The sequence below is a fragment of the Bacteroides sp. 11BF genome (genome assembly GCF_019633765.1).
Classification (GTDB): domain Bacteria; phylum Bacteroidota; class Bacteroidia; order Bacteroidales; family Bacteroidaceae; genus Bacteroides; species Bacteroides hominis.
This window is the reverse complement of record NZ_JAFKPJ010000017.1, coordinates 1-57,671: the sequence shown is the minus strand read 5'-3', so window position 1 is coordinate 57,671 and position 57,671 is coordinate 1. Positions and strand designations below refer to the sequence as shown.

46 protein-coding genes, 1 tRNA gene and 2 pseudogenes (1 of these 49 running past the window's edge) are annotated in these 57,671 nt (G+C 41.6%); 24 read left to right on the top strand and 25 right to left on the bottom strand.

Annotation, left to right across the window (positions count from 1 at the left end; translation table 11 throughout):
- Positions 1-890: the 3' portion of a mechanosensitive ion channel family protein gene (locus tag JZY04_RS16720; RefSeq protein ID WP_122141501.1), read on the top strand. 19 nt of this gene lie to the left of the window's left edge; the window shows 890 of its 909 coding nt (coding positions 20-909); the start codon falls outside the window, past its left edge; its stop codon occupies positions 888-890.
- A 70-nt stretch (positions 891-960) separates the two neighbouring features.
- On the opposite strand, the gene JZY04_RS16715 is transcribed toward JZY04_RS16720, so the two are convergent.
- Positions 961-1,200: a hypothetical protein gene (locus JZY04_RS16715; protein WP_005778611.1), complete on the bottom strand. Its 240-nt coding sequence runs from the start codon at positions 1,198-1,200 to the stop codon at positions 961-963.
- Between the two features lie 125 nt (positions 1,201-1,325).
- Between JZY04_RS16715 and JZY04_RS16710 the strand changes: the two genes are divergently transcribed.
- From JZY04_RS16710 to JZY04_RS16670, 9 genes are all read left to right on the top strand, one after another.
- Positions 1,326-1,913 (top strand): RNA polymerase sigma-70 factor, encoded by a 588-nt coding sequence (locus JZY04_RS16710; protein ID WP_005778610.1) that lies wholly within the window; start codon positions 1,326-1,328, stop codon positions 1,911-1,913.
- 61 nt (positions 1,914-1,974) lie between these two features.
- Positions 1,975-2,973, top strand: coding sequence for a FecR family protein (locus JZY04_RS16705; protein WP_122141502.1), 999 nt, complete (start codon positions 1,975-1,977; stop codon positions 2,971-2,973).
- 208 nt (positions 2,974-3,181) lie between these two features.
- The gene (locus tag JZY04_RS16700; RefSeq protein WP_122141503.1) at positions 3,182-5,584 is read left to right on the top strand and encodes a glycoside hydrolase N-terminal domain-containing protein; all 2,403 of its coding nucleotides are present in this window, start codon (positions 3,182-3,184) and stop codon (positions 5,582-5,584) included.
- Positions 5,585-5,679: 95 nt separating this feature from the next.
- Positions 5,680-8,961: a TonB-dependent receptor gene (locus tag JZY04_RS16695; RefSeq protein WP_122141504.1), complete on the top strand. Its 3,282-nt coding sequence runs from the start codon at positions 5,680-5,682 to the stop codon at positions 8,959-8,961.
- Positions 8,962-8,973: 12 nt separating this feature from the next.
- On the top strand, positions 8,974-10,542 hold the full coding sequence (locus tag JZY04_RS16690; protein ID WP_122141677.1) for a RagB/SusD family nutrient uptake outer membrane protein: 1,569 nt from the start codon (positions 8,974-8,976) through the stop codon (positions 10,540-10,542).
- A gap of 288 nt (positions 10,543-10,830) precedes the next feature.
- Positions 10,831-13,749: a glycoside hydrolase family 2 TIM barrel-domain containing protein gene (locus JZY04_RS16685; RefSeq protein WP_181996229.1), complete on the top strand. Its 2,919-nt coding sequence runs from the start codon at positions 10,831-10,833 to the stop codon at positions 13,747-13,749.
- A gap of 34 nt (positions 13,750-13,783) precedes the next feature.
- Positions 13,784-15,844 carry a DUF5054 domain-containing protein gene (locus JZY04_RS16680; protein ID WP_122141506.1) on the top strand — a complete coding sequence of 687 codons (2,061 nt, stop codon included), beginning with the start codon at positions 13,784-13,786 and terminating at the stop codon, positions 15,842-15,844.
- Positions 15,845-15,851: 7 nt separating this feature from the next.
- Entirely contained in the window at positions 15,852-18,635 is a 2,784-nt protein-coding gene (locus tag JZY04_RS16675; protein WP_122141507.1) for a beta-galactosidase, read from the top strand.
- 13 nt (positions 18,636-18,648) lie between these two features.
- Positions 18,649-20,229 (top strand): glycoside hydrolase 43 family protein, encoded by a 1,581-nt coding sequence (locus JZY04_RS16670; RefSeq protein ID WP_122141679.1) that lies wholly within the window; start codon positions 18,649-18,651, stop codon positions 20,227-20,229.
- A gap of 248 nt (positions 20,230-20,477) precedes the next feature.
- Here the strand turns inward: JZY04_RS16670 and JZY04_RS16665 are convergent, their stop codons facing one another.
- From JZY04_RS16665 to JZY04_RS16650, 4 genes are all read right to left on the bottom strand, one after another.
- The gene (locus JZY04_RS16665; RefSeq protein WP_005810613.1) at positions 20,478-20,654 is read right to left on the bottom strand and encodes a DUF4250 domain-containing protein; all 177 of its coding nucleotides are present in this window, start codon (positions 20,652-20,654) and stop codon (positions 20,478-20,480) included.
- Between the two features lie 95 nt (positions 20,655-20,749).
- Positions 20,750-21,973, bottom strand: a complete 1,224-nt coding sequence (locus JZY04_RS16660) for a hypothetical protein (RefSeq protein ID WP_122141508.1) — start codon at positions 21,971-21,973, stop codon at positions 20,750-20,752.
- Positions 21,974-22,006: 33 nt separating this feature from the next.
- A complete protein-coding gene (locus JZY04_RS16655) occupies positions 22,007-24,346 on the bottom strand; it encodes a TonB-dependent receptor (RefSeq protein WP_122141509.1) in 2,340 nt (779 codons plus the stop codon).
- Positions 24,347-24,358: 12 nt separating this feature from the next.
- Positions 24,359-25,174: a class I SAM-dependent methyltransferase gene (locus JZY04_RS16650; RefSeq protein ID WP_122141510.1), complete on the bottom strand. Its 816-nt coding sequence runs from the start codon at positions 25,172-25,174 to the stop codon at positions 24,359-24,361.
- 188 nt (positions 25,175-25,362) lie between these two features.
- On the opposite strand from JZY04_RS16650, the gene JZY04_RS16645 reads away from it, so the two are divergent.
- Positions 25,363-26,370 (top strand): helix-turn-helix transcriptional regulator, encoded by a 1,008-nt coding sequence (locus JZY04_RS16645; RefSeq protein WP_022011409.1) that lies wholly within the window; start codon positions 25,363-25,365, stop codon positions 26,368-26,370.
- A gap of 156 nt (positions 26,371-26,526) precedes the next feature.
- On the opposite strand, the gene JZY04_RS16640 is transcribed toward JZY04_RS16645, so the two are convergent.
- The 13 genes and pseudogenes from JZY04_RS16640 to JZY04_RS16585 form a co-directional block, all read right to left on the bottom strand.
- Positions 26,527-27,261, bottom strand: coding sequence for a bifunctional 2-polyprenyl-6-hydroxyphenol methylase/3-demethylubiquinol 3-O-methyltransferase UbiG (locus tag JZY04_RS16640; RefSeq protein ID WP_122141511.1), 735 nt, complete (start codon positions 27,259-27,261; stop codon positions 26,527-26,529).
- 915 nt (positions 27,262-28,176) lie between these two features.
- On the bottom strand, positions 28,177-30,507 hold the full coding sequence (locus tag JZY04_RS21350; RefSeq protein ID WP_122141512.1) for a YecA family protein: 2,331 nt from the start codon (positions 30,505-30,507) through the stop codon (positions 28,177-28,179).
- A gap of 116 nt (positions 30,508-30,623) precedes the next feature.
- Positions 30,624-30,859 (bottom strand): annotated as a pseudogene (locus JZY04_RS21550) (GNAT family N-acetyltransferase); the annotation flags it as partial.
- Positions 30,856-31,776 carry a DUF5712 family protein gene (locus tag JZY04_RS16630; protein WP_122141514.1) on the bottom strand — a complete coding sequence of 307 codons (921 nt, stop codon included), beginning with the start codon at positions 31,774-31,776 and terminating at the stop codon, positions 30,856-30,858. The gene JZY04_RS16630 and the pseudogene JZY04_RS21550, both read right to left, overlap by 4 nt.
- A 4-nt stretch (positions 31,777-31,780) precedes the next feature.
- Entirely contained in the window at positions 31,781-32,365 is a 585-nt protein-coding gene (locus JZY04_RS16625; RefSeq protein ID WP_122141515.1) for a BfmA/BtgA family mobilization protein, read from the bottom strand.
- A gap of 284 nt (positions 32,366-32,649) precedes the next feature.
- Positions 32,650-32,982: a helix-turn-helix domain-containing protein gene (locus tag JZY04_RS16620; RefSeq protein ID WP_122141517.1), complete on the bottom strand. Its 333-nt coding sequence runs from the start codon at positions 32,980-32,982 to the stop codon at positions 32,650-32,652.
- A 162-nt stretch (positions 32,983-33,144) separates the two neighbouring features.
- The gene (locus JZY04_RS16615; RefSeq protein WP_122141518.1) at positions 33,145-33,567 is read right to left on the bottom strand and encodes a hypothetical protein; all 423 of its coding nucleotides are present in this window, start codon (positions 33,565-33,567) and stop codon (positions 33,145-33,147) included.
- Complete coding sequence (locus JZY04_RS16610) at positions 33,542-33,775, bottom strand: hypothetical protein (protein WP_122141519.1); 234 nt, start codon at positions 33,773-33,775, stop codon at positions 33,542-33,544. The genes JZY04_RS16615 and JZY04_RS16610 overlap by 26 nt, the downstream gene beginning before the upstream one ends.
- Positions 33,776-34,040: 265 nt before the next feature.
- A complete protein-coding gene (locus JZY04_RS16605) occupies positions 34,041-34,682 on the bottom strand; it encodes a CatB-related O-acetyltransferase (protein ID WP_122141520.1) in 642 nt (213 codons plus the stop codon).
- A 14-nt stretch (positions 34,683-34,696) separates the two neighbouring features.
- Positions 34,697-35,989: an MATE family efflux transporter gene (locus JZY04_RS16600; protein ID WP_122141521.1), complete on the bottom strand. Its 1,293-nt coding sequence runs from the start codon at positions 35,987-35,989 to the stop codon at positions 34,697-34,699.
- Between the two features lie 238 nt (positions 35,990-36,227).
- Positions 36,228-36,701 (bottom strand): DinB family protein, encoded by a 474-nt coding sequence (locus JZY04_RS16595; RefSeq protein WP_122141522.1) that lies wholly within the window; start codon positions 36,699-36,701, stop codon positions 36,228-36,230.
- Between the two features lie 83 nt (positions 36,702-36,784).
- A complete protein-coding gene (locus tag JZY04_RS16590) occupies positions 36,785-37,618 on the bottom strand; it encodes a helix-turn-helix domain-containing protein (protein WP_122141523.1) in 834 nt (277 codons plus the stop codon).
- Positions 37,619-37,698: 80 nt separating this feature from the next.
- Positions 37,699-39,750: a 3'-5' exonuclease gene (locus JZY04_RS16585; protein WP_122141524.1), complete on the bottom strand. Its 2,052-nt coding sequence runs from the start codon at positions 39,748-39,750 to the stop codon at positions 37,699-37,701.
- A 126-nt stretch (positions 39,751-39,876) separates the two neighbouring features.
- Between JZY04_RS16585 and JZY04_RS16580 the strand changes: the two genes are divergently transcribed.
- Together JZY04_RS16580 and JZY04_RS16575 are read left to right on the top strand one after the other, a co-directional pair.
- Complete coding sequence (locus JZY04_RS16580; protein WP_122141525.1) at positions 39,877-40,470, top strand: phosphoglycerate mutase family protein; 594 nt, start codon at positions 39,877-39,879, stop codon at positions 40,468-40,470.
- Positions 40,471-40,525: 55 nt separating this feature from the next.
- Positions 40,526-40,829, top strand: a pseudogene (locus JZY04_RS16575) (TIGR04076 family protein).
- Between the two features lie 33 nt (positions 40,830-40,862).
- Here JZY04_RS16575 and JZY04_RS16570 read toward each other — a convergent pair.
- Positions 40,863-41,627 (bottom strand): response regulator transcription factor, encoded by a 765-nt coding sequence (locus JZY04_RS16570; protein WP_122141526.1) that lies wholly within the window; start codon positions 41,625-41,627, stop codon positions 40,863-40,865.
- Between the two features lie 227 nt (positions 41,628-41,854).
- On the opposite strand from JZY04_RS16570, the gene JZY04_RS16565 reads away from it, so the two are divergent.
- From JZY04_RS16565 to JZY04_RS16540, 6 genes are all read left to right on the top strand, one after another.
- On the top strand, positions 41,855-42,169 hold the full coding sequence (locus tag JZY04_RS16565; protein WP_122141527.1) for a helix-turn-helix domain-containing protein: 315 nt from the start codon (positions 41,855-41,857) through the stop codon (positions 42,167-42,169).
- On the top strand, positions 42,156-42,449 hold the full coding sequence (locus JZY04_RS16560; RefSeq protein ID WP_122141528.1) for a DUF3876 domain-containing protein: 294 nt from the start codon (positions 42,156-42,158) through the stop codon (positions 42,447-42,449). The genes JZY04_RS16565 and JZY04_RS16560 overlap by 14 nt, the downstream gene beginning before the upstream one ends.
- A gap of 53 nt (positions 42,450-42,502) precedes the next feature.
- Complete coding sequence (locus tag JZY04_RS16555; protein ID WP_122141529.1) at positions 42,503-42,796, top strand: helix-turn-helix domain-containing protein; 294 nt, start codon at positions 42,503-42,505, stop codon at positions 42,794-42,796.
- A 92-nt stretch (positions 42,797-42,888) separates the two neighbouring features.
- On the top strand, positions 42,889-43,416 hold the full coding sequence (locus JZY04_RS16550) for a GNAT family N-acetyltransferase (RefSeq protein ID WP_122141530.1): 528 nt from the start codon (positions 42,889-42,891) through the stop codon (positions 43,414-43,416).
- 328 nt (positions 43,417-43,744) lie between these two features.
- Complete coding sequence (tcmP, locus tag JZY04_RS16545; protein ID WP_122141531.1) at positions 43,745-44,884, top strand: three-Cys-motif partner protein TcmP; 1,140 nt, start codon at positions 43,745-43,747, stop codon at positions 44,882-44,884.
- Positions 44,871-45,605, top strand: coding sequence for a DUF5131 family protein (locus JZY04_RS16540; RefSeq protein ID WP_122141532.1), 735 nt, complete (start codon positions 44,871-44,873; stop codon positions 45,603-45,605). The genes tcmP and JZY04_RS16540 overlap by 14 nt, the downstream gene beginning before the upstream one ends.
- An 86-nt stretch (positions 45,606-45,691) precedes the next feature.
- Here the strand turns inward: JZY04_RS16540 and JZY04_RS16535 are convergent, their stop codons facing one another.
- From JZY04_RS16535 to JZY04_RS16520, 4 genes are all read right to left on the bottom strand, one after another.
- Complete coding sequence (locus JZY04_RS16535; protein ID WP_122141533.1) at positions 45,692-46,912, bottom strand: site-specific integrase; 1,221 nt, start codon at positions 46,910-46,912, stop codon at positions 45,692-45,694.
- A 243-nt stretch (positions 46,913-47,155) separates the two neighbouring features.
- Positions 47,156-47,228: transfer RNA gene (locus JZY04_RS16530), tRNA-Lys, on the bottom strand.
- 94 nt (positions 47,229-47,322) lie between these two features.
- On the bottom strand, positions 47,323-48,462 hold the full coding sequence (locus JZY04_RS16525) for an AI-2E family transporter (RefSeq protein WP_122141534.1): 1,140 nt from the start codon (positions 48,460-48,462) through the stop codon (positions 47,323-47,325).
- A 63-nt stretch (positions 48,463-48,525) separates the two neighbouring features.
- Complete coding sequence (locus tag JZY04_RS16520) at positions 48,526-49,125, bottom strand: thymidine kinase (RefSeq protein ID WP_005778531.1); 600 nt, start codon at positions 49,123-49,125, stop codon at positions 48,526-48,528.
- Between the two features lie 4 nt (positions 49,126-49,129).
- Here JZY04_RS16520 and JZY04_RS16515 point away from each other — a divergent pair, with 4 nt between their 5' ends.
- The 5 genes from JZY04_RS16515 (at position 49,130) to JZY04_RS16495 (ending at position 52,973) form a co-directional block, all read left to right on the top strand.
- A complete protein-coding gene (locus JZY04_RS16515) occupies positions 49,130-49,903 on the top strand; it encodes a hypothetical protein (protein ID WP_220577437.1) in 774 nt (257 codons plus the stop codon).
- 18 nt (positions 49,904-49,921) lie between these two features.
- Positions 49,922-50,596 carry a 16S rRNA (cytidine(1402)-2'-O)-methyltransferase gene (gene rsmI / locus JZY04_RS16510; protein WP_122141536.1) on the top strand — a complete coding sequence of 225 codons (675 nt, stop codon included), beginning with the start codon at positions 49,922-49,924 and terminating at the stop codon, positions 50,594-50,596.
- A 35-nt stretch (positions 50,597-50,631) separates the two neighbouring features.
- Entirely contained in the window at positions 50,632-51,489 is an 858-nt protein-coding gene (locus JZY04_RS16505) for a hypothetical protein (protein ID WP_005810598.1), read from the top strand.
- Positions 51,490-51,579: 90 nt separating this feature from the next.
- Entirely contained in the window at positions 51,580-52,272 is a 693-nt protein-coding gene (locus JZY04_RS16500; protein ID WP_005778523.1) for a YjjG family noncanonical pyrimidine nucleotidase, read from the top strand.
- 56 nt (positions 52,273-52,328) lie between these two features.
- Positions 52,329-52,973: a MarC family protein gene (locus JZY04_RS16495; RefSeq protein WP_005778522.1), complete on the top strand. Its 645-nt coding sequence runs from the start codon at positions 52,329-52,331 to the stop codon at positions 52,971-52,973.
- Between the two features lie 109 nt (positions 52,974-53,082).
- Here JZY04_RS16495 and JZY04_RS16490 read toward each other — a convergent pair whose 3' ends face one another.
- Together JZY04_RS16490 and JZY04_RS16485 are read right to left on the bottom strand one after the other, a co-directional pair.
- The gene (locus JZY04_RS16490; RefSeq protein WP_122141537.1) at positions 53,083-54,678 is read right to left on the bottom strand and encodes a SusD/RagB family nutrient-binding outer membrane lipoprotein; all 1,596 of its coding nucleotides are present in this window, start codon (positions 54,676-54,678) and stop codon (positions 53,083-53,085) included.
- 11 nt (positions 54,679-54,689) lie between these two features.
- Positions 54,690-57,671: SusC/RagA family TonB-linked outer membrane protein (locus JZY04_RS16485; protein ID WP_370635136.1), on the bottom strand; the 2,982-nt coding region annotated here is incomplete at its 5' end.

The following is a 57,671-nucleotide window of genomic DNA, read 5'->3' as shown; positions in this document are numbered from 1 at the left end:
CCGCGCAACAAGTGGCAGACTCTCTGCAGGTGGCGGCCGATAAGCTTGATCAGGCCATTGCACAGGCCGATGGACTGGATAAACTGGCTCTGGTTACCCAGCAGTTGATCGATTCGGGTATACAGGCCGGAGGCCACATCCTGAAGGCTGTGATTGTCTTTCTGGTCGGACGTTTTCTGATCCGGATGCTGAACCGACTTGTAAGGCGTCTTATGGATAAGAGAAATGTCGATATCAGTATCAAAACTTTTGTAAAGAGCCTCGTTAATATCCTTCTCACCGTATTGCTGATTATTTCCGTGGTAGGTGCATTAGGAGTGGAAACCACTTCGTTCGCCGCTCTGCTGGCTTCTGCCGGTGTGGCTGTCGGTATGGCTCTTTCGGGCAATCTGCAGAACTTTGCCGGCGGACTGGTCATCCTGCTGTTCAAGCCTTATAAGGTGGGCGACTGGATAGATGCACAGAACGTTTCCGGTACTGTCAAGGAAATCCAGATCTTCCACACTATCCTGACCACTGCCGACAATAAATTGATTTATGTTCCGAACGGTGCACTGAGCAGTGGGGTCGTGACTAATTACAGCAATCAGACAACCCGGCGGGTAGAGTGGATTGTCGGTGTGGATTACGGTGAAGATTATAATAAGGTTGAGAAGGTGGTACGTGAGGTGCTGGCTGCCGATAAGCGTATCCTGGATGATCCTGCTCCCTTTATAGCTCTCCATGCCCTGGATGCGAGCAGTGTGAACGTGGTGGCCCGTGTCTGGGTGAACAGTGCCGATTATTGGGGAGTGTATTTCGATATTAACAAGGCGATCTATGCTACATTCAACGAACAAGGCATTAACTTCCCCTTCCCTCAACTCACAGTTCATCAGGCACCCAACTGATAACTCATGCAAAAAGGGTGGCTACTTCGTCGGAGGTAACCACCCTTTTTCAAGATTTATATTTAACCGATTAACACACTCCAAAATCTTCTGTCGGATCATACGTGTTGTCTGTGATGCCTAACAGATGGTTTATCTCTCTCCGCTTATCCAAATCCTTGAAATAGGTTTCTACCACTTTGTAAAGATCGAAACTGAATGTAGATCCGGCTGCCATATCCAATGACTCTACCATCTGTTCTACTGCCTGGTGGATTCTTTCTTGATCGATCAGGTGCAGCTCATTACTGTGAATAAGATATTTTTCCATAACCGTTGTTGTTTTAAATTTCTACAGATAAAACATTCTGAAAGAGTATAAGGTTCAATCTGTTTTTTCTTATCTTTGCGGTCTCTGTATTTTGCCTTAAATCTTTAAGTGGGGAATATTCGATAATGAATCAGTTCTTAGACTTTGACCAGAAACTGTATGCAGAACTTCGTAAAGGTAGCGAGCATGCTTTCGTTACTGTTTTCCGGCAGTACAATCGCTTGTTGTATGCATTGGCCTATCGGTATTTCAAATCCGGTGAAGAAGCCGAAGATGCCGTACAATACACCTTTATGAAACTGTGGGAACAGCGGGAAAGGTTTGACTTTCAGTCCGGAATCCGGAGTTTATTATTTACTATTTTAAAGAACTACATACTGAATGAATTACGACATCGTAACCTTGTTTTCGAGAAACACTATGAAATGGCCCAGAAAGACGAAGAAGCCGATGATGGTTTCCTGAAAGATTTCGAGGATAAAGACTTCAGGGAGCATCTCCGGGCTGCTATCGGCAAACTCCCCCCTCAAAAGCAAAGAATATGCCGTTTGAAAATAGAGAAAGGGCTTTCCAATCAGGAAATAGCGGACGAGATGCACATCACGGTTCCTACCGTAAAATCACATTATACCCAGGCCATTAAGATACTTCGTGCAGAAATAGAATCGTTGATTGTATTACTTCATGTATTGTGGATTCATTTTTTAGGGTGAGTGTCAACTCATACTTTTAAGTTGGTGAAGTGTTTTTATTAGTAGATAAAGAAAAGTAGAAATGAAAATAGATGATGCGATTATAGATAAGGTGCTCAATAATGAAGCTTCTGCAGAGGAGGCCGGAAAGGTGGCGGAATGGTTTGCTACAGAGAAAGGTAGCCGCTATCTGTCGGAACGGCTGGAAAATGAATCTTTGCGGTTGACGGAAGAGCAGGCCTTGGATTGGCTGGACCATCCGGTGCCGGAAGAACGGATGCGGCAACGCTTTATGGGAGAGATCAAACCACAGAAAAAAACAATATCTTATCGTCGCGGACTGATAGCGGCGGCCGTGTTGATCCCTTTCCTTTTTCTCAGTTTGTCGCTTTGGTTTCTGGCCGACAGAACCGGTGTATTCTCTGCTACGGAGTATGCTGAACTGAAGGTTCCTTGCGGTGAACAGATGCAGGTTGTTTTGCAGGATGGCACGGTCGTACAGTTGAACTCGGATACTCGTTTGCGATATCCCAAACAATTTGGGCTGTTCAATCGTAGTGTTGAGCTGTGGGGAGAAGGTTATTTTGTGGTAGCCAAAGAAAAGAACCGTCCGTTTATTGTTGATCTGAAGGGAATCGAGGTGAAGGTGACCGGAACCAAATTTAATGTGAAGGCATATCCTGCAGAGCAGAATGTATGGGTGACACTGGAAGAGGGCGGAGTTCTGCTAAAGGATTCGAAGCATAAGGAGTACCCTCTTGTACCCGGTCAAAGTGCGGAATATAATAGAAAGTCCGGACGTTGCCAGATATCCGAACCGGAAGATATGAACCAGATCTCTTCCTGGCGTTCCAATAGCCTGAACTTTTATCTCACTCCGCTGAAAGAGATCATAAAAGTGATGGAACGGCAGTATGATGTTCATTTCATAGTGCGTGATTCTACTTTATTGAATAACAGGTTTACTCTGTCTACCAGCAAAGTGAACGTTGATGATGTATTGCGTGATTTGGAGGCGGTTTCATGGATACGTTTCTCACAAACAGAAGACGGGGTGTTCGAAGTCTTGAAGAAAGAATAGATGGATTTCATCATTCCCATATAGATAGATGCAGACCAGACAAAAGGGACTGCATCTATTTTTTTAGATGTACTCTGAAACAGAAGACTCATACTTTCTTTCGGATGAGGTGTTAGCTTATGTGTACTAAAAAGGTCTTTCAGAATATTTATTTTGAGTATGAACCAGATGTCTGTACATAAAGATATCACAATGATTATGTGTTTATATGAAGTATTTGTTTACTTTGTTGATGGCCTGTCTCCCGTTTTCCTTTACTCATGGGATTAAGAGCCATCCATCTTTTCTAAGTTCGTCCGGACGATGGGTAGTTTGGTCCGAAAAACCTGCTGCATCCTGGCAGGATGCATTCGTTACCGGTAATGGAAGTCATGGAACAATGGTGATGGGACAGCCGGGAGAAGAAAGGATTATCTGTGTCCACGAAGAATTATTTATAAGGGGATGGGACCGCAATAAAGTGGCGGTTCCTTGCACCGCTTCTTTGCTCCCGCAAGTACGAAGTCTGATGGAATCAGGAAAAAGTGATGCCGCGGATGCGTTGATGACGAGCGAAGCGGACCGTCAGTTGGTTGCCATGGGAGCCCGCCAACGTTGGCCTTTGATTCCTCATCCGGCTTTCGACCTGTGTATCCGGCATACGGGTATACCTTTACAAACCGAAAAACAGTATAGAAGGCAGCTCGACCTGGAGACTGGAGAAGTGCTCACTTCCTGGTACGAAAACGGGAAGGTGACGGAATCTGTGTTCTCGTCCAGGGAGCATAATGTGAATGTGGTCCGCTTGAAAGCCGATGAGTGTAATAAGATGAATCTGGTGCTGAGTCTGAAAGAGACTCCTGGACGTGAAGGCATGCACTTTGAACATAACTTGGACAGTGCTTTTTCATCGGTGAAAGCAGAAGCCGTGTCGGGTTGGTTATCCTATCGTGCCGGCTATAAATATGATGCCGGCGGCTATGAAGGGTTAGCCCGTGTGACGGTTAAGGGAGGAAGTATGACGGCTGAAGGAGATTCTCTACGGATAACGGACGCTGAAGAGGTGTTGGTGCTCATTAGGATCACTCCTCTGGAGGAGGCCCGTTTATCCGTGCGTTCGTCCGTACAAAAAGAACTGTCGGGTTTGCCGCTTGATTATGGCAAATTGCTGAAACCTCATAGCCGGATACATGGGGAAATGTTCCGTCGCATGCAGTTGGATCTGGGATGTTCGTCCGACTGGAAGACCGTTCCGACTGAGAAAATGCTTTCGACGATTCACGAATGTGGGGTTACTCCTTTGTTTTTGGAGCAGATTCACGCAATGGGCCGTTATCTCTTGATTTCTTCGTCCGGCAAATATCCGCCTCCCTTACAAGGAATTTGGGGAGGAGGCTGGAAACCCGGATGGATTGGCGGATTTGTCTGGGATTCAAATATTAATCTGGCTATTTCGGCAGCATCTATGGGCAACTTGCACGAATGTGCGGAGTCTTATATTGGATATGTCGAAAATCTATTGCCGGGTTGGAGACTGAATGCGAAAAACTACTTGGGATGCCGGGGCTTTCTTGTAGCCCATTACAATGATCCGGAAAACGGATATCTGACCCATTTCGGAAGATCTTTCCCCTGGATGTTCTGGGCAGGTGGGGCCGGTTGGAATATACGGCCATTCTACGAGTATGCTATGCTGACCGGTAACGAGACCTTCCTAAAAGAACACGTATTCCCCCTCTATCGGGAGATGGCCGGTTTTTATGAAGATTATCTTATTATGGGCTGTGACAGCCTTTATCATATCTGTCCGAGTGTTTCACCGGAAAACGCACCTCCCGGAACTGATACCTGGCTGAGCAAAGATGCTACGATGGATGTTGCCATTGCCAGAGAAGTGTTTGATCTGCTTCTGGAGATGGGGCATAAGTTCCATGTGGATAAGAAAGAACTGGAACGGTGGAGTCACTACCTGCAACACTTGCCGGCTTATCGGATAAATAACGATGGAGCATTGGCCGAATGGATTGATCCCTGTTATCCGGATGTGTATAACCACAGACATCTTTCACACTTATATCCGGTGTTTCCCGGTTCCCGGTTGGGTAAGTCAAAAGGAGATCCCCGTCTTATTAAAGCAGCAGGTATAGCTTTGGACAAACGTTTTGCCTTCGATACCGGTTCGGCCCATGGACTAATCCATGTAGCACTACAGGCTGTACGGCTGGGCGATATAGAGAAAGTGAAGACCAATCTGGATCGCTTTTGCCGCCGCCATTATTTATATGACGGACTGGTTACCTCGCATGATCCCGAACATCAGGTTTACAATCTGGATGCGGTTCTGAGTTTTCCGCGTCTTTTGATGGAAATGCTGGTTTATACGGAAGAGGGGAAAATAGAACTACTGCCGGCTTGGCCCCATGAATATGCCGATGGCTGCATAAAAGGGATACAGGTGTACGGTGGACACACATTGGATATTACGTGGAAATCCGGACAGCTGGTGGAAGCCGTCCTGCATGCACGGCAAAACGAGTCCTATGAAGTAGCTTATGGGGATCGGAGAACACGATTACAGCTACGTGAAGGCAAGGCTTATCATTTCTCTGCACATTTTTTTGCAGAAAAATGAAAATGACACTCATACCTTCTTTGGGATGGTGTGTTAGCCTATATAGAAAGGCCTTTTTATAAATCATAAAAATAACTAATTTAATACTGTATGAAATGAAAACAAGAACCAGAACGAAAATGCTGTTGCTCTTAGGAGTTCTTTTATTTGGCTTCACTGTTTCGGCATGGTCACAAAAAGTTTCTTTAAATTTTAATAATGAGAGGGTAGAGAAGGTACTGTCTTCTATAAAAAGCCAGACAGGGTTAGGGCTGGTGTTCAGCGATCAGTTGATCGACGTAAACCGTAAAGTATCCATTCAGTTGAAAGATGCCACTCTGGAGGATGCGTTGACAAAACTATTGGCAGGAACGAAAGTTACTTTTGAGGTAAGAAATAATAAGATTTATTTTATTGAAAAGAAAACGGACCAACAACCCGGTTCCCGGAAGAAGAAGGTATCTGGAGTAGTGAAGGACGCTATGGGGGAACCTGTCATCGGAGCCAATGTTGTTGAAAAAGGAGCAGGCACCAATGGGGTGATAACAAATCTGGATGGGGAGTTTACGCTGGAAGTTCCGGAGAATGCTTCTTTGACTGTCAGTTACATCGGCTATCTGCAACAAGATGTTTCGACAAAAGGGAAGGATGCGTTTAACATCATTCTGAAGGAGGATACCAAAACCCTGGAAGAGGTGGTAGTTGTGGGATACGGTGTTCAGAAGAAAGTGAATCTGACGGGAGCAGTTGCTGCTGTCGATTCCAAATCATTGCAAAACCGTCCGGTGACTAACGTATCGAATGCCATCCAAGGGTTATTGCCCGGTGTGACTGTCATTTCCGGAACCGGACAGCCGGGAAGTGACAATACAACCATTCGTGTGCGTGGTGTCGGGACTTTAAATAACTCTAATCCGATGTATGTTGTGGATGGTTTACCCGTATCCAGTATCAATGAGGTAGATCCCAGCGATATCGAGAATATCTCAGTACTGAAAGATGCTTCTTCAGCAGCTATTTACGGTTCACGTGCGGCAAATGGAGTTATCCTGATTACTACTAAAAAGGGAGGTGATAAAGCACCTACTTTACGTTATGACGGCTATGTGGGCTGGCAGAAACCTACAGCTCTTCCCGAATATCTTCATTCATGGGAATACGCAAAGCTGTACAATAAAGCCATGGTTAATGAAGGTAAGAAACCTATTTATACGGACGAAGAGATTGAAAAGTTCAGAAACGGTTCGGATCCTGACAACTATCCCGATACGGATTGGCAGGGGCTATTCTACAAAACCGGTTTGCAACACAGCCACCGTGCCGAGATTTCGGGAGGTACGGATAAGATGACTTATATGTTCTCTGCCGGTTATCTGGGACAGGACGGTATTATCGATATTGCTAAATACGATCGCTATTCGGTACGGGGTAATATGAATGCCAAGATGGGAAAGTTTACAGCAGGAATGAACCTTTCCTTCACGTATGGTGAGGCACAGGAACCTGTGAGTGGTTTTACCGGTGAGATGTCTAATATCTTTTCACAAATCAACCAGATCGCCCCTTTTATTCCTTATAAATATTCAAACGGATATTATGGATATGCCAATGACGGTAACCCGTTGGCTTTTATCGAGGAAGGCAATTTGCGTACTACCAAGCAACACATCACCAGGGCCATCGGAAATGTGAGCTATGAACCGGTCAAGGGATTGAAGATTCAGGAAATCGTGGGTTATGAATATAAATCGATCTCCGACGAGAAGTTTATTAAAGATATCCAGTATTATAACTGGAAAACAGGAGAGCCTACAAAATATCAGGGACCTAACAGTCAGACTGATGAACGTAAGAATGGGCTGAAATTGAATTTACAGACACTGGTCAGTTATAACAATACGTTTGGCAAACATACTGTAGGTGCACTGGCGGGATACGAACAGGAATATTATCGTGAGGACTGGACTAAGGGATACCGGAAAAACTTCTTGAACAATGATCTTTGGGAATTGAATGCCGGTTCACCTGATGGACAGACAGCCAATGGCTCAGCCAATGAATACGCATTGCGTTCATTCTTTGGGCGTCTGACCTACGACTATGACAATCGCTATTTGGTAGAGGCAAATATCCGTCGTGACGGAACTTCACGCATCTTTAAAGACTCCCGTTGGGGTGTGTTCCCCTCTTTCTCGGGAGCATGGCGAATCATCAATGAACCGTTTATGGAAGGAACCCGCAATGTACTGTCCGATCTGAAGTTGCGTGGAGGTTGGGGCATTCTGGGCAATCAGGCTATTTCTTACTATTCTTATCAATCTGTACTTGATCAAGCCAACTATTCCTTCGGCGGAACAGTTGTACAGGGAGTGGCTCCGGTAGATGGTGCTAACCGTAACCTTGTTTGGGAGACCACAGAAACATTGAACTTCGGACTTGATATGGGATTCTTGGGCAATCAGTACACTTTGTCTATTGAAGGATACCGTAAACTGACTTATGACATTCTGATGAAATTGCCGGTGAGCACCTTGTACGGTCTGAATGCTCCTTACCAGAATGCAGGTAAAGTAAAAAATACCGGTTTTGAAATGACTGCAGGCTATAAACTGAATACTCATGGCTGGAACTTCCAGGTGTCGGCTAATGCTGCATATAACAAGAATGAAGTACTTGACCTGAAGAATGGCGGAGCACGCATCTGGAGCGGTAAGTATTTTAATCAGGAAGGTTATGCCATCAATTCTATCGGAGGATATATTGCGGAAGGACTTTTCAAAACTGAAGAAGAGGTTGCCAATAGCGCTACGATACCCGGTACCGAAACTGCACCCGGTGACATCAAATACCGTGATATCAATAATGATGGAAAAATTGACGGAGAGGATCGTGTTTATATCGGTAATACAATGCCTAAGTGGACTTTCGGGCTGAATCTGTTTGCCGAATGGAAAGGGTTTGATGCTACTTTCCTGTTCCAGGGAGCTGCTGATGTACAAGGGTATCTTGCAGGCCCCGGTGTAGTGGGCGAAATGATCGGAGCAAAAGGTAAGCCGTCTTATATGTACCGTGACTGTTGGGATGCCGAAACCAATCCGAATGGAAAATTCCCGAGAGCATTCTCATCTTATCGGCAGAACAATAGTATCTATAATCCTTCCTCCTTCTGGATTGTCAATTCTTCTTATTTGCGCCTGAAGAACTTCCAATTGGGATATACACTGCCCAAAGAATGGTGTAATGTGATGGGGATTTCGAGAATCAGGGTCTACTATAGTGGGCAGAATCTGCTGACTTTTACCAAGTTTGATAAAGGCTTCGATCCGGAATCACCCGAAGGAGGAAGTTCCTATCCACAGGTCAAGACAAATACTTTTGGTTTAAACATAACTTTTTGATAGATGATAGATATGAAAAAGATAATATACAGCTTTTTGTTTGCTGCTCTGTTTTCGGCATGCAGCACCGATTTTCTGGATCGAAACCCACTGGACAAACCTTCGAATGAAGCTTTCTGGAGAACTGAGAAAGATGCGATGGCAGCGGCTACGGGTTGCTACAACGGGTGGTTCTCAATGGATGAAGTAATTTATGCCGATTGTGCGTCGGACAATTCTTACAATCCTTTCACTTGGGAAGGATGGGCAGTGCAGGCCGCCGGAACTGCGACTCCGATTGATCCGGGTTATAGTTATATGGGATATGGCAATATGGTACGTTATAATAATTTTCTGGAAAATATTCACCGTCCCGAAATGAACGAAGACCTGCGTAAACGTCTGACTGCCGAGGTACGCTTTTTGCGTGCGTGGGACTACTTCCAGAAAGTAACTCACTATGGTGATGTACCTTTGGTGACCACTGTTCTTGATATTAAAGAAGCCAATTTACCACGTACGGAGAAAGCAAAGGTGGTTCAGTTTATTTTGGATGAACTGAAGGACATTGCTTCGGAACTCCCTGAGTCTTATTCCGGCAGTGATGTAGGACGTATCACCCGTGGGGCTGCTTTAACGCTAAAAGCCCGTATGGAGTTGTTCGAACATCAATATGCCGACTGTCTGGCTACTTGTCAAGAAGTGATGGGGTTGGGGTATCAGCTATTTCCGGATTACAAAGGATTGTTTAAAATAGCCAATGAAAATAATTCAGAAGTCATTCTGGATGTTCAGTATGTAGAAAGCCTTTACGGGACCGGGGTGCTGGGAGTATTGCCTCCTGCCAGTGTCGGTGGTTGGTGTTCCATCAATCCTACCCAGTCGTTGGTAGATGCCTTTGAGTGTGAAGATGGAAAGACGATCGACGAATCCGAAGTATATGATCCGAAAGAGCCTTATCTGCATAGAGACCCCCGTCTGGCTGCTACCATATTGGCTCCGGGAAATCTTTACGGTGGAAAGCGTTATGACCCTATCGATGTGAAGGACCCGAATGGGGATTATTATGCTCCTTACGGACGTTCAAAAACAGGATATCTGCTTCGTAAATATGTGGACGATTTATCTGATTATGCCGATATGTGGGATTGCGGTATGAATGCTATTGTGATGCGATATGCTGAAGTTTTGTTAATGTATGCCGAATGTAAAGTTGAATTGAATCAAATTGATGATTCTGTATATGATCTGCTGGATGAGATACGTACCCGTGCTCAAATGCCGGCTGTAGACAGAGCACGTTATACCGGTCAGGAGAAACTGCGTGAATTGGTCAGGAGAGAAAGACGCGTAGAGCTTGCTATGGAAGGACTGCGGTGGTTCGATATTTGCCGTTGGAAGATTGGTGAGGAAGTATTGAATGGCAATGTGTATGGTTGCCTGTTGGGGACAGTTGATCCTGAGACCGGTGCTCTCTCACTGACCAATGAACGTATTTTTGTGGAGAAACGGAAGTTCGATCCGGCTAAGAATTATCTGTGGCCCATTCCACAGAGTGTGATTGACGCTACGCCTGCGATTGTACAGAATCCCAATTATTGATTTGGATGGGGAACTTTGAATACTTATATACAAAGAGTGCAATATTATTGTTTGCACTCTTTGTTAATACAGGTGTTTACTCGAATTGTGTTGAATTATGTCCGTCGGGTAGGGAAATTCATGTGTCTTCTTCGCGTGGCAATCAATCTTTTGACAAAATGGGAGGACTACCTGTGTCGTTAAAGGAGGATTGCCGGGGTAAAAGACGTAAGGGTATGATAACTTCTTGTCCGGCCCCTATTGAGTTTGAAGCGAAAGGATTACAAATGATTAAAATTTTTTGTGAAGATGAAAAGGTTGTTTTATAGGATTATTTTTTCTTGTTTAGTGGTTCTGTTTCCACTTTCTCTGCTTTATGCGGGGGAAGTGGAGACAAGAATTTCGCTGAACATGAATCTTGGTTGGGCCTTTCACCGCGGGGATATTGTAAATGGTGAATATCCTGATTTGGATGATTCCGGCTGGATAGCCGCTACCCTTCCTCACATTATGCAATTAGAGAAGAAGCATTGTGGAGGGGATATTATCTATGATGGAATAGGTTGGTACAGACGCACTTTTAAGGTACCGTCACAATACAAAGATAAAAGGATCAGTATCTCGTTCGAAGGAGTGATGAACGCCTGTGAGGTATTTCTGAACGGGCAAAAAGTATATACTCACCGAGGCGGATATATTGGTTTTGTGGCAGATCTCACTTCCTATCTTAATTGGAATCAAGATAATTTGTTGGCTGTCAGAGTTTCAGCAGAGTATGATCCGCTTACACCTCCCGGTAAGCCACAGGGAGGAATGGATTTTTATTATTACAGTGGTATTTATCGGGATGTGGAAATGATTATTGCCGATCCGCTTCACATCACTCATGCATTAGAAGAGGATGAAGTTGCCGGTGGCGGAGTTTTCGTCACATATCCGATAGTTGAAAAAGAGAGAGCTGTTGCTCATGTAAAAACACATATCAGAAATGAAGGTCAATATCTCCGGAAGGCGCAGCTTCGTACCCGGATGATTGATAAAAACGGTAAAGTGGTAGCCTGCCAACAAGATTCTTTTCGTTTGTTGGCCGGTGAGGCTCTTTATATCGAGCAAGATTTAAAGATAGACAATCCTTTTCTGTGGCATCCATATACTCCCGATCTGTATCGATTAGAAAGTGCGGTTATTGAAAATGATAAAGTGACAGATCATTGCGCTGAGGCAGTTGGTATACGTACGATTGCTTACACCCGTGACAGGGGATTTTTCATAAACGGTGAACCGCTTTATTTGCGTGGGGCAAATCGTCATCAGGCATTTGCCTATATTGGAGATGCCGCTTCCAACTCCATGCAAGAAAGAGATGTGATCGATTTGAAACGCGGGGGCTGTAATGCCGTCAGAGCAGCTCACTATCCACAAGATCCTGCTTTCTTGGCTGCTTGTGATAAATATGGGTTATTGGTTGTGGAATGTATTCCCGGTTGGCAGTATTTTAATAAAGATTCTGTATTTATTTCCCGTCTCTATGAAGTCGGGAAAAAGATGATTCGTCGGGATCGCAATCATCCTTCGGTAATTCTTTGGGAAACAGCTTTGAATGAGAGCCGTTATCCGGCGGAAGTGGCCCGGGAATTACATGCCATTGCACATACCGAATATCCCGGCGACCAAATGTATACTGCCGGTGACTACTTCGGACATACGGACCGGGTTGATTATTTTGATGTATTTTATAAACAGGTATCCCGTTTTCCGAAAGATGGGGATGTGATGAGTAATTATCCGGAAGACCAGATTGCGGTGAAACCACTGTTCTGTCGTGAGTGGGGTGACGGCGTAGGAGAAAAACCTCGTGTGAGTCTAATGGAGAATGAAGAGGAACAATTGAAGCAGTGCCGGGGACGTTTTCAGCAGCTTAACGGACATGGATACTTTGACTGGTGCATGCTTGACGCAAATCCACGGATGGGGGGACATTTTTTGTGGAGTTATAATGATTATGCACGTGGAGCAGAGCAGGAAACTATGTTTTGTGGAATGGTCGATATGAATAGATATCCCAAATTCAGTTATTATATGATGCAGAGTATGCGTGATAAGGATATATCCCAACCCGGATTATATGACGGACCGATGGTATTTATCGCGTCACAGAATACAGCTCCGCGTTATGTCTCATCCGTGAAAGAGATTACCGTATTTTCCAATTGTGATGAAGTCCGGTTGTTTCGTAATCATCAACTGATAGGTAAACAGACGCGCATAGAGCGTACACCGTTTTATCATCCTATTGTGGAGAAAGGGGGAAGTCCCTGTTATGTCTTCGATGCCGGAACCTATGAAGCCGGTGAATTAGTTGCTGAAGGACTGGTAGACGGAAAGGTGGTTGCAACTCACAGTGTGCGTACTCCCGGACAACCCCGGCAGATTGAAATCTGGTTGAAAGAAGATGGAATACAACCCATAGCGGATGGTTCGGATATGATTCCTGTCTATTTTAAGATCTGTGATTCGTATGGAACTCCCGTTAATACTTCAGATGTCAGGATATATATATCCGTATCCGGCGAAGGGAGTCTGATAGGGGATGGTATAGAGCGTATCGGGGTTAATCCTCAGCAAGTAGAGGGTGGAATCGGATACGCACTGATACGGACTACTTGTCGTCCGGGTAAAATTCATGTTTCGGTTTCGGCTGATGGGCTTAAGGGAGATAGTCGGGAGATTACGACCCGAAGATATAACGGAGCGTATGTGCCTGAGGGACAACATGCTTCCTATACCGGAAATGAAGAGGAAGGAGCAGTTGTGAAGGCAACTGCTTGGGAAAATATAATTCGTACAAAAATTCCGTTGAAAATAGTGCGGGTTGAAGCCACTTCGGAACAGAAACGTTATACAGCCGCATGCATTACAGATGGAGACGATTTTTCGTGGTGGATTGCTGACAATGAAACTCAGCCTCAAGTAGTAACGCTTGAACTGGATAAATCCGAGAAAGTGTTTGCAAGCCGTATCCGGTTTCAGAAGGATAGTTCCACTTATACGCATAAAGTGGAAACCTCTATCGACGGAAAAAATTGGGAACTTCTGTATGAACGTGAGTGTACGGGATGGGATTTTAAGCCGGTGCAGATTGGTAAGAAACTAAAATATATGCGTATCACCATTGAGAAAAGTTCGGAAGGAGCAGCCGGATTGGCTGAAGTCACAATCTATAAGTAAATTGATAATTGGAATATAAAAAGAGACTACTACCATGAAAATTTTTTGTTTATATACTCTTTTAGGATGGTTTGCTTCGCTACAATGTTTGTGTGCTGAGAAAGAACCGGTAAAGGATGCGGATATACAAAAGGTGTACGTAATATTCAAGACCCATTTAGATGTAGGATTTACTGATTGGGGCTCTAAAGTGATTGACACCTATACCTATAATTTTATTCCGGCAGTTTTAAATCTGTCAGAAGAAATTATGAAAGATTCGTTGTCACAGATTGATTATCCCTGGACTTGTGGGTCGTGGCTTATCTGGAATTATTTGGAAAGGGCTTCAAATGAAAATGGACAACGAATGAAGGAAGCTATTGACCGGGGAGACTTTACCTGGCACGCAATGCCTTTCACAATGCAGGTTGAATTGTGTGATAGTGCCATGCTGTCCGCAGCATTGAATATTTCGAAAAAACTGGATCTGCTTTTTGGCCGGAAAACGATTGCTGCAAAAATAACGGATGTACCCGGTGTCACGAGGGGGGCTATTTCTGTCTTAAAGCGGAATGGGATTCAGTTGTTGCATGTAGGGACAAATCCGGGTGCAGCTGTGGCACGATTTCCGGAGATATTTCGCTGGAAGAATGCTAAAGGCGATGCCATTAATGTAATCTATCAATCAGACTATGGCAAACCGGTGCATTTGCCCGGAACAAAAACTGCTGCGGTTTTTTGTTTCACTCATGACAATCATGGGCCACATTCCTTGAAAGAGATTGAGCGAATCTATGCCGGCTTAAAGCAAAAATATCCGTCAGCCCGGATCATACCGTCTTCGTTGAATGAAGTAGCTCTTGAATTGAGTAAAGTTGAGAACAGTCTGCCGGTCGTTACTCAAGAGTGGGGAGATACGTGGATATATGGCATTGGCAGTGATCCTATGAAAGTGGCTCAGTTCCGTCAGTTAATGCGTTTACGTAATCAATGGATACAGGATGGTAAGCTAAAGGTTAATAGTGAAATGGATACACAGTTTTGTATTCCTTTGCTGTTAATGGCTGAGCATACATGGGGAGTGGATGTAAAGTGGTATTTGAGGAATTTTGATAAATATCAGTTCGATCTTTACCCTTCCTTTCTGGACAGTGAAGAAGCCCGGTATTCCGAACGCTCCTGGAGTGAAAAGAGAGAATATATTTATCAGGCTATATCCAAACTCACTCCGGCCTTGCAATACGAAGCGATGCAAGCTCTCATGAAACTGATTCCGGTGAAAAATCAAGATACCGATTTCCGTTCCTACCGTTCAAAAGCAAAGATAAATACCCCATTTTTTCGGTTTGCTTTCAATCAGGAGAATGGTACACTATGCTATCTGGAAGATAAACAAAAGGGCATTGTTTGGGTAGATGATACGCAGGGCTGGGGGGATTTTGCCTATCAACGTTATTCCGGAGCCGATTTTGCACATTTTATTGATAGGTATTGTCCAAAGAATCCGGAAGGATGGATGTTGGCGGATTATGGAAAACCCGGGCTCGATAAACTGTCTGTTACCCATGGGATATGGAGTTATAAGGCATCGGATATCTGGATAAAAAAGGAGGTCGGACAGACCACTGTCCGGATTCGCCAGCAATTGAATGAACCTGTTTATGGTGCACCGGAGTATGTTGAAATAATATATGTATTCCCATATGACTCACCTGATATCAAGGTGGAGATCAATTGGTTTGATAAACCGAAGAATCGTGTTCCGGAAGCTGTTTGGTTTTCGTTCTTTCCAAAAGCCTGTGATTCGAAAGTTTATGTTGATAAGATGGGAGAGCGTGTCGATGTGGAAGATGTTGTTTATAACGGTGCGAGGCAGATACACGGAGTGACGGGAGACGTTCTCTTTTCCAGTGGAAAGGGAAAATTGAGTCTTGAGTCTTTGGATGCTCCTTTGGTGGCGTTTAATAATCGTGATTTATTGTCATTCGACAATAAGGTTGCAGACCCCGATGCCGGTATCCATTTCTGTTTATTGAATACTCTATGGGGGACGAATTATCCGCAATGGTTTGGAGATAATATGAAATATCGTTTTAAACTTAAATTTTATTGAAAATCAGATGAAACAACCGTCTAAGAATTGGTTATTATGTGTCCTGTTGGGGATGATAGTGTGTTCCTCAGTAACGGCTCAGAAGTTGCCCGAGAAACAGTTTTTCCATCCCGACCGGGTGAGATACGACAAAGATTGCTTTACAATCGAAGGGAAAGATATTTTTATACTCAGTGCTGCATTCCACTATTTCCGTTGTCCGCAGGAGTTGTGGCGTGACCGTTTCAGGAAGATCAAAGAAGCAGGGTTTAATACAGTGGAAACTTATGTGCCCTGGAATTGGCACGAACGGAATATGCCTAAGAATGTGGATGATTATTCACAATTCGACTTTGATGATCTGAAAGCATGGCTGCGTATGGCACACGAGGAGTTCGGATTTTATACCATTGTCCGTCCTGGCCCTTTTATCTGTGCCGAATGGGCGGGAGGGGCATATCCCCGTTGGTTGGCTAAATATTGCCCGGACAGTTATGACACCAGTTTCTGGCTCCGGAGCAACCATCCCGAACATATGAAATGGTCTGAACACTGGTACAATGCTGTTTGCCGGGTATTTTGTGATGAACAGCTTACACATAAGAAACCCGGAGAGAAAGGAATCATTATGGTGCAGCTTGAAAATGAATATATCTATTTTGATATGGAATCTGAGAAGAAAGAAGAATTTCTGCGTGTACTGTCAGATGCTTGTATCCGGAATGGTATCGATGTTCCCCTTTTCACTTGTGTAACTCCCGAAGTTCGCGGTTCGCACGATCTGGTGATCAGTCAGTTATTCGATATGGATAATCAATATGTATGGTGGAATATGCATGAAGCCAAGTCACGTATTGAAAATCTGAAAGCAGAACAGCCCAATGCTCCTGCCTTTGTGTGTGAGTTGCAGGGAGGGTGGTTCTCTACGGTTGGCGGACGCTTGAGCGAAGATAGCTATCTGGACGGACGGCATGCCCGGGGAATGGCATTGATGGCAATGGCAGGAGGTTCTACCGGGTTGAATTACTATATGTTTTTCGGTGGAACACATTTTGACGGCTGGGGAGCACGACGTATGACTACCACTTACGATTATGGAGCTCCGTTGAAAGAAACCGGAGGCGTTGGAGAGAAATATGCTGCAGTGAAAGGAATCGGTGAGGTGGTTGGTAAATTTGGAAGCCGGCTTGTCAGAAGCAAGTCTGTACCGTTTGAGATGAAAGGAAATGATAATCTGACGATGGGGGTACGCCGGGCTACGGACGGAACTTTATTTATTTTCTTATTGAACCGTGATAAAAAGCAAGAATTCCGTCAGATAGTCAACTTGACTATAGAAGGAAAGCCGATGCGGATAGATTGTCGGTTGGGGGCGCTTGACAGTAAGTTACTGGTACTTTCTCCCGGAGGCACTTCGACCGAATGGTATCCCCGTGAACAGGTATTGCCGGCACGTCCGGTTGCACTTCCCGCCGCCATATCAGTAACGAAAGTATGGCGAAAATACGAAGATTTTCGTGGCGACTGGAAGCCTTTGCGCAAAGGTGTATCGCTTCCCGAATTGGGTGTGAACGATTGCCGTTATTCTATGTATCGCAGCCGGGTGAACCTCACTCAAAAGGAAGTAGATCTTTACGGTTCGTTGGTGTTCGAGCTTTTCACTGGTGACCCGGTTTACGTGCAAGTGAACGGAAAGTTTGCCGAGCGGGTGTCGAGAGACGAATTGGATAACACCTTTATCGTTTCAGGATTGTTGCATAAAGGAATGAACGAAGTGGTTGCTATCTACGAAAACCGGGGACATGCTCATGGTTACCGTCCGATGGAAGAGTTGAGTGGACTCCGGCAAGCCGGTTTCGGTCGTAAACAGACGGGAATTTTGCCGGTGGAGGAATGGGAAGTAAGAACCATTGATAAAGAGGAACCGCTGTCTGCCTTGCTTGCCGAAGAAACGGGCTGGGAAAGAATACGGCTCGATCAACGGACCATTGACGATCTGGCCACTTTGCAGATAGCCGGACTTGAAAAACCGGAATGGCCTGCTGCCTGGATTTTGCAGGAGAAGGCTGGAAGTGCAGTTTATCGTACACACCTTAGGTGGACACCGGAGATGATTCGGGAAGGAATGACTGTTCTGGAATTTGGCTGTATCGATGATGCCGGAACTTTGTGGGTGAATGGTAAGGAAGTGGGTACGCACGAAGAATGGGATAAGCCTTATGTAGTGAATGTTGCTCCATTCGTCAAACCTGGCGACAATGAGATAGCTATTGTGGTGAGTAACCAGAGTGGGGCAGGAGGCCTCCTTAAGGCTGTCCGCCTGAAACAGGAATTCGAAGTGATTAAAAAAATAAACTGGGAGGTCTCTGCCGATCTGGGAGGAATCTGTCAGGGCTGGAACAGAGAGCCGGATAGTACGGAGGGCTGGTCGGTAGCAGAGCTTCCTGCAGATTATCCTTTAGTTCGTAAAGGAAGGATTGCAGATACTCTTGAAGCCGGTGTCGGACGGGATGCATTGCTTACCTGGTATCGTCTTGAGTTTGATATGCCCCGGAATGATCCTTCTGTCCGGATACCTTGGAAGTTGATAGTAAATGCTACGGGTACCGGTTATATGTGGCTGAACGGACATAACATCGGACGCCATTGGGAGGAGGGTCCGCAACGGGAGTTCTATCTTCCGGAGTGCTGGCTACGTCCCGGTGAAAAGAATGTGATAGTGTTGGGATTGCGCCAATCTGAAAATAAAGGTGCCCGTTTGTTTGGGGCAGAAGTGGCTCCTTATGTTGAAGATGCTGAATGTATCCAATAAAAAAAGTACAAAGATGAAAAGAGTTTTTTATATTATGATCGCATTGGTGCTGCCTTTTTGCAGTGTCGGTGCACAAACTTCGGTCTGGAACCCGGATAATGGAAACGGGACATTTACAAATCCTATAATGTGGGGAGACTGGCCTGACCCCGATGTCATTCGAGTAGGGGATGATTTTTATTTTGTTTCTACCAGTATGCACTATGTTCCCGGTTGCCCTATTGCTACCTCAAAGGATCTTGTAAACTGGGAGATGGCCGGATATGCGGTAGAGCGTTATGATGAGCATCCCTGCTATGATTTAAAAGGGGGTGACCGTTATCTTCGGGGATCGTGGGCGGCTACCATTCGTCATCACAATGGTAAGTTTTATGTGGGCTTCTGCACTCCTTCATGGGAGGGGGAAGGTCCCGGACACTTCTCAATCTGTATTGCCGATGATGTGAAAGGTCCTTGGGAGCGTACAATCTTTCCTGAATATCTGTACGATCCCGGATTACTGTTTGATGATGACGGAAAAGTTTATGTCGTCCACGGACAAGGTACGCTTTATGTCACGGAGCTGAATGCGGATGCCAAATCTGTGAAAGGAGAAAAAGTGAAAATCTGGGAAAAGAGGTTCAAGAACGCTCACGAGTTTGGAGGAGGATATGGTATGGAAGGTGCACACGTCTATAAGATAAACGGGAAGTATTATATCACTTGCCCGGCAGGCGGAACCGAAGGCTGGCAGATTTGTTTGCGTTCCGACAATATCTATGGTCCTTACGAACATAAATTAATTATGAATGATTGTAGCTCTTATCCTCCCAACGGTTTGCATCAGGGAGGGATGGTACAGCTTAAGAATGGTGATTGGTGGTTTATCATTATGCAGGACAGGGGGCCCATCGGACGTGTTCCCCATCTGGTTCCTGTAGAGTGGGTAGACGGATGGCCCATGTTGGGGCGAAATGGTAAAGATGTCATTACGTATCCGAAACCGGAAGTAGGTAAAGCATATCCGTTTGCTTCTCCTGCTACAACGGACGAATTTAATACTCCCGTACTCGGGCTGCAATGGCAGTGGAATCATAATCCGGACAATACCCGATGGTCCTTGAAGGAACGGAAAGGCTACATGAGGCTGAAAGCTTCATATGCCGACTCATTGAAAACAGCTCGTAATACATTGACACAGCGTGTGCAGGGGCCTTCGTCCGAGGCAACGGTCGAAATCGACGTGTCCGGACTAAAGGATGGAAATGTGGCAGGATTTGGAATTTTCGAGTTTCCTTATGCCTATGTCGGTGTGGAACAGTCGGAGGGTATGAAAAGAATCGTGATGTGTAATGACGGTAAGAATATTGAGATCATCGACAACTTTACGGGAAATAAATTGTGGGTACGTGCCCGTGTGATGGATGTGAACTTCCGTGCTACTTTCTATTATAGCCTTGATGGGAAAACATTCATTCCGATAGGTAATGATCTTAATATGGGGCTTGGGCTGGTCTGGACAGCCAATCGCTTTGCTTTATTTAATTTTACCAGAGATAAAGCCGGTGAAGACGGATATGCCGACTTTAACTGGTTCCGTTTTACCAATAAATAAGAATCAATTATTGGGTTGAGAATAGAGATATAAAAGGAGGTGTATCGAAACTCGTATTCACCACAGGTTACACAGGATTTACACAAATAAATATCATTAGCTATCGATAGATTAAGCTCGTTCTGTGGAACTCTGTGGTGAATTATGCTTTCTCCGTCTTGTATTCCGATCTACTATCCGAAGCATTTATTATCCACCGGATATAAGAATTACAAGGTTACGGGAATTAAAGCAGGGGGATGCCTGTTTTACCAAAATTTATTCTGTTCGGCATTGTATTCAAATCCGGCCGATTCCAGTTTGCCAATCAGTGTTTCTTTATTGACATTCATATCGTCACATAGTTCATCGAGCGATTTGTAACAATCGCGGAGTTTCATGTTGATGACGCTGAACAACATCATCGGATCTTCTGGAAGTTCCATAATCATTCTTTTTTAAACGGCTGCAAAGATACGGTAACTCTGTTTATTCTGCAAGAAGAGCCCTTGTTTATTAGAACCATGAAAGGCATCGGTCTTTATTTATCAAAATAGTGGCATAATATCGGATTACCTACTGTAGTCAATATGGGTTCTTTAGACACCTCACCTGTCTGTATGTCCAGAGAGTAGATACCTTTCGCTTTAGTCGAAGAGTTACCTATCAGCACAGTTCCTTTGTAGAGGGCAAGCATGACTCCGAAACCATTGGAAAGGTCGAGTCCCTTGATCTTTTTCATGGACCGGTTGTATAGGTTTATTTCTACAGCGAGATCGGCGATGGCGGTATGTCCTTGTTCTCCAGGCTTGTAGTAACCGGGCATATTGATATAAGCATATGCTTTTCCATTGTTTACATACCGGATGGCAGAGATAAATCCCGCAGTTTTTTCTTCTCCGCTGATGTCAGCTCCCGTAATGGTCCAGCGATACGTTGGGTCGAACTCAGTCTCTCCTGCCTTGATACGCAATATGCCGGCATTATGACCTTTGACCATGCCAAAGGCACCGACACACGAAATATAGATATCCTTTTTTTCATCCATGAAGATTGAATAGCGGTCAATCGGACGGGTAGGCATGGAGATACCACTGGTTTTGTCTGTAATCATTTTCAGTAGTTTATCCGTTTGAGTGTCTATAATGGCAATGTCGCTGTATGGACGGTCCTGTGGAGGAACCCATCCGCCCACCATCTGGCTGAGGCCTACGTATAAAAGTCCGTCGCGCAACAACATGGCAGAGGGGTCCGGATTATTGTCGGACACTCCGAGAGAAGACAGATCGATCTCTCCCTTCTGGACCATGGTGATAGGGTTGAAAATAGCGATCCTGCCCAGTCCCGCCATAGATAGGTAGGCTTTTTCAGCAGAAGCGAAAACAATATTGGTGGCCGAAGAGTTGGGAGGCAATTTCATTGTTCCTGTCTTTGATAACCGGCCGTTGACTCTTGTGTATTTCACCAGTTCGTTTTTACTGTCACCCATGTATCCCGGGAATACAAAGATGTCGTTTCCTTCAATAACCGGATATGCTCCTCCGTAGGGAATGGGAATTCCGTTGTTATTGTTGGTGTTCTGCGGAAATTCATCACGGATCAGCTGCAGGTAAGCGGCTCCCGTCATACCATCGGGGTTGGGCAGAATAGTTGCCAGGGCGATGTTAGCATTGTCGGCCGGGACTTTAGGGTCAGGATCCTTTTCGCATGCCGAAAATACAAGTGCAGCACCGGCAAGTGCCAGTGTCAGATTTCTAATCTTCATAGTTCTCTTGGTTTTTAAATAAATAATCTTGTTTCATTTCAATACATATCTCAGCCTTACTCCCCAATTGCGTCCGGGTAGAGGACGGTTGAATTCGGACATCATCCGGGCATTAGTCAGATTGTTTATCCGTGCTGTGATGATGAACCGTCCGTTCATGAAGCTATGCTCTATTCCGACGTTGGCAGAGAAGGTGCGTGGTATTCTTCGCTCTTGGAACCGGCTTTGTTCAAAGTCGTAGAAATACTCTTCAACGAAAGAACCGTCCGTAAAGATGCGGGTATTCTGCATTTTGCCTCCGAATAGATTTTCTTTATGAAATTCCAGTCCGGCGTTTGCCAGAAGATAGGGGATGTTAGGCATCCGGCTACCTTTGGTCGGGTTGGGGACATGAGTGTTCGGTTCGAACTTTCGTACATCCCGCAAATCCTGATAGGTCATGTTGCAGTAGCCGTAAAGCCAGTGGGTAAGGTCCGCTTTCACCTCTACTTCTGCTCCCAAAGTGCGCATTTTTCCGAAATTCTGGTATTGCGATTGCAGATAACCTCCGGTAAACCGTATCATATTCTCGAGATACCCATAAAAAGTGTTCAATTCCAGTTGAAGATTACTGGCAGACTTTCCGGTACGGTCGAACAGGAACCCCAGATTGATGCTTGTGTTCCGTTCCGGGAGCAGATTTCCGGAAGGAGCGACTGCATATCCATCGCCCAAAAGTTCACTTTCGGCAGGCAGGCGTACGTCATATCCAACCGAAAACTTACCCATGAAGTCCGGAGTGAATCTGTAACGGAGGGCATTGCTGATACCGAAATCTCGTTTCAGCATGTCTACTTTTTCTGCTTCCGATGACATAATACTGCTCATGTGAGTATTCATGCCGTATGTATAATACTTCACGTTAAGTGAATTCAGGAAAATATCATTGTTCGTGCGGAAGTCGTATCCTATTCCGGCAATCCAACTCATCATCGTACTTTTGAAGTTGGTTTTATAACCGACAACTTTGTCCTTCAGGTCATCCTTAGGATGTCCGGAGGCATAACTGAACAGTGAGTTGAAGTTAACAGAATGGTTGTTGTTGATAACGTAGTTCAGGTGTAACTTGTGGGTGATTGTATGTTTCTCGTTTCTGGCGTTTGAAGCCCATTTGCCTATTTCCCCTCCATATTCGGATACGGCGGGGTAAGTGGTACCGTCCCAATTGTACCGATATGCGGCGGTATCCACCATATGAAATACCGTATAAGCATAGGCCAGATTCGATTCCATATCGAGCCCTTCGACAAGAAAATTTTCTTTCTCCAACTTGTTGGCAAAGAGGAAAGCGTCAGAGTAAGTGTGGGCTTTTTCAATATTATATTCGATTCCTTGGATTTCTTTGAAAGTGTGCATAAAGACAGGTTCAAACTCAATCAGGTCGAACCACCATTTACGTGCTTTCAGACTACCTGCAACAGCTAACTTTTTAAATTTATCGTGGTTACGTTTAATGACAAGCCCCTCTTCGAAGGGAGATTCCATCTTATAGTTGTTGTCAGAATAGGTATAGAATCCCCCGCCTCCGAATTCCAGTCCTTTAGAAGCAATATTCCGTTTGGTTACCAGTGAAAGCTTGTGGGTATTGAAACTTTCGATGCTGTAGCTGGCATCAAGGTACTTGGGCGGATACTCCCTGATGACAATGTTTACAGCTCCGCCTACGGACGATCCGCCAAACCTTGCGGGTACCACTCCTTTGTAGATTTCAATTCGGTCGATCATCTCCACGGGTATGTCATTAATGTCGATGAAGTCCGAATTATCATTCATCGGGCTTCCGTCAATGAAGAAACCGATTCGTTTCCCCTCCAGACCGCGTACCGATACCCGGGACGCACTGCCTACACCTCCTGTGTTACGGATGGTTACACCTACGGTTTTCGACAGGACATCTTGCACATTACTGACCGTCCCCTGTAGTTGTTGCATGCTGATTACCGACATAGGCATGGCCTGCTCGCGCAGTTGGCGGGCTTCACTTTTGGCTGTGATGACAACTTCACCCAGTGACTGAGCTTCCGGTTCCAGGCGGATAACCAGCTTTTTACCTTTGGTATTCGGAATCGTTATTTCCTCTTTCCGGGTGTGATATCCCATAAACGAAAAAGTGACCGAATAACGTCCCGCAGGAGCTTCGATGAGGAACTCCCCGTTTTTATCCGCCGAGACGCCTCTCTTCAGTGCTTCTATATATATGTTGGCACCCGGGAGTATTTCCTCGTCATTGGTGTCGATGATGACTCCGCTTAGTTTGCCCGGTTGTGTTTGGGCCGGGAGGCCGCTGCACAGTGAGAGCAGAGTGATGATGAAAACACAGATTTTATTTCTCATATCCTGTTCTCCTTATTTAGATGATTGTTGTTGGAACTTCATATGTACTATCCGGGACGATTTCCGTAAAGATGGGAATAGTGGGAGCATCACTTTGAAGAACAGAGGCCATCGTTTTTTTAAGCGGTCCATATACAGGTATTCCTTAATCACGTGTAGTCCCGGATACCAGTCTTCCATCTCATATACGTTGTCTGTTCCCCATCGGAATGGTGCGTTATACTTCTTTACGTCCGGATGCCATTTGTAGTTACGGGCTGTCCATGCATTAATTACGTCGAATGCCATTTCCGCATGGTGGAAGCGTTGTCCGATCCGGTAAATTAACTCTCTGATATCTTCTTCTTTGAAGTACATCATCACTCCTTCCGATATGATCAGCAGAGGAAGACCTCTGGGAACAGAGTTCATCCATGAATCATCGAACATCGACCGTGCGATCATTTTATAATTATCCGTTTCCTTGAAGAAAAGTTTTCGTAACCCGATGGATTCTTCTACGTCGATGTCTAACCAAAGGCAATTGTGCAATGGAAGTCTTTTGCAGCGTGCATCCAGTCCGCATCCCAGATTTACGACGGTAGCTTCCTTAGGGTGTTTCGACAGGAAGTCGAGGATGATTTCGTCCAATACGAGGGTACGGGCAATTGTGCCCACCTGCGAACCTTCCGAAACTTTGTCTTTCGAAGAACTTGCCAGTTCGATTCGGTGGAGTATATCTATGGCATAAGGGTCTTTGATAGCGCCGTTGGGTTTTACTGTTTCTATAGCCCTTATTCGCAAGGTTATAAACAGAGTTTCGGGAACTCCTGATAAATTTACTTTCATGTTTAGTTTCTGCTTTTATATTTCCGGTTGTTGTTTATTATTCGTGGAGAATTACCTATTAATGGGGATTGTGCCGATAGGTGGCTTATTGTAATTTTGTATCTACTCTCCAATTGGAGACAAAAGTAGAGCCTTACCGGCTTTTACTGCTTACGCGAAAAGGAACCTGACTTTAACTTAAAGGAATAATGATGGCAACGCGGTTAATGAAACATGATTTGCATGAAATGATGCTGGAATGGCCCGTACAGAATCTGGCGGGAGAGAGCCGGACAGAAAGAAATAGTTATCGGATTGACAATGGGTATCTGAAAGCGACATTCGAAGAAATATGTACTCCGTTTTTTTCGATTATGGAACATCATATATCATGTGAGGAGTCCATTGAGATGTATGCACAGGCCGATGAATATCATGCTGTTTGGTTTTGTGCCGCCTTAGCCGGACACGTCACTTGCTTTTATGACCCTATTACCCGGAGTGAGGAGTGGAACAAAGGAGATGCCAATCTCCTGCAATGTGACGGGATAGACTCATGCGCCTGTTTCCCTAAGCATACGCCGTTTCACATGATGGAGATTATGCTTTCCAACGATTATATCCGTGAACTTGCCGGACAATATCCCGACCTGTTTGGTAATGAAGATATCGAAACCATTTTTTGTGATAGACTCTACAGGGCATATCGGACAAATCGCCCTTTTTGTACTGGTATTTATAAAGCGTTGAGTGATATTAAGCTTTCACAGCTGAATGGGAATATGGCACTTATGTATGTGGATGCCAAGATTAGGGAAATTCTTTCGCTTTTTCTCGCACGGCGGGGAGGAGAGGAGTGTCTTCATTGTTCGTGTTCTGTCGGGATAGAGTGTGATAAGATCCATCATGCCAAGGCCATTATTGAGCAGGAGTATCTCAATCCCCCTTCGCTTCATCAGTTGGCATTGCGGGTAGGTACCAACGAATGTACCTTAAAACGAGGTTTCAAAACGGTATTTGGTACCACCGTGTTCGGCCATATTTTTGATTATCGTATGGAGATAGCCTGTCGTTATCTGCTGGATAGCAGTAAGACGATACAAGAGATCGGGGCATGTGTCGGTTATGAATATCATGCCCATTTCTCTACGGCCTTCAAACGGAAGTTCGGACTGACCCCTCTGGAATACAGGTGCAGCCGTTTGGGCGCCTCCTGAGGTAACGACGGGATTGTCGTCCGACGGAATAAATGGTAAAAGCGTTTGAGAAAAACTTCCTTTATCAGCAGATTTACACGATAATATCATTGGGATAAATCCGTATATGAAGTCTGGTCTATGAAAGTTTGCGCAGGTTTTGCTCCCTTTGCTTGTTCAGACTTTGACGGCAGAAACAGCCAGCATCATAGGCCGTCTCAATTCCTCTTCCATATCCTTGATCTTTTGCAGCATCTCTTTAGTAGGTTGAGGCTCTATCACATTGGTTATGGTAAATCCGGCCTGCAATAGTCCCTGCAATATGGAAGTTAAAGTATGATGGAATTTCACTACCGTTTCTCCCAGGAAAGAAGTCTCCCGGTATCCTTCAGTGAAATAATGATCTACCGGCCAGTGCTGTGCGGTTCCTGCTGTGTTGTAAAACCAATCTTCGTTTCCGTGTGCCGTAAATATCGGATGTTCCATTGTAAACACGAATGTTCCTCCTTGGGCTAATGTACGGTACACCTTTCGGAATATCTCTTCTAAATTTTCAATGTAGTGTAAAGCCAGTGAACTGACAACTACATCAAAGCTATTCGACGGGTAATCATAGTCTTCTATCCCTATCCGGTGATATTCTATTTTGTCGGACTCCTTCTTTTTTTCAGCCTCTTGTAGCATTTTCTCAGACAAATCGATACCAACCACATGGCTTGCTCCTTTAGAAACTGCATACATGCAGTGCCATCCATAGCCACATCCCAAATCAAGTGTCCGTTTCCCTTCAAAATCAGGTAATATCTTTTCCAGTGTCGGCCATTCTCCCGCACCTTTCAACCCTTCTTTTGAGCGTAGCATCTCGCCATATTTCTCAAAGAAGGATTCTTTATCGTAAACATTCTCCTTCATAAATTATTAATCGTTTCTGTTTATACATCTTGCCCTGCATTTCACCTATGTATTAACCGCTGAAGGGGCAAAAGTACGAAAGATAATCTGTTGATTATCGGAATAGATCGTATTTTTGTGCCGATATCCACTTTGCTTTTCTTTGATCCTGGGAATTTTCTATAAAGTTATTAACAGGATAAATTGTTGATATATAGGTGGTAATCTCTTTTTAAATAGGCTTTGTGAACAACTTCATAGAGAGTCGTTGCCTGCTTTGAGACATCTTTTTGGATTCGTTGTTGGTGGAAACTTGTCTATGGCTTTAAATACACTCATAGCGAAATTAGATACTAAATCCAGAAGCACTTTGACTAAAGTTCTTTTCATCCCTTTGGAAAGTAGCTTTCTTCACCTGACTTTAAGTTACTTTCTTTCTCTGTTTTTTCATTTAATGCTTTAGCACTTTGGAACAGGTAGTATTTTATTTAAGAACTTGTTTCTTAGCTTCCTTTTCACTGCAGAGTATACAGGGAGAATCCCTTTTATCTTTCTTATTCAACAGCTTTTGAACAAAGTTATTAACAAGATAATTCTCTGGTTATCTGTGGCTTGTTTTGTAGTAAGCAGATTTTATGAACAGGTGTGAAGAAGGAACTTGTTGATAACTGGGAGAGGGGTATTAATAAAATAACCTCAGAATTGATTCTGAGGTTATTTCAGTGATCCGCCTGGGATTCTCCTTGCAGAGTTACCACGCTGATATTTAGAACTTTATATTTTTAGCTTCAAGCATATCCCATGAATTATCCCACTAATTTGCTACGTGCTTTTGCGGTAGTTTACTCATGGAGAATACTGTAGGCAAAGATAATGATTTTTGTCATACGCCACAAAAAAGAATATCAAATTCGCTAAATAAAAAAGTAAAACATTTCATTTGACGGCTTTTCCACAGCATTTTTTGAATTTTAATCCACTATTGCAAGGACATGGATCATTTCTCCCAATCTTTTTTTTATTGCTAAACGAAATAATCTTTCGGTTTTTATTATGATCTAATAATTGATTTGCTAAGGCTTCTAAATCTGTATTATATTCCCATAATTCATCATTATATACTAAGCAATCAATCATGTGAGGACTATCTATAAGAGAGCCAATACCTAGCCAAGCATTACATTTGCTTTTGTATTTTCTTGCCATAGAATACTGCAATAGTTTATTAGTTAGTTCATTTCTTTCATTTGTATTAAGTGAAATATAGCAAATCCCAAAATGAGGAGCAGAGGAAGTGGAAAAAGTATGTATTTCTCCATCTGAAACTGTTTGTTGTTTAGTTTTAGTTATGCATGAGACTACATTATTTCTTCCTTCTGCTGACCAATCTAATAAATGAAAAATAATATCAGTTACTTGAGAAGCCTTATGACGTTTTATTTCGAAACACAGTTTATCAAAATTCTCATCTTTCCATGCTTTTTTTATTGGATCATTTGAATCAGTAACCATCTCACTATATCCAGCTTTAAAAGGATAATAGTTTCTATCTACAATACTTCCAAAGTCTGTTTCAAGACTAACAAAATCAGCATCTTCAACGCGCCACAACTTATGCATGAGATGGTATCCAAGGTAAACAATTTCTTCATCGGCACGGAAATAGTCCATTAAAGACACACGCTGTCTTACATAATAGAGAAAATCATAAGGATCATTTAAATAATAAGCTAATAATTCCAAATCAAATATTGATAGAAAAATAGGAAATGGCTCCTCTTCTTCTTTTTTTAACATAACATAAGATTGATGTGTAAGAGCTGGATAATTCTCTGTTGTAATTCCCATAATATAGACCTCTGTAATATCTTCTGAAAGGATAATTTCATTTCCCCTTTCATCAAAGAATTTAGCATCTTTTTTCAATATCTTATTGCGAGAAATAATTCCCTGATTATACGCATCTTGAACCGATCCTTTGAAATCTTTTATAAGTTGATTTGCATCTCCTCTTTTTGCTAGCAATGTTAGTTTTTTAGACTTTACTTGAACGCATAATGCTTTACTTCCTAATACACATAAAATATCAATATCTGTATCTCTATATCCTTTCTTTGTAGTAATTATTACAGATTTAAATGTGTTTCTTTTTCCGAAAACTTTAGAAAGAAGTTGATATGCCATTTCTTCACCAACATCTCCTCTATGTTTTGCTAGAGAATCTGAGTAATCTTTGTCTTCACACATCCAGTAAAAAGGACTTTCATAAACAGCTTCCGCAATTAAATAATTTAGAGGAATAAAAAGCCTATCTTCATCAATTCTAATAATCGGTTTTGAGTTAATAATATTAAAATAGCCAAATCCTTTGAAGTCTTTATTTGTATCATGATTTAGGTTAAAAGAAAAATTGTCAATAAACGCATGTACTTGAGCAGACTTTGGCAACTGAGATCGTCTTACAATAAATAAATCAAGTAAATTTTGATAAAAACAAATCCAATTTTCAGATCGAACATTTGCATCATCAATGTTCTTGTCAATTGGAGGGAATGGAAATAAGTTCACATATTGATAAAATTCAGCACTTATTAAGAATTTATTAAAATCTTCTTCTTTGTATTTTTTCTTTAATTTCTTTTTAGCTTCTTTTTTTATTTCAAGAGCAACTTCTCGAAGTCCAACTAAGTTTACTTTCTTTGATTTCTCATGTAATATTTCTTTTATGCTATTTGTAATTTGTATAGCATGCAGAGTGTCGAATTGCTTTTTATCCATTAGCCAGTCTCTGTCATACTTATATTTAGACTCTAAATACTCCAGATATTGAAAATCATAGACTCCATCACCTGCATAGAACATAGGTTCTACCATACTTCCATTGCCAACAAAAAAATCAAATTTTTCTTCAAAGGTATCTTCTATTTTAATGCCACTTTTAGAATGCTGTATTAACTTACTGAATTTATCTATTTGAGGAATAAGATAAGAAGATTGCAGTTCCCTCATTAAAATATATGTTTTCTCTTTCATTTCAATTACTGACTCAGGAGAGTTTGGTATTGAAAAATCTATTTCTTTTTGAATAATAAAACCAAGTATTAAAGTTGCTTCTTTTACACTAAGTTTAGATTTATAGTCAACTTTATGAAGAGTTTCAATATCCACATGAAAATCTTCATAAAGTATTAGACAAAAAGCATAGATATACCCTTTGGATTTTATCAATTTTTGTATATCCGCTATTACTAAATCTGTATTTCTCATATTACTATTGTTTATTTACAAAATTAGCAAAAAAAATGTGATTAGAGTATAGGAAAGAATATTGTTTGCTAACGATGTACCTAAACCATACTTAGAGATTACTTCTATAAGAACTAGAGCAAGTGCATGCTGTGTCCTATCCGTTTTTACAAAAATACAATCTCAATATAATCAAACAATCAGGTGGAAGTCGGCTTTCTACCTTTCTGATACGCAAATACAAATCTACTCGGCTATTCCTACGGGTGGCAATAATGTTATCCACTGTCAGCCTAACGAGTGATTTGCGATATTTGAAACGCTCCATCAGGTAGCGGTCTATATCGGCTCTTAACTCCTCGTATTCAATCATCGCCTTATTCCTTTCTTCTTTTTCTTTTTGCGCTTCTGTGCCTGTAATTCCTCTGCTTGTGTAGCATCGTAATTATTGCCATCACCCAATGAGAAAATAGATAATAGAGAATTACTACTACCGTTATTTAGCTGATTGTAAGCGTGCTTAGTCTCTTGTTTGCTATCAAGATTGCAAGAAATCATGTTTTCTTTTTCACTGGATTGGTATATTTCTTTTTTATTTTCGCCAGTAAAGTTTTGTTCCTGCAATTCAAGTTGTTCAGAGATAGAGCCGTTCTTCATTGTATTGGCATACTCAAAGGATTCAGATAATTGACGGTTGTAGCCGAACAACTTATCAAATCCCTGTTCTAGCTGTTGGAACAGATTTACACGGTCAAAACCGCCTGTTACCGTCCCTTTCTTGGTATTTTTGTGGTTGGTAAGCGGTGATAACTTCTTTTTGTTGGTTTGGTCTTTACGGCTGACAATCAAATGACAGTGCATATTCAGTTGGTTATCGGAACGGTTGCGGTCGAAATGGATTTTACCGTAAAACTTTATATCCGCTTCGGATAATCCTCTGTTGAAGTTCTTGGCATATTCGGGGATAAACACCTCACGGATATACCGTTTCATGGCTTCCGCTTTCTCCTTTTCGGTATTACCCATCGCCCGTAGTTCGCTTTCCGATGGGCTAACGTGAATAGCAAAAAACTTAGCATCTGTTTTTAGCAGTTGCCCGATAATAGTGTCTATGTCATTGATAACCTTTGATTTGTAGATATTATCATCCGTCAGAGTGAAAAAGCCATCGGTATAGATTCCTTTCTCCATACGTTCCAAATCTTCATGTTCCAAATACGAAACCAATTGCCGACTACTCCCGGCATTGTTGTACGTTCCGCCTGATGGTGGGGCAAAATCTATGTGCATGGCTTTATGTGTTTATCAGATTAATGATTTCCGCCTTTAAGTTCTCTTTCCGTTTACTATCCATTACTCCACATGCAGATAACTCCGAATAAAGTTGTATCAGTTGAAGCAGCTTCTTATAATCCCGTTGGTGTATCTGATAGAGTGCATTTAGTTGCTTTCCTTGTTGGTTGATTATATCGGCATGTTTACCAAACTGTTCACTGACTTTTTGTAATACGGCTGTTTGCTTTCCCTGACTGGCTTCCAGTTGAGAAAGAATAAGCGTTTCCAAAGTCTTGCCAATGGTATCAAACCGAACCGTAATAGAATTGGCGGTTCGTATCATGGGATTTAGTTGTTCTTCCTCATAGTGACGGATGAAGCGGATAATATCATCCTGTCTCTTATTTATTTTCGCCAGTTCCGATTTTACAGATTCAGGTGCTTCGGATGGGTTGATATGTGCCTTATCTATATACCCGAACGCCAACTTTACAACTTCGCTCTTTTTCAGTGAATAGCGTTTGCATATCTTCTCTACCAAAGCTGCCGTTTCCTTGTCTATGGAAATGGTAGTGAATATCGTTTTCCGACCGCTGTTTGGCATGGTAATTACTTTTTTATAGAAATATGAATAGATAAATACCTGATAATAAGTATTGCAACGAAAATACTTATTACAGGTGTCATTACAGCGTGTTCTTGTAACACGCTAAAGCCGAAGGCTTTGCCCCGCAGGGCAAGAGGGAAGAACAGGACTTGTCCAGTTCCCTCTTGCTCGATTTAGCGAAACAGGCTGAACCGATAGGTGAGGCAGTTTGTGCTAAATCGGGGTGGTGGCACAAAGGAATAGCCTGAATACAGGCTTCTTTCCTCTGCTACCTTTTGCTATCAGGGCTTCTTTTCTAATTGGTTGGCTTTTTCAAACTGCTTATAGGTCTGAAAGTCGGCATGTTCATGAACAAAAGCCCGAATATCACTGGCTTTATAGTACGTTTTTCGACCGATGTTAAAGTAAGGCAGAGTACCTTTTGCCCGATAGCGTTGCAGGGTTCTGAAAGATGCTTTCAACAGAAAGGCTAAGTCTTGATTATCTAATAGCCTTTCGTTTTCATCGAATACAGTATCGGTGTTGATTAGGGATTTCAAGTCTTGCCCGATTTCGGTGAGCTTCTTGGATAGTTTCTCCATCCATTTCTCGAAGTTTTCGTTGTCTATATACATTTTGCTTCAATTTTAAGTTCAACATTATTGTTTTCAATCGATTGATGAAGCAAAGTTCTGCAAAACAAGGTCGCAGAAAAAGAGGAGTAGTAACCTACTCCCCGAAAACTGGTTTATAAACTACTATAAATAAACAATTTGCAGAATCATCTTTTCCAATCTTTATTTATTCTTGCGTTTACGGTCTTCTCTGGCAATAGCATTTCGCAAAGCGTCCAATGTTTTAGTAAGATTGTACGGTTTACGAGTAAACACTTCACCGATCTTATCGTAGATACTACCAAATTTCAGATTGAAAAGTTGCTCAAAGCCACGAGCCAACTGAATTTTTGGGACTGGCTTTCCATTTTCCCCAACGATTTTTCCCTGTAGAAACAGGGCTAGTACAATTTCAGCAATACCTATAATCCCCAATTCTTTAGACTTTGGGAGTACATATAGGTCTGGCTTGAACTCGGTAGACACAGGTGAATTAAACTGTTCGGGATGGGTAATTTTCAGGTTGAGTAACTCTAATTCTGCATCAATTAGGGATAATGCTTTGCGAATGTATAGATTTTTAGGCGCATTTTTCCCCCTGCCCATCCTGATACAACCCCTTTAAAGGGGCTATCTCAATACGGGTGAGATTAAGCATCCGGAAGATATGAGTATAATCTTCCGAATTGCTAATTGTTACTATTTGCTTCACAAAATCTTCATAAGCATCTTGCATTTCTGTGTCAATAACTTCTTGTGAGGTATCAGCCAGTAAGATGAAAAACCTCGTTCTCAATAAATCATTCATAGGCATAAAATTTAATTGTGAATAAATTATATATATCAAAGCATTTGCTTTGTATGCTGAATGATTTCTTGTTTTGTTTGTAGTTCCTCTGCTAATCAGAATGATTCAAGGGGTATTCAGCCTTATTGGTCGCAATTCCAGAAATGGTGAACTTCAAATTCCTGCTTCTTACAAATATAGTTCACTGGCATGAGTTCTAAAATAGCGAAATGTAGCTATGCAGAAGAACTGTGACTTGCATCAATCCTTGTTAATGTTTTCTTTATATAGTTCATAATCTCTCTTTATTTCTGGTAAGTAATTCATTGATTTTTCCCTCCATAATATATGGCAAACACTGGCGTATATTATCAGCAGACCAATCCCACCATTTCAGCATGAGTAATTGTTGAATTACCTCTGCGTCAAAGCGTTTTCGTATTTCTTTGGCAGGAGTACCGCCCACAATGGTATAAGGTGGAACATCTTTGGTCACAACTGCACGTGCGGCAATAATTGCTCCGTCACCGATATGAACACCTGCCATAATCACAGCTTCGTAGCCGATCCATACATCATTGCCGATTACAATATCGCCTTTATTGTCCCATGCAGTAGTAATATTCGACTTCTCCAATTCCCATTCTTCATAGAATAAAGGGAAGGTATAGGTAGACAGAGATTTCAATGTATGATTCGCACAATTAAACAGAAACTTCGTGCCACAGGCAATAGAACAGAACTTGCCAATGATTAACTTCTCCCGATGGATGGGATAATGATAAAGCACATTGTTCTTCTCAAACAGCAAGGGATTAGCTACAAAATCATTGTAAATGGTATAATCGCCTACCTCAATTTGAGGATCTTTAATCACGGCATTCAGATAGACTGTTTGGTTATCTCCGGTGCGTGGATATATTTTTGTCATCATAACTTGATTCGTTTTTAATAGTGTTTACTTTTCAGATAAATAATAGATTGCAGTGCCAGCAGAATCACAAACAGATATTCTGCCGTCAAGTAGAGGGCTAAAGATGCTTCTATACAGAAGCTCAACCAGTAGAGATACATTAAATAGACACAGGTGGTTGTCACTTGGAACAGAAAGGTGATTTTGGTTTTTCCCGTTCCCCCGACCGCATTGAGATATACATAGCCGGGTAGTGCAAACGTGTAATTCAATAGCATCACCACGAAAGGAGCAAATGCTAATTCTATCAATAGTTCATTATCGGTGTAGAAACTGACAATCCAACGGTTACAGAGTAATGCAACTACTACCAATGGGAAGCCAACAGCATAGCCTAATTTCAGGATCTTGTGACAAATCGGGAAAAGCTCGTTTCTCGCTCCGGCTCCAATAGCATTGCTCACCAATGATCCTGTAGTGACGGCAAAGGAATTGGCTATTACGAAAAAGATTGCCGATACGCTTCGGGCGATATTGGAAATAGCTAACTCTGTTTTCCCTAAATGCTCGATTGCCACGAAAAATAGAAACCAAGGGGCTACGCTGATAAAAGCATGGAGCATACTCCACACAGACAGATTCAGGACTTTGATAAGTAACCGTCCATCATACACGGGTTTCAATCCGTATTTTTCTTTGTCTATCTTCGCTCCTGTGTAGAGACAAAGCACAATTAAAGAACCCATTTCCGCTAAAGATGAAGCGATGGCTGCTCCCGAAATACCTAATTCCAGTGTAAATATTAAAAAGTAGTTCAGCGGGATATTAATCGCCACCGCAGTAACAGCCGACCACGATAGGGCTTTTGTGTGCGTTATTCCAACGAAGAAAGACCGGATAGCCAGAAAAGGAAATGAGAACAACAGCCCGAAGCTGCGCCAGTCCAAATAGCGGACTACCGCCTGATAAATCTCCGGTGAGGAAATTAACCGCTTCAATAGATAAGGAGAAACGGCATGAATCAGCAGGCAAAGCAAGACGGCTAATCCCGATAAAAAGAATAGCCCCTGAAAGAAAGTCTTTCCTGTTGCCTTATAATTCTGTTCCCCGTTTCTCCGGGCAATCATCACTTGAAGTCCAATACTGAACCCGAAGCCCAGCATATAGACTGCCAGATAATAAATTCCGGCAATAGCGGATGCTCCCAATTCCACCTCGCCTACGTGACCTAAAAAGACAGCATCCGTTATATTGATTAACTGCTCCATTAAGATGCTCATCATGACCGGAAAGTTGATGAGCCATATTTGTTTATATGTATAATTCATTGCTCAACTGCAAAATAGCACGATACAAACAGACCTGCATAACATGGTCTGCCAGCTCGTAAATTCATAAATAAAAGGATGTAAAATCTCTGTGGCAAATAAATCGTTATTTGTCAAATAGCTGAATAGCTTTTTTGAAGGGGGCTATTCGCAGGAGCGTAGCTATATACAGAGTTTCATAAGAAGTGAATACTATTTGTTAGTTGATATAGCGCAAATGTATGAAAAATTAAGAAATTCAACCTATCAATTCATGGATTTCTTTTATATGCAGGTGCAAATGTCCCAAATATCCCTCTATCATTTCTCTTAATGTAACCTTTGCTCCTGTAAAGTCGCACCAGCAACTATCCAGCCTGTTCTTATCTACCGAATTAATTACTTGGATGATGTGCAGATTGTAGCACTTCCACAACTGGATTAAGTTAGCCCAGTCTGCATTTTGATAATCTTGCAGAGCAATCCACAAGTCATTATCCTGTGTATAATCAGGGAAGAAAAGCAGGTCTTTGCTATATTGCAGCCGAACCATGCGTTGGTGATTATTGGATGCCGAATCAATCAAATGACCGAGAATCTGCTTGATGGTGCGATTCTGCGTATTTCGCCTTTGTGTGATAACCTCTACGAGTAAACTACTTAACAATTTCTCTTCTGCTTCAATAACCTGTGCAATGCCATCGGTTATATGTATAAAATTACTTTCTTGCATAACTTTCTAATTTTAAATACTTCTACAAAAGTAAGTTCTTTGCCGATCATCCACTTGTAAAAAACTGACTTTATCACAAATGACTACGCACGACTATGCGAGTTAATAACATTCAGCCTACAATCTTCGGAAAAGAATGTAGAATACGGAGAACGGGAAGATAGGTATTGAGTAGGCGAACAACCTGTAAACTCTTTAAAGTCTTTCACCAAGTGCGAAGAATCATAAAAGCCACACGAATAAGCCAGGTCTACAAACTCCATCCCCGGATGATTCTGCAACAGATACAGTGCCCGCTGAAAGCGAACTACCCGATAATATTCTTTAGGGCTCATTCCTATATAGTTGGTAAATACTCGCTTGAATTGCCTATATCCCAAAGAAGCACTTTCAGCAAGGGTATTCACATCAATTTGTGGTTGATTGATTATTTGACAGATAGCGTGCTGCGTTCTTTGGTCGTTACAATTTGCATCGACCAACCGTTGCATAAGGAAGCGCTCAATCAACCGGATGCAGGTTTCAACGGCTGGTTCGGCAGAAATATTTCGTTTCAGGTGATTCAGTTCAATATCTTCCAAATCTTTTACATCTATATAATGGTTGTAAAGTTCACTCATAGAACACCGCACAAATGGATTCAGCCCCAGAGGATGAAATATAACGGCAATCATATCAATATTACCCTCTGAAATCAAACTCCCATACGTTGAGAACTGTCCCCGAATGAAATTCTTCGGCTGTAAACCTTTTGATTGGATATTCAGATTTTCACCCCGATGGAAAACAAGGTGTACGCACCCCGATGGAATAGTCTGTACCATTACTGGCTCTACTTCATCGGTCTTTAGTACCCAATAGTATTTAATGTATTGGGAAAGTACAGGTGACGGATATAAAATCTTGCTTTCTCTCATCGTTATTTCGTTCATCTGCTGTGCGCATGGCGGTAAATATAGAGGTTAATCCCCGCATAACAATAGAGTAAGCCGAAAATTTAGATGAATGGCGTGTGTTTTGTTCCGCTATATGTCAGTGTTAAACGGTGCATTGCCCTCGTGATCGCCACATATAGTATACTCCGGTCGATTTCTGAATGATAATTTCTATCGTCTGCCTGTGGAATAATTACCTCATCAAATTCCAAACCCTTTGCCATGTGGGCAGAGGTGATAACAATACCCTGCACAAAAGCTGAACTTTGGCTCGATAGGAAATGAATATCAGGAATTTGTAATTTATCTGCCATCTCACGGGCTTGCAATTCGGTTTTGCAGACAATCCCCAGCGATTTATAGGCGGATGCCTGATAGGTAGCTATTAAATCTTTAATAGCAGATAGTTCTTCTTTCTCATTATTAAATTGTAGTACTCGTGGTTTCTCTCCGTGCCGTGCGACTGGTTCAAGATCGGTATTTGTCCGTATTTTCTGTGCAAAATCTGTGATTTCGCAAGTAGAGCGGTAACTTTTGCATAGCTTCATCACTTCACCTGTGACAAGAGCTTTCTGAATCATATCCGCAGTAGACGAGCCGTAAGGATTAACTGACTGACTGGCATCGCCCAATACCGTTTTCCGGCAAGGGAATAGTTTTTGTATCACCTTGTATTGGATTGGAGAATAATCTTGCATTTCATCTACCAGTAAATGTTTAATACAGTTCTTTGTACTACCTTCCAAAACGATATGTAGATACGCCATTGGTGCTAAGTCAGCATATTCAAGTGTGCGATTCTTCCGCATTTTAAATAGTTCCGGCTTACCCGCCCATGCGAAGAAATCTTTATAGACTTGCAGGTCATTGTTTCCGGCAAACATTCTCTTAATCTCTTTTTTTAGGAAATTCCGTTCGGCAGTCGTCACTGTGAAAGCGTACTGTACTTTCATCATATCAAGAATATAATCCGTCATTGCCTCGAACCGTTGGCGCATGGGGTAGCGGTTGAAACGGTGGAATTGCTCTTCGATAAATTCAGCCGGGACGGTGATATGTTTGGTTAGCTTCACATCCTCTGCTCTAAAGTAGTGGTTTTCGATGTGCAGAATGAAGCGATCCAGACTGGCGATGAAGTCGAAAGATGATTTATATTTGATTCGCTCAATAAAGTCCGGTGTTGGTTTTGTCAGCAATTCATTCACTTGCTCGAAAAAACTAAGGTATTTGTATTTGTGATTCAGCACTTCGGAAAGTATCTGTTCCATGCTGGATTCGGGTACGATTTCTTCACCCAGTTCGGGCAGGACGTTAGAGATGTAATCGGCAAACACCTTGTTCGGAGAAATAATCAAGATGTCTTTTGAAGATATACTGCCCTGAAAAGCATACAGCAAATAGGCGATGCGGTGTAGGGCAATAGAAGTTTTGCCAGAACCTGCTACACCCTGAATGATGAGTGTTCGGGCTTCCTCATTACGGATAATCCGGTTTTGTTCTCGCTGGATGGTGGCAACAATATTCTTCATCTTATCATCCGCATTAGAACTCAGTTCCTTTTGCAGAATATCATCGTGGACGGTCAGCGCACTTTCGATCATGAATTCCATCTTTCCAGCCCGGATTCGGTATTGGCGTTTCAGGGAAATTTCTCCATTAATTTCTCCCGATGGGGATTGATAAGATGCTTCGTCCAGTTCGTAATCGTAGAACATACTTGAAATAGGTGCTCGCCAATCATAAATTACCGTTGTCCGGCTTTCAGTATCGTGAAAGGTGTGGATGCCAATATAAACAGGGATTATCGGACGGTTCTCGTTCTTTTCTTGAAAGTCGATTCGTCCGAAGTAGGGAATATCCACTATTTTGGCAAGCCGTCGGCGTTTGTCAATTACGCTTTCACCTATGGCAAAATGATTCAGGATACTTTCACGCATGGAGCGTATCTCATGCGGATCAATATCTTTATTGCTCCAAAGGTAGTCTTTGTACTCCGCCAATGTATCTACATGGTCTTTCACGGACACATCGGTATGGCTGATTATCTGCTTCAGCCGATTGATTATTTGCTGCAAATAGCTTCTTTCTTGCTTCTCTGTTTGATTGAATACCATAGTAATTTATTGCTAAAGGATGAAATTAGAGTCAAAACGGTGCGCAAAATTACTGCAATCCAACAGGATAGGAAATGGCTATTTATAGCTATATATCCATAAGTTTTGTATCTTTGCACGCTCAAAATGAACGACATGGATATTATTGAACTTGCTCTACATAATCAGAAAACTGCTTGGAATATACTGGAACATACTGGTATTATCCCGGCATGGGAACGTATTGGGGCAACCGTCCATCTGGTAGGCTCACTCAAATCCGGTCTGCTGGCAAAGAGTAGGGATATAGACCTACATATATATACCGATACATTGGATATTGCAGCCAGTTTTTCAGTGATGCAGGAACTTGCCGAACGGATTTCTTTAAAGGAAGTCCACTATAAGAATCTGATTCAGACAGAAGAAGAATGCATCGAATGGCACGCCATTTACGAAGATGAGGACATGAACACGTGGAAGTTCGACATGATCCATATTCGTAAAGGCTCAAAATATGATGGTGTGGTTGAAAAAGTAACTGCTGCTATTACGAACCGACTTACCCCTGAAATCAAGCAAACCATCATTCAAATAAAATTCGAAGTGCCGGACGGTGTGCAGATTCCCGGCATAGAAATCTATCATGCTGTTTTCATGGGTGGAGTTCGTAGTTACGAAGAACTGGAGCAATGGAGAAAAACCAATCCGCTGACAAATAGTTTGGATTGGTTGCCGTAATGGAAAATACGTTTAAAGTGCCCTACAAATATATCGTATGTGACAAATCTTGAAAATGAAAAAAATTAGAATAACAGCTATAAGAAAGGTGCAGCATAGTGATTTGTCGGCTATGTACGAAAATCCTATTGAACACGCTTGTGATATTGAACAAGGTACAACCTTTATTTCAGTTGATGGGGCAGAAACCGGAAGAACTGTGTGAAAGCGCATGGGGTTCAATGAGCTATTTTGTTACGGAATTAGCCAATGGGGGCGGCAACTTCTATGATGGGTGGATGAAAAATCCGCACTCAGCAATGATTTCATGTAACGATGGTTTTCGTCCTGTTAGTTTTTATATTGAAGTGATTGAATAATGATGTACCTTAAGATAAAACGCCAGTGCTTAGTTAATAGAGAATACCGAAACTTTCTGCCCGGTTGATAGCTTCAATCACATTATCGACATTCAGTTTTGCCAATATATTCTTGCGGTGATTGTTCACCGTGTAAATACTTAGGTTCAGCTTATAAGCAATCTCCTTGCTCAAAAAGCCCTGTCGGATTAATAAGAGTATTTCTTTTTCCCGCTTGGTTAATTGTTGGTCTGTCGGAACAACTGCCGATGTAAGTATCTCACCCGTTTTCCGATTTATAATCGTCCGCTTGATTCGCTCCATAGGTGTTTGGTCAGGTGCAATATCCATCACTCCCATAATCATCCACGCCTTTCCGTTCTTGTCTTTCTGAATCACTTGGTGGCGACTGATTACATTCACATATTCCTGCCGGGCGTTCAGCATACGAATTTGGAATATCTGCTGATAATCATTTCTTTGTTCTTGCGGAAGTGAATAGATGAACTGCCCGTGTTCAATCTGGTGCTCGATGAGTTGTGCCCGGTCGTCCGGGTGAATCCGTTCCTCTAATAAATCACCCTGCTTCCGAATCGTCTTTATCCATGTAGGGTTATATCCGAAGATAGTAGCAAAATTATCGGATGCAAAATCGTATCGCTCTTTGAAAACATCTACCGTAAAGATGCAACTTTGGCTCATTTGTGAGAATGTCTGTATAGATGCTCTGCGTTCATTCCACAAATCATAGTCCACATCCAGCGGACTAATCTGCTGTCTTGCCCATAATTCTTCGGGAGTTATCTTATTGGTAGTCATGTGGCAAAGATAAGCGATAAATCTTTTCGTATCTCTATTTCCATTTGACTTTCTATGTAAATGCGTTCAAAAAAAGAATATCCTATGAGTATATTCCAAATGAATTGAGCCAGAGATAGACAGGATATACCACTTTCAGACAGTTTTGAAAACGGCTCTTGATTCTTCTTTCATTTGCCGATGAAAATAGAATCAACACGTTTTATAAACCATTTAAAATTAGAAGTATGGAAGTAGTAACCATTGAAAAGAGAACCTTTTCGTATGTCTGCGAACGGTTCACCGAGTTTGCCAAACGAATAGAAAGTTTGTGCAGTACTCATACCCAGAAAGTAGAAAACTGGCTTGATAGTCAGGAAGTATGCCTGTTGTTGGGCTTTAGTAAACGAACGCTGCAATATTACCGAAGTAGTGGACGGCTGGTTTATTCTCAAATTGGGAGCAAGATCTATTATAAGTCTTCCGATATTGAAAGAATTATTGCGGACAGTGAAACACAAAATCAATTACCCAAACAAATTATGCCTTATGAAAAGAACTAAAGAAGATTACCCGTCCTTCAACCTGTTTTCTATTGTCGGCACATGGGGAAGCGTTAATCTGAATCCTACGATAATCATTTATCGTAGCGATAAAGAGTATCTTCTCTCTATTATATATGTATCGGAAACCACTAAACAGGCTTCACCCGCTACTTATGAGATACAGCAAGATGGTAGCCAGTATTTTATTACCATTGCATCCAAACGGCTCTATGTAGATTATGATCCGGCAAAAGACGTACTTAGTATTTCATCGCTGGGTGACTATCTGCGCAACTAGTCTGCCATCTAGCCATCTTGAAATCAATATTTCAATAAAACAATCGTTCAATCATGGAACTAATAAATAAAGATACCCCACAAGTCAAAGAATTTATTTCTTCGCTCGATTTGATGCTGGACGGCATTGAATCTATTGTCAAGCATTACAAACCCCACCTGAATGGGGAACGCTTTCTTTCTAACAATGAGGTTTCCAAAAAACTGAATGTCAGTTTGCGAACCCTGCAAGAGTGGAGAGATACAGGACTAATCCCCTTTATCCAGATAAAAGGTAAAATCATCTATCGCCAGAGCGATATTGATAAACTGCTCCAAAAGCACTACTTTGAAAGCTGGAAAGAATAACTATCTAAAAGAGTATGATTTCCACTATCTTAAAAGGAAACCTCTTTTATTAAGGTGGAAATTATACCTTTGCATCCCAAACAATTGAAATTATGAAGTTTGTAATAGAATCCGGTACGACTGCCGATATTGACGAATTAGAAAAGTTGTATGATGATCTGAATGATTATCTATCAGCTACTACCAATTATCCCGGATGGATAAAAGGCATTTATCCTATCCGTGAAGATGCTGTTGTTGGCATAGAAAATAATACTCTTTTTGTTGTCAGGTATGAGGGGAAAATAGCTGGCTCTATTATCTTAGACCATCACCCCGATGAAGCCTATAATAATGTAAGGTGGAAAATAGAAGCTGACTACAGCCATATTTTTGTGATACGCACTTTTGTGGTGCATCCCTCATTCTTAAAAATGGGTATCGGTCGTGCTTTGATGGACTATTCGTTTGAACTGGCTCAACAATCAGGTATAAAATCTATCCGTTTGGATGTATATGAAAATAATCTTCCGGCAATTTCACTCTATGAGAAATGCGGTTTTGAATACATTGATACTGTAGATTTAGGCTTTGGCAACTATGGGCTGGACTGGTTCAAACTGTATGAGAAACTTGTTTAAACCCTAATCAAGTGTGAGACGTTTTCCTCATGTCAGCCCCGAAAACATTGTTTTTCGGAATTTAATTTGAATCATTGACTTTTCCAGTGAAGTATTTAGTCTGTGCAAGTCTTTAGATGAAAATACGCTCGAAATGTAATGAGAGGAAGATTTTCATCTAAACCGAAGGCTTGGACTTGAACAGGCTAAATACGGAACTTACCTTTGTCAATGCTTCATATTAAGTTTTGGAACTTTCATAAAAAAGATAGTTGCAGAAGAAATTCTTAAAAAATAATATTACCTCAAACGTAATTAATGTATATTTGCAATTACTAAAAGAATCCTCATGGTAAAAAAAGAATTTCATAACCAACATAGTAATGGGACTAAAGTAAAACTTGAAATCTTTGATAAGTATTTCAATGAATGCCTACCTGTCTTTATTCATACATCTTTCTGTAAGGACATATTTATTTATGATTTGTTTGCAGGTAAAGGAAAAGACCAAAATGGGGAATTTGGAACATCATTGAATATTATTCGAGGTGTGTCTCGTCATTGCCATGCAATTTCTGAAAAGAATAAACGTGTTTATATTATTTTGAATGATAAAGAGCAGAGTAATGAGTTGTCCAGAAATGTAGATGAATATTTGGCATCTTGTAAATGTGATTGTGATTTGGATGAATGCGTTTTAAAACATAATGTAGATGCTTCTTCATCCAATGTAATAGTCAAAAGTGAAGACTTTACAACTTATTTCAATAATGTTATCTATCCTGTTTTATGTAAAAGAAAGGAATGTGCTAAGATAATTTTCTTAGACCCTTTTAACTTTATTATGGATGATACGCTTTTTAAACAGCTAACATCTTTAAAATCCACTGATTACCTATGCTTTATGCCTTCGTCTTATTTGAGACGATTTAAGAAAACAGATGCTTTTAATTCTTATATAGATAAAGATAAGCTCCTTTTTGACGAAAGTCGTCCAAATGAATGCCATAGAGTTATTGCTAGATATTTTGAATCTTTGGTTGCTGATAAAGAATATTATGTAGGCTATTTTTCTATTAAATATAATAAAAATATATATGGGATTATATTTGGATCTAATCACTCCTTCGGTGCGGAAAAATTTCAAAAAGTTTGTTGGGATATAGACAATGTAACTGGAGAGGCTGATTATAATATTGATAAAGAGATAGTTTATAATGGACAACAATCTTTATTTGAAGAACATAGTATTCCTCGAAAAATTAAAGAGTTTAATGAGTTGTTGACTAAATTAATAAAAGATAAGATGATTATAACTGATGTTGATGCATATAAGTTTGCGCTAAAAAACAGGTGTCTGCCTAAACACGCAGCTGATGTTTTAAAACAACTAATGAATCAAGGTGTTATTAATGTATTTAAGACTAAAACATCTGATATTCATAAAATAAAAATACCAACCAATATAGTATACAATGAAACAGTCTAAGATAGAATGGACAGAAGCGACTTGGAATCCCTCAATAGGTTGTTCGAAGGTATCTACGGGGTGTGTGAATTGCTATGCCGAGGTTATGGCTAAAAGACTTCAAGCTATGGGAACTCCTGGGTATGAGCATGGATTTGAATTTACAATTCTTCCCGAACGATTAGATGTGCCATTAAAAGTAAAGAAACCAACAAAGTTTTTTGTAAATTCTATGAGTGATTTATTTCATGAAAGAATGCCTTTTGATTTTCTTGATAAAATTTTTAGTGTTATTAAATCTACTCCACAACACCACTATCAAATATTGACAAAGCGTGCTGAAATTTTGAAAGAATATTTTAAAGATAGAAAAGTGCCAAATAATGTGTGGTTAGGTGTTACCGTTGAGTCTCCTGAAAATAAGGGAAGAATTGATATTTTAAGATCTATTGATGCTAAAATTCGTTTTATCTCCATTGAACCTTTAGTTGCTGATGTTGGAACGTTAAATTTTAAGCATATTCATTGGGTGATAGTTGGTGGAGAAAGTGGTAATAGAGCTAGACCAATGAAAGAAGAATGGGCATTAAATGTAAAAAAACAATGTGAAGAGCAGAATGTTGCTTTCTTTTTTAAGCAGTGGGGAACATGGGGAGCTGATGGCATAAAACGTAACAAGAAAGTAAATGGTAGTGAACTTCTAGGAAAACATTGGAAAGCTGAACCAGCTTTGCTAAAATAGGAAGTCGTATAAATAGCTAAAGAAAAGGATTGAGAAAATGAAATTCATTCTTCCCAATCCTTTTTCTATATTGGCTACTGCCTCAATTATATAGCCAATTCCGACAGACAGCTATTTACTTTTTGCATATCCTTGAAAATATTCTGATCCAGTACCCGTGCATAGTGTTTGGTTACGCTTGTATCTGCGTGTCCCAACATCTTAGCAACATTCTCCATGCTCACGCCATTTGCTAGGCATATAGAGGTGGCATAGGAATGCCGGGCTGAATGTGTGCACAGATTTTTCTGTAACCCGCATACATCGGCAATCTCTTTCAGGTAGCTGTTCATGCGCTGATTGCTCAATACAGGCAATAGTTTTCCAGTACATTCTGCCACATTTTTATACTTTTCAAGTATAGAAGCTGCCACAGGTAGCACAGGAATGTTACACATGATTTTTGTCTTTTGGCGGTTCTTTCTTATCCAAAGTTCCCCTTTGTTGTCTTTTACCAAGTGTTCAGGTGATAAGTCTTTCACATCGCTGAACGCCAAACCGGTAAAAATGCAAAAAACAAAAACATCTCGTACTTGTTCTACTCGCTTAATGGTGAACTCTTTGGCAAGAATGATCTTAATCTCGTCCATTGTCAGAAATTCAGGATCGGTTTCTTCCAGTTTGAAGCGGTAGTAAGCAAACGGATCTTTCTTTATCCAGTCGTTTTCTAAAGCAATGCGGATTATCTTTTTCAAATTCTTCAATCGGGTGATAGCAGAGTTCTGCGCACAACCTTTTTCAATCTTCAAGAAAGCATCAAACTTAGAAATGAAGTTGGCCTCCAAGTTATTCAGGGCAATATCTGATAGCTGATATTCTTTCTTAATGAATTCCTCCAAATATCGGGTAGTGGTTTCATACCGTTGAACGGTCTTACTAACGAAATCTTTGCCAATTAACTTACGGCTTTGTTCGTTATGCTCTCTGAATACCTGCAATAGTGTTTTGCTATCTTCGTCCACACGATAAAACAACTTTCTCACGAGATCAACAGTGATAACCTTGCCGGAAGTTTCCAGTTCTCTATAAATTTGGTGTATGTGTGAACGTGTGATTTCCAAGTAGTGGTTCAGTTCCACCGACATACGGTCTTTGCCTTTTGAATTCTCTTTTGCCTGATTCCAAAGGTTTACGCGACAGCTTCTTTTGATAGAAATATCTACCATACAGCCATTTACAGTGATTCTCATGCACACGGGTGCTTCACCGTTCTTTAATAATTTGCCTTTCTTGATGAAGAACAAAACAGAAAATGATTTACGAGCCATTTTTTACATCGTTTTTAGAGTTACAAAACTATGTATTCTCTTCCAAAGTACGACCATGCAAAAAGCTATGAATCAGTGATAAAGATGCAAATTCGTGGGACTTTTTTGAACTAAATTTTACTCCCACGATTTATCCACCGATAATATGCTTGAAATGGCTATTTTCTGCTACCTGCTAGAAAAAAGAAATCCCTGATAATGTCTGATTATCAGGGATTTGCTTGATTTTTCTTGTTGTTTCAGTGATCCGCCTGGGGCTCGAACCCAGGACCCCAACATTAAAAGTGTTGTGCTCTACCTGCTGAGCTAGCGAATCAATCCTTATTTGCGTATCAGTTATTTCCTGATTGCGGGTGCAAAGGTAGTGACTTTTTTTATATCTGCAAGCTTTTGGGTGAAAAAAGTTTTATTTATTTTTCGTCATCTCCCTCTATCTTCTGATTATCAGATGTTTCATGTGTGTCGTATTTTATTCTCTCTTTGTTGATGATGAAACGTTGATAATAGGAGAGCATTAGGGTGGTGAGCGGAAGTGCTATGATCATACCTAACATTCCGAGCAAGGATCCCCAGATGGAAAGAGATAAAAGAATGATGGCAGGGTTGAGCCCTGTGATCTTTCCCATGATTCTTGGGACAAGGAAACCATCTTGGATGGCTTGAACAACAATAAAAACAACGAGGGCACCTGCCAGGATTACCCAGAAATTCTCACCGGTATCAGCAGCTTTTAGGATTGCTAATATGACGGTAGGCAAGAAACCGATAATCTGCAGATATGGAACCATATTGAGGGCACCGATGAAAAGTCCCAAGGCAATAGCCATCGGAAAGTCGATGATCAGGAACCCAATGCTGAACAAGATGCCGACACAGAAGGCAACAAGTGCCTGGCCGCGGAAATAGCGATTCATTCCATCCTGTATGTCATTGACCAGATTGGATGCAAAGGTACGGTATTTGCCTGGTAATAGGTGAAGCCATCCTTCTGCGATGGATTCATAGTCGAGCAAGATGAATACCACATATAATAAAATGATGAATGAAGCGAATACGCTAAACAGAATATTAATAGATTCCGCAACGAGTGCCCAAAGTTTAGGAACAGTCTCTTTAATGGTATTCATTATATTTTCTTCACTTAAGATTCGGTTCAGTGCCTGAAGGTCGATATGTCTGTGGATAAATTCCGAAAGAGTAGGAGGCACTGTTTCGGAACGATAAGCACCATTAGTCAGATAAGTAACCAACAGATCGTTCATTCGTCCTATTTCGGCAAGCATTGGGGGCACTAAAAGGTAAAAAATGGCAATTCCTACTATGGTAATGCTGAACAATGCGCAGAAAATAGAAATGATCCTGCTTTTAAAGCGTAATTTATACTGGAAAAATTTGACGAGCGGATAAATCATATAAGCGATAAGCCATGCCACAAAAAAAGGTAGCAGTACGCCGCTGAGCCTTTTAAAAAGTATCAGTAATCCCACAATGAGCGCACAGCAGATAGAACCACGTATGAAACTATCAAATGTAATCTTTTTCCTTTCCATAATAATCTGACGTTTGATGTGCGACCTCACCGGAAATGTCCGGGCTTTGCTACCGTGAGGTCATTATGATTTTTCTTTGTCCTCTTGCAGGGCTTTCTGGTAACACTCCCGACATAAAGGTTCGTATTCGGCTGTTTCACCCAATAGCACCTGTTTGTCGTTTTTCACCGTACGGTGTGAAAAAGAGGCCAATTGTCCACATTTTACACAAATGGCATGTACCTTGGATACTTCGTCGGCAATGGCACACAAAGCCGGCATCGGACCAAACGGTATGCCTTTGAAGTCCATGTCCAATCCGGCTATGATGACACGTACCCCATTGTTTGCCAATTGATTGCATACATCTATTAATCCACTGTCGAAGAACTGTGCCTCGTCAATGCCTACCACATCAATTTCGGATGTGAAAAGCAGTATGCTGGCTGAAGAGTCGATGGGAGTGGAGGAAATGGTATTACTGTCATGTGAAACAACGTCCCCCTCAGAATAGCGTGTGTCAATGGCAGGTTTGAATATCTCTACGCGTTGGCGGGCAAACTTGGCCCGCTTCATGCGACGGATCAGTTCTTCGGTTTTTCCTGAAAACATGGAACCGCAAATTACTTCAATTCTTCCTCTTCTTCTCGTCTCTTGTATATGATCTTCTGAAAATAATACCATGCTGATGTATGTTATAATTGGTTGCAAAAGTAATAGTTTTATTGGCTTCTCGGTGTTTTTTCATTATTTATTTCTACATTTGCGAAGTCATTCAAGAAGAAATTCAGATGTAGATATGCAAGCATTGTTGAACGATATAGAATTGGATATTCAGGAACTTAAATGCCTGATGGAGGCCGTTTCGCGTAAACCGGACTCTGCTTTGCGTGAAGTGGCAAAGAGAAATATTGTGCAAATGCGTGGCCGGTTGGACATTTTACTGGAACAGTTGGACCGGGGAGCACTACCGGAAAACGAACTTCCTGACCGGATTATAAATCCAATGCCGGAACCTGTGTTAGCAGCAGCAGAAGAAGAAGAAGAAGAAGAAATAGTTGTGGGTAACCCGGAGAAAGATGAAGAGCCTGTAATAGTTCCGGAGGCTCCGGAGATGCCGGAATCTGAACAATTGGAATTGCCTGAAGTGACCGTAGAACCGGCACAATCGGCTGAAGTATCTATGAAGATTGAAACCAATACGGCTTCTACACCTATTTTGGCCGAGCGGATTAAAACAGCTGGAGATTTACGCCGTTCAATCAGTCTGAATGATTCGTTTCGCTTTTCCCGTGAACTGTTTGGGGGAAGCATGGAGCAAATGAATCATGTGTTGCAACAGATTGGGGAGATGCATTCACTGGATGCAGCTCTTGTTTTCTTATCTTCTAAAATAAAGGTGGAAGAGGAAAATGAAGCTAAAGCTGATTTAGTGGAACTTCTCAAAAAGTACTTTATATAAAAACGCGATTATTAGGATATGGGAAAACTATATGTGGTACCGACGCCGGTCGGGAATTTGGAGGACATGACATTTAGGGCTATTAAAGTCCTGAAGGAGGTCGACTTGATTCTGGCGGAGGATACCCGTACTTCCGGAATCTTGCTGAAACATTTTGAGATTAAAAACGTGATGCAATCCCACCATAAGTTTAATGAACATAAAACGGTGGAGAGTGTTGTTAATAGAATAAAGGCAGGAGAAACCATTGCTTTGATTTCGGATGCCGGAACACCGGGAATTTCTGATCCGGGTTTTCTGGTAGTTCGTGAATGTGTGCGCAATGGTATCGAAGTACAATGTCTGCCCGGAGCGACAGCTTTTGTTCCGGCGTTGGTAGCATCGGGATTGCCTAACGAAAAGTTTTGTTTCGAAGGTTTTCTCCCTCAGAAAAAGGGGCGTATGACAAAATTGAAATCGTTGGTGGATGAACACAGAACAATGGTGTTTTATGAATCCCCACATCGTTTGCTGAAAACATTGACACAGTTTGCCGAATATTTCGGTCCCGGACGTCAGGTATCTGTGTCCCGTGAAATTTCAAAGATTCATGAGGAAACGGTTCGCGGGACTTTGAGTGAATTGATAGAACACTTTACCGTTACCGAACCCCGGGGCGAGATTGTGATTGTACTTGCAGGAATAGACGATTAATAATAACTTCATTTAAAAACGTAAAACGTAATCGTATGAAAAAGTTAGTAGTTTTATTAGTATGCGCAGCTATGTTGGCTTCGTGTAACGGCCTGGGTGGTGGAAGTAAGGACCTGAAGGCAGAAAATGATTCTCTTTTGATGGAGTTGACCCAGCGCAATGCCGAATTGGACGAAATGATGGGTACTTTCAACGAAGTTCAGGAAGGATTTCGTAGAATAAACGCAGCTGAAAGCCGTGTTGACTTGACCCGTGGCACTATCTCTGAGAATTCTGCAACCGCAAAACAACAAATAGCATCTGATATTGAATTCATCACGAAACAGATGGAAGAAAACAAGGCACAGATCGCTAAGTTGCAGGCTATGCTGAAGAATAGTAAGAATAATTCGGCACAATTGAAAAAAGCCGTTGAATCTTTGACCCAGGAGTTGGTTGCTAAAACTCAGCGTATCGAAGAGCTTCAGGCTGAATTAGCTTCTAAGAATATCCGTATTCAGGAGTTGGATGCTGCGGTAACCGGACTGACTGCCGATAAAGAGTCATTGGCTGCTGAAAATGAAGCCAAGGCAAAGACCGTAGCAGAACAGGATAAGGCCATCAACAGTGCATGGTTTGTGTTTGGTACTAAATCGGAACTTAAATCTCAGAAGATTCTTGAAAAAGGGGATGTGCTGAAGAGTGCGGATTTCAACAAGGATTATTTTACTCAGATCGATATTCGTACTACTAAAGAAATTAAATTATATTCTAAACGTGCTGATTTGCTCACTACTCATCCGGCTAAATCTTACGAGTTGGTTAAAGATGATAAAGGTCAGCTGACTTTGAAGATCACGAATCCGAAAGAATTCTGGAGTGTATCTAAATATCTGGTAATCCAGGTCAAATAAGTAGTATAAAACAAACGTAACTGATAAGGGCACGGACTACACAGTATGTAATCCGTGCTCTCTTTTTTGAAATGTACCTGATATATTAATATGAAATATAGAAACCTGTTTTTTGATTTAGATGATACTCTCTGGGCCTTTTCCCAAAATGCGTATGATACGTTTGAAGAAGTTTACGATAAATATGGATTGGGAAGGTATTTCGATTCGTTTTCCCATTTTTATTCTCTTTACCAAAAGAGGAATGCGGAGTTGTGGGTAGAATATGGAAACGGGGAGGTGACTAAAGAAGAGTTGAATCGACAGCGTTTTTTATATCCTTTGAAAGCTGTTGGCGTTGACGATGAAATGCTTGCAAAACGTTATTCTGACGATTTCTTTTTGATAGTTCCTACTAAAAGGCGGCTAATGCCGTATGCGGAAGAGGTACTTTCGTATTTGGCACCCAAATATAATTTGTATATTCTTTCGAATGGTTTCAGGGAATTACAATCCTGTAAAATGCGTTCGGCAGGCATTGATACATATTTTGATAAAATAATTCTTTCGGAAGATTTGGGAGTGATGAAGCCTTGGCCGGAAATTTTTCATTTTGCTTTGTCGGCTACACAATCCGAACTACGTGAATCATTAATGATTGGGGATAGTTGGGACGCTGATATTGTTGGTGCCCATGGAGTGGGAATGCATCAGGCTTATTATAATGTGTCCGGACGCACTGATTTTCCTTTCCGTCCTACTTATTCAATGACTGATTTGAAAGAGTTGGTGGAACTGTTGTAACATTTATAGATATATTGTATTTTTGCGTTCAATATAGAACGCATAAAAATACAACTATGGACACTCTCTTGCCTTTTGCTTTACTCTGTTTCACTTCTTTCTTTACATTGACTAATCCGTTGGGTACAATGCCCGTTTTTCTGACCATGACTCATGGTATGACTGATAAAGAGCGGCAAGCGGTTGTTCGCCGTGCCACTTTCGTTTCGTTTATCACTTTAATGGTATTTGTTTTTGCAGGGCAATTCCTTTTTAAATTCTTCGGTATTTCGACCAACGGATTTCGTATTGCAGGTGGAGTGATTATTTTCAAGATAGGCTTTGATATGTTGCAGGCACGGTACACTCCGATGAAATTGAAAGATGAAGAGATTAAAACCTATGCTGACGATATTTCGATCACTCCACTTGCCATACCCATGCTTTGTGGTCCGGGGGCGATAGCTAATGCCATTGTTTTGATGGAGGATGCCCATACCATTGAAATGAAAGGAACGTTAATTGGCATTATTGCTTTGATCTATTTTATTACCTTCTTGATTCTGCGTGCGTCTACCCGATTAGTTAAAGTGTTGGGGGAGACCGGAAATAACGTGATGATGCGTTTGATGGGACTTATTTTGATGGTGATTGCTGTTGAATGTTTTGTTAGTGGATTGCATCCGATATTGGTAGGTATCTTGAAAGAAGGGTTGCTATAAATCAGATACTGATTCGTTCAGAAAAAGAAGAATGCCCGGATACGTTTTATATGTAAATCCGGGCATTCTCTTTATTGTTTGATAAATACTTTAGAAAGCATTATGCTGATTAGCGGCTGCCACCGGCCCACCAAACCGGATCGGTATATACATACTGGCCGTTTCCGAATGCAGATTCTACGTTCGGGTTTGCACTTACATCATCTGCTCCATAAGGTGCGCGAAGTGGGAACTTGTAAGGGTTGTCCAGTTTGATATATTCCTCACCCATTGCTTTGAGGCGGCGTACATCGTTATAGCATTCTGTTGTCTCACCGAAGGCTCCAAGGAATGCAATATATTTCTGTACCATTACCTCTTTTACAGGATTGGCATCGAATAATGGTTTTACGTTGTTGGTGAAATACTCTTCTGCTTCAGCAGTTGTGATAGCTTTAGTAGTCTCTTTAACGCCTCCGTAACTTTTTACTGTAGGAGCGTTAAGTGCAGCTGTTACACCTGTTTCTGCATTTGCAATGGCTGCAACAATAGCATCTTTCAGAGCATCTGCCGCATCATTGGTCTTATTCAAGCGAGCCAATGCTTCAGCTTTCAGGAAAAGTAATTCATGATAGCTCATTAATAAGGTTGGACATGTTTGCGAATATACGAATATAGGAGTATTATATTCATATTTAACAGACTCTGCCGTACCATTATCGGCCATTAGGAATCTTGGATCATCTGCACCGGTTACTTGGATGGACACAGCTTTTTCTCCTTCAGTTACCTTACCTTGTCCAATGCAAAAGATACGGCGTAATCTCGGATCCTTACGTTCTATTAGTTTATCAGCGTAGCTTTTACTTGCAGCCAATCCGTCACGGCTCCACTGGAAGTCAAATAACGGGTTTAAGTTTGTTGCACTATAAATAGAGAAAGCAGCTTGATCCTGAATAGATGTATATGATTTCTCTATGTACTCTAAAATATTTTGTAAATCAGCTTCTTTTGAAGAAGAACGAGCTAACAGACGCATTGTATAACGAGCTTTCAAGCCGTATGCTAGTTTTAACCATGCTTCTCCGTCACCTTTATATATGAAGTCATACTCACCAATTTCATCGCTTTTGTCACCTTTGGGAAGATCAGTGATTGCTGCATCCAAATATTCCATAATGGTAGTATAAATAGCTTCTTGCTTATCTAATTCCGGAGTCATAAATTGGGGTTGTCCATTGACTAATTCCGGAAGAGCAGCCTGACTGAAAGGTGCATCTCCAAAAGAGTCTGCAATAAGTCCTGCATTGATTGCCGCCAATACTTCGGCGATACCTTTAGTTGTATAGTTGCCTTTCAATTCATTAGAGCTGATATTAATGGCGATACGTGCGTTTTTCAGTGTAGAGTATAAATTGCGCCATACATTGTTAAAAGTAGAGGATGCCGAGGGCTCTCCGTTACGTTTCTCCGCATTTGCCAATTGATTGTCTACTCCAACCATATGCTCTACGTAGGTAGAATAATATGTATTAAAGTCGCCTCCGATATTGCTAAATGCAGTTGCAGTGATTACGTCAGCCAAGATGAATTTGGCAGGTACACTGGTTGTGTGGTCTTTGTCTTCATTAATACGATCCATTGTATCTTCCGAACAGGAAGCAAATGCAACGGAAATCAATGCCACAGACAATATGCCTTTTGATAAATTAAATATTGATTTCATTTTTGTCCTTTTTAGAATTTAACTGTAATACCAAAACCATAGCTTGATGTTCCCGGGAGCGAGAAGCGTTCGAAAGCACCAGCCATGTTGTTATTTCCCTGTGATGATTCAGGGTCAATACCATTATCCATTTCTGACCAAAGCAATAAGTTACGTGCAAAGACGTTTACTGTTACGCCTAAGTACGACTTATCCAGTACCGGATAACTTAAAGCGATTTCGCGTAATTTCAGGAATGAAGAACCGTATACTCCGGCTTCAGAGATCGTACTCAATCTGTCGAAGTAATTATAAGCGTTCTCACCGCTGATTTTGATGTCATTAGGTGCGTAAGAACCATCTGCCAACTGTTTTACAGCCGGTTTATTGAAGTAGAAGTAATCAGCTTTACGATAGTCTGCTGATTTCTGGGTTACACCATAATAGTCGAGTGTTGACACAGTACCGGCATACATACATCCACCTTGCTTCCAGTCAAGTACTGCAGAGAGGCGGAACTTATAAAATTCAAAAGTAGTATTGAAGCCCAGTCTGAAGTCAGGAGATACACTTCCCAACACTCTGTTTTCACCTAATGTCGGCATACCGTTTTCATCTACAACAATCTGGCCTTCCTCGTTTCTTTGATAGCTTGTACCATAGATAACCGGGAATTTATCACCGGCACTCAGACGTACTTGCGGATCAACAAAACCTCCTAACATGATGCTTGATACACCCGGAGCTAATTTATCGACATAGTTGTCGATTTTAGAGAAATTGAATGCAAAATCCCAGTTGAAGTTCTTAGTTTGGATCGGATTTACACTCAAAGTGATTTCGTGTGAGTTTGTATGTACCGATCCACCATTTGTGATCAATTCGCTATATCCGGTAGAAGTAGCCAAAGGTACCTCGAATATCTGATCCTTTACATTCTGGCGTGAATATGTATAGTTCAATGAAACTAAACCGTTCCAGAAACTGAAGTCTGCACCGATTTCGTATGATTTGGTGTTCTGAGGTTTCAGATTAGGATCATAAATTTTGTAATATGGAATATATGAGCTGATCGATCCAATAGGATACTGGATAGGAGTTCCTGAAGAGAATCCGCCACCATAGACCGGAGTTTTATAGTAAGAAGGATAGTAAGTACCTGCCTGCCCTACTTCTGCATAAGAAGCGCGAATTTTACCATAAGTCAGAACATCATTCTTCAGTGCTTCCAATTCGGTAAAGATGAAACCAAGAGAAACGGAAGGGTAAGTGAATGAACGGTTGTTGCGTGGCATGGATGAAACAATGTCATTACGAACAGTAGCATTCAAATACAACATGCTACGATATGCTAATGAAATGTTACCGAAGTTACCAACGGTACGCTCGCGATGGTAGGTTCCTGTAGACGAATAGATTGATGCGTTAGCTATATGGTTCCATCCTGGGAAATTGAAGTTATTTCCGAGGTTGTATTTGTATTTTGAAGAATTATCGACTAATTCATTACCATATAATACATTTAAGTCAAGTTCCGGAGTGATTTTCCAGTCATAAGTAACAGTTAACAATGAATTTATTTCATTGTTTGTAACGCTCTGCTCTTCAATGCTACCTGTTCCGTTGGAGTGTCCATATCCCCATGTATCGGTATAGTTAGTGGTATAAGCATCGGTACCTAACTGGTATTTTACATCCAGTTTATGATTTTCTGTACCGAAATCAGTAGAATATTTAGCAAATGCATTTCCAAAAAAACGTTGAGTACGTTCTTTAAAAGAGTTATTTTCAACGGCCCAATAAGCACCATCAAAACCGCCTGTTGAACGATACGTGTTTTGTGTATAAGGATCTCCATCAATGTGTGATGGGATACCGGCTAAATCGTAGCTGGACGGTGCACCATATACAGTTGCCAGGATACCATTGTTGGCACCGGTTTGCTTTTTGATTTTAGAATAAACGAAGTTTCCATTGAAACCGGTAGACCAATTCTTGTTCAATTGAGCTTGTGCAGTTAGTTTTGCATTATAGCGATCCATACCTGTAGAAGGTACAATACCGTTTGCAGTAGTACTTCCTAAAGACAAAGAGTAACTCCCTTTATCGAGGCTTTGTGCCACGTTTGCACTGCTGTTCCACGTTACACCTGTATTAAAGAAATCTTTAGCATTATCATATGCACGAGGAGTAGCCCATGGGTCCAGTCCTGCTTTGGCACGCTGGTCTACATAGTATTGCCCCTGATGTTTACCGTATTTCTGGGTATAGGTATTATCCGTATTGCCACCATATTTGGGATCGTTAGCCAGTTCTGAGATCAAAGGACCCCAAGAACGAGAATCTGATGGGCTAAAAGCACCATTAAATCCTTGTGCGAATTCTTTTTGGAAATCCGGCATAGTAGAAACCTTATCGAATGATAAACCAGTGTTGATGGTAACTTCCGGTTTACCTTTACGTGCACCTTTACCGCTCTTGGTAGTGATTACTACCACACCATTTGATGCGCGCATACCATACAGAGCAGAAGCAGCTTGACCTTTCAGGATGTTGATGCTTTCAATGTCATTCGGGTCGATATCTACCGCACGGTTTGCATAGTCAGAGCCTGTGACAGAGTTGAAAGTATCCAAGTCTGTAGATGATGAGATAGGCATACCATCCACAACATACAGGGGAGTGTTATCTCCTGTAAACGAGCGTGATCCGCGAATAGTCATTTTGGAAGAGGCACCCGGCATACCTGATGACGGTGAGATCTCCACTCCTGAAACTTTACCTTGTAAAGCGCTGGAAAGGTTACTACTTGATGCTTGAGTCAGCTTATCTCCTTTCACATCTTGTACGGCATACCCTAACGCTTTTTTCTCTTTTGAGATACCCATTGCTGTTACTACGACTTCGTCAAGTGCCTTAGCATCAGTCTTTAATATCACTTTGATTATCGGTGCAATTGCTACCTCAGCAGTCTGCATACCGATATACGAAATCTGCAAAGTCTTTGCAGAACT

Bases quoted from the DNA above. Each gene is read 5' to 3' on its own strand.
- JZY04_RS16570 (WP_122141526.1), bottom strand. From the start codon at position 41,627: ATGACTACCAATAAGATAACTCCCGAAGAATTATGGGCAAGACAGCAG.
- JZY04_RS16520 (WP_005778531.1), bottom strand. From the start codon at position 49,125: ATGGTATTATTTTCAGAAGATCATATACAAGAGACGAGAAGAAGAGGA.
- JZY04_RS16670 (WP_122141679.1), top strand. From the start codon at position 18,649: ATGAAAAGAGTTTTTTATATTATGATCGCATTGGTGCTGCCTTTTTGC.
- JZY04_RS16705 (WP_122141502.1), top strand. From the start codon at position 1,975: ATGAAAATAGATGATGCGATTATAGATAAGGTGCTCAATAATGAAGCT.
- JZY04_RS16525 (WP_122141534.1), bottom strand. From the start codon at position 48,462: ATGGAAAGGAAAAAGATTACATTTGATAGTTTCATACGTGGTTCTATC.
- tcmP (WP_122141531.1), top strand. From the start codon at position 43,745: ATGGTAAAAAAAGAATTTCATAACCAACATAGTAATGGGACTAAAGTA.
- JZY04_RS16660 (WP_122141508.1), bottom strand. From the start codon at position 21,973: ATGAAGATTAGAAATCTGACACTGGCACTTGCCGGTGCTGCACTTGTA.
- JZY04_RS16500 (WP_005778523.1), top strand. From the start codon at position 51,580: ATGAAATATAGAAACCTGTTTTTTGATTTAGATGATACTCTCTGGGCC.
- JZY04_RS16695 (WP_122141504.1), top strand. From the start codon at position 5,680: ATGAAAACAAGAACCAGAACGAAAATGCTGTTGCTCTTAGGAGTTCTT.
- JZY04_RS16540 (WP_122141532.1), top strand. From the start codon at position 44,871: ATGAAACAGTCTAAGATAGAATGGACAGAAGCGACTTGGAATCCCTCA.
- JZY04_RS16680 (WP_122141506.1), top strand. From the start codon at position 13,784: ATGAAAATTTTTTGTTTATATACTCTTTTAGGATGGTTTGCTTCGCTA.
- JZY04_RS16650 (WP_122141510.1), bottom strand. From the start codon at position 25,174: ATGAAAGTAAATTTATCAGGAGTTCCCGAAACTCTGTTTATAACCTTG.
- JZY04_RS16690 (WP_122141677.1), top strand. From the start codon at position 8,974: ATGAAAAAGATAATATACAGCTTTTTGTTTGCTGCTCTGTTTTCGGCA.
- JZY04_RS16640 (WP_122141511.1), bottom strand. From the start codon at position 27,261: ATGAAGGAGAATGTTTACGATAAAGAATCCTTCTTTGAGAAATATGGC.
- JZY04_RS16600 (WP_122141521.1), bottom strand. From the start codon at position 35,989: ATGAATTATACATATAAACAAATATGGCTCATCAACTTTCCGGTCATG.
- JZY04_RS16505 (WP_005810598.1), top strand. From the start codon at position 50,632: ATGAAAAAGTTAGTAGTTTTATTAGTATGCGCAGCTATGTTGGCTTCG.
- JZY04_RS16580 (WP_122141525.1), top strand. From the start codon at position 39,877: ATGAACGACATGGATATTATTGAACTTGCTCTACATAATCAGAAAACT.
- JZY04_RS16645 (WP_022011409.1), top strand. From the start codon at position 25,363: ATGATGGCAACGCGGTTAATGAAACATGATTTGCATGAAATGATGCTG.
- JZY04_RS16620 (WP_122141517.1), bottom strand. From the start codon at position 32,982: ATGTATATAGACAACGAAAACTTCGAGAAATGGATGGAGAAACTATCC.
- JZY04_RS16560 (WP_122141528.1), top strand. From the start codon at position 42,156: ATGAAAAGAACTAAAGAAGATTACCCGTCCTTCAACCTGTTTTCTATT.
- JZY04_RS16665 (WP_005810613.1), bottom strand. From the start codon at position 20,654: ATGGAACTTCCAGAAGATCCGATGATGTTGTTCAGCGTCATCAACATG.
- JZY04_RS16590 (WP_122141523.1), bottom strand. From the start codon at position 37,618: ATGAGAGAAAGCAAGATTTTATATCCGTCACCTGTACTTTCCCAATAC.
- JZY04_RS16490 (WP_122141537.1), bottom strand. From the start codon at position 54,678: ATGAAATCAATATTTAATTTATCAAAAGGCATATTGTCTGTGGCATTG.
- rsmI (WP_122141536.1), top strand. From the start codon at position 49,922: ATGGGAAAACTATATGTGGTACCGACGCCGGTCGGGAATTTGGAGGAC.
- JZY04_RS16630 (WP_122141514.1), bottom strand. From the start codon at position 31,776: ATGCACATAGATTTTGCCCCACCATCAGGCGGAACGTACAACAATGCC.
- JZY04_RS16685 (WP_181996229.1), top strand. From the start codon at position 10,831: ATGAAAAGGTTGTTTTATAGGATTATTTTTTCTTGTTTAGTGGTTCTG.
- JZY04_RS16710 (WP_005778610.1), top strand. From the start codon at position 1,326: ATGAATCAGTTCTTAGACTTTGACCAGAAACTGTATGCAGAACTTCGT.
- JZY04_RS16555 (WP_122141529.1), top strand. From the start codon at position 42,503: ATGGAACTAATAAATAAAGATACCCCACAAGTCAAAGAATTTATTTCT.
- JZY04_RS16535 (WP_122141533.1), bottom strand. From the start codon at position 46,912: ATGGCTCGTAAATCATTTTCTGTTTTGTTCTTCATCAAGAAAGGCAAA.
- JZY04_RS16550 (WP_122141530.1), top strand. From the start codon at position 42,889: ATGAAGTTTGTAATAGAATCCGGTACGACTGCCGATATTGACGAATTA.
- JZY04_RS16715 (WP_005778611.1), bottom strand. From the start codon at position 1,200: ATGGAAAAATATCTTATTCACAGTAATGAGCTGCACCTGATCGATCAA.
- JZY04_RS16655 (WP_122141509.1), bottom strand. From the start codon at position 24,346: ATGAGAAATAAAATCTGTGTTTTCATCATCACTCTGCTCTCACTGTGC.
- JZY04_RS16675 (WP_122141507.1), top strand. From the start codon at position 15,852: ATGAAACAACCGTCTAAGAATTGGTTATTATGTGTCCTGTTGGGGATG.
- JZY04_RS21350 (WP_122141512.1), bottom strand. From the start codon at position 30,507: ATGAGAAATACAGATTTAGTAATAGCGGATATACAAAAATTGATAAAA.
- JZY04_RS16515 (WP_220577437.1), top strand. From the start codon at position 49,130: ATGTATGTTATAATTGGTTGCAAAAGTAATAGTTTTATTGGCTTCTCG.
- JZY04_RS16605 (WP_122141520.1), bottom strand. From the start codon at position 34,682: ATGATGACAAAAATATATCCACGCACCGGAGATAACCAAACAGTCTAT.
- JZY04_RS16615 (WP_122141518.1), bottom strand. From the start codon at position 33,567: ATGGGCAGGGGGAAAAATGCGCCTAAAAATCTATACATTCGCAAAGCA.
- JZY04_RS16585 (WP_122141524.1), bottom strand. From the start codon at position 39,750: ATGGTATTCAATCAAACAGAGAAGCAAGAAAGAAGCTATTTGCAGCAA.
- JZY04_RS16565 (WP_122141527.1), top strand. From the start codon at position 41,855: ATGGAAGTAGTAACCATTGAAAAGAGAACCTTTTCGTATGTCTGCGAA.
- JZY04_RS16625 (WP_122141515.1), bottom strand. From the start codon at position 32,365: ATGCCAAACAGCGGTCGGAAAACGATATTCACTACCATTTCCATAGAC.
- JZY04_RS16595 (WP_122141522.1), bottom strand. From the start codon at position 36,701: ATGCAAGAAAGTAATTTTATACATATAACCGATGGCATTGCACAGGTT.
- JZY04_RS16495 (WP_005778522.1), top strand. From the start codon at position 52,329: ATGGACACTCTCTTGCCTTTTGCTTTACTCTGTTTCACTTCTTTCTTT.
- JZY04_RS16610 (WP_122141519.1), bottom strand. From the start codon at position 33,775: ATGCCTATGAATGATTTATTGAGAACGAGGTTTTTCATCTTACTGGCT.
- JZY04_RS16700 (WP_122141503.1), top strand. From the start codon at position 3,182: ATGAAGTATTTGTTTACTTTGTTGATGGCCTGTCTCCCGTTTTCCTTT.